The organism is Xanthomonas sp. WHRI 7945, from assembly GCF_035026585.1.
Genome location: NZ_JAYIQP010000010.1, coordinates 57672 through 113088, shown reverse-complemented (window position 1 = coordinate 113088; position 55417 = coordinate 57672). Strand labels below are relative to the sequence as shown.

The 55417-nt window shown below is 68.0% G+C and carries 55 protein-coding genes (2 of these 55 only partly in view); 23 read left to right on the top strand and 32 right to left on the bottom strand.

The window, feature by feature from the left end; translation table 11 throughout:
- From VDQ83_RS10320 to VDQ83_RS10225, 20 genes are all read right to left on the bottom strand, one after another.
- Positions 1 to 360: the 5' portion of a hypothetical protein gene (locus VDQ83_RS10320; protein ID WP_263396156.1), read on the bottom strand. Its footprint begins 153 nt before the window's first position; 360 of the gene's 513 nt are visible here — the first part of the coding sequence; it begins with the start codon at positions 358 to 360; the stop codon falls past the left edge of the window.
- Between the two features lie 225 nt (positions 361 to 585).
- Positions 586 to 1530, bottom strand: a complete 945-nt coding sequence (gene panE, locus VDQ83_RS10315) for a 2-dehydropantoate 2-reductase (RefSeq protein WP_455434851.1) — start codon at positions 1528 to 1530, stop codon at positions 586 to 588.
- Between the two features lie 32 nt (positions 1531 to 1562).
- Positions 1563 to 2210 carry a hypothetical protein gene (locus VDQ83_RS10310; RefSeq protein ID WP_455434850.1) on the bottom strand — a complete coding sequence of 216 codons (648 nt, stop codon included), beginning with the start codon at positions 2208 to 2210 and terminating at the stop codon, positions 1563 to 1565.
- Positions 2200 to 2880 (bottom strand): TadE/TadG family type IV pilus assembly protein, encoded by a 681-nt coding sequence (locus tag VDQ83_RS10305; protein WP_455434849.1) that lies wholly within the window; start codon positions 2878 to 2880, stop codon positions 2200 to 2202. Before VDQ83_RS10305 ends, VDQ83_RS10310 begins: the two co-directional genes overlap by 11 nt.
- A complete protein-coding gene (locus VDQ83_RS10300) occupies positions 2877 to 3272 on the bottom strand; it encodes a DUF192 domain-containing protein (RefSeq protein WP_455434848.1) in 396 nt (131 codons plus the stop codon). The genes VDQ83_RS10305 and VDQ83_RS10300 overlap by 4 nt, the downstream gene beginning before the upstream one ends.
- On the bottom strand, positions 3269 to 4159 hold the full coding sequence (locus VDQ83_RS10295; RefSeq protein ID WP_455434847.1) for a type II secretion system F family protein: 891 nt from the start codon (positions 4157 to 4159) through the stop codon (positions 3269 to 3271). The genes VDQ83_RS10300 and VDQ83_RS10295 overlap by 4 nt, the downstream gene beginning before the upstream one ends.
- Positions 4156 to 5007: a type II secretion system F family protein gene (locus tag VDQ83_RS10290; protein ID WP_455434846.1), complete on the bottom strand. Its 852-nt coding sequence runs from the start codon at positions 5005 to 5007 to the stop codon at positions 4156 to 4158. Before VDQ83_RS10290 ends, VDQ83_RS10295 begins: the two co-directional genes overlap by 4 nt.
- On the bottom strand, positions 5000 to 6736 hold the full coding sequence (locus VDQ83_RS10285) for an ATPase, T2SS/T4P/T4SS family (protein ID WP_455434845.1): 1737 nt from the start codon (positions 6734 to 6736) through the stop codon (positions 5000 to 5002). The genes VDQ83_RS10290 and VDQ83_RS10285 overlap by 8 nt, the downstream gene beginning before the upstream one ends.
- 36 nt (positions 6737 to 6772) lie before the next feature.
- The gene (locus VDQ83_RS10280) at positions 6773 to 8209 is read right to left on the bottom strand and encodes a type II and III secretion system protein family protein (RefSeq protein ID WP_455434844.1); all 1437 of its coding nucleotides are present in this window, start codon (positions 8207 to 8209) and stop codon (positions 6773 to 6775) included.
- A gap of 57 nt (positions 8210 to 8266) precedes the next feature.
- Positions 8267 to 9049: a Flp pilus assembly protein CpaB gene (cpaB, locus tag VDQ83_RS10275; protein WP_455434843.1), complete on the bottom strand. Its 783-nt coding sequence runs from the start codon at positions 9047 to 9049 to the stop codon at positions 8267 to 8269.
- Positions 9046 to 9240, bottom strand: coding sequence for a hypothetical protein (locus VDQ83_RS10270; RefSeq protein WP_455434842.1), 195 nt, complete (start codon positions 9238 to 9240; stop codon positions 9046 to 9048). Before VDQ83_RS10270 ends, cpaB begins: the two co-directional genes overlap by 4 nt.
- 2 nt (positions 9241 to 9242) lie before the next feature.
- Entirely contained in the window at positions 9243 to 9920 is a 678-nt protein-coding gene (locus VDQ83_RS10265) for a hypothetical protein (RefSeq protein ID WP_455434841.1), read from the bottom strand.
- Positions 9904 to 10725 carry a TadE/TadG family type IV pilus assembly protein gene (locus tag VDQ83_RS10260; RefSeq protein WP_455434840.1) on the bottom strand — a complete coding sequence of 274 codons (822 nt, stop codon included), beginning with the start codon at positions 10723 to 10725 and terminating at the stop codon, positions 9904 to 9906. Before VDQ83_RS10260 ends, VDQ83_RS10265 begins: the two co-directional genes overlap by 17 nt.
- 12 nt (positions 10726 to 10737) lie before the next feature.
- A complete protein-coding gene (locus VDQ83_RS10255; RefSeq protein WP_455434839.1) occupies positions 10738 to 11517 on the bottom strand; it encodes a hypothetical protein in 780 nt (259 codons plus the stop codon).
- 11 nt (positions 11518 to 11528) lie between these two features.
- The gene (locus VDQ83_RS10250; protein ID WP_455434838.1) at positions 11529 to 13061 is read right to left on the bottom strand and encodes a pilus assembly protein TadG-related protein; all 1533 of its coding nucleotides are present in this window, start codon (positions 13059 to 13061) and stop codon (positions 11529 to 11531) included.
- Positions 13062 to 13183: 122 nt separating this feature from the next.
- Positions 13184 to 13456, bottom strand: a complete 273-nt coding sequence (locus tag VDQ83_RS10245) for a pilus assembly protein (RefSeq protein ID WP_455434837.1) — start codon at positions 13454 to 13456, stop codon at positions 13184 to 13186.
- Positions 13457 to 14379: 923 nt separating this feature from the next.
- Positions 14380 to 15414, bottom strand: a complete 1035-nt coding sequence (locus VDQ83_RS10240) for an OmpA family protein (RefSeq protein ID WP_455434836.1) — start codon at positions 15412 to 15414, stop codon at positions 14380 to 14382.
- 32 nt (positions 15415 to 15446) lie between these two features.
- Positions 15447 to 15782, bottom strand: a complete 336-nt coding sequence (locus VDQ83_RS10235) for a hypothetical protein (protein WP_455434835.1) — start codon at positions 15780 to 15782, stop codon at positions 15447 to 15449.
- A 129-nt stretch (positions 15783 to 15911) separates the two neighbouring features.
- Entirely contained in the window at positions 15912 to 16727 is an 816-nt protein-coding gene (locus VDQ83_RS10230; RefSeq protein WP_263396153.1) for an ABC transporter permease, read from the bottom strand.
- 21 nt (positions 16728 to 16748) lie between these two features.
- A complete protein-coding gene (locus VDQ83_RS10225) occupies positions 16749 to 17747 on the bottom strand; it encodes an ABC transporter ATP-binding protein (RefSeq protein ID WP_455434885.1) in 999 nt (332 codons plus the stop codon).
- 168 nt (positions 17748 to 17915) lie between these two features.
- Here VDQ83_RS10225 and VDQ83_RS10220 point away from each other — a divergent pair, with 168 nt between their 5' ends.
- Positions 17916 to 18626, top strand: a complete 711-nt coding sequence (locus tag VDQ83_RS10220) for an FAD-binding oxidoreductase (protein WP_455434884.1) — start codon at positions 17916 to 17918, stop codon at positions 18624 to 18626.
- A gap of 111 nt (positions 18627 to 18737) precedes the next feature.
- Here VDQ83_RS10220 and VDQ83_RS10215 read toward each other — a convergent pair whose 3' ends face one another.
- Complete coding sequence (locus VDQ83_RS10215) at positions 18738 to 19631, bottom strand: AraC family transcriptional regulator (protein WP_455434834.1); 894 nt, start codon at positions 19629 to 19631, stop codon at positions 18738 to 18740.
- Positions 19632 to 19856: 225 nt separating this feature from the next.
- On the opposite strand from VDQ83_RS10215, the gene VDQ83_RS10210 reads away from it, so the two are divergent.
- Positions 19857 to 20624, top strand: a complete 768-nt coding sequence (locus VDQ83_RS10210; RefSeq protein ID WP_455434883.1) for an SDR family NAD(P)-dependent oxidoreductase — start codon at positions 19857 to 19859, stop codon at positions 20622 to 20624.
- Positions 20625 to 20780: 156 nt separating this feature from the next.
- Here VDQ83_RS10210 and VDQ83_RS10205 read toward each other — a convergent pair whose 3' ends face one another.
- Positions 20781 to 21536, bottom strand: a complete 756-nt coding sequence (locus tag VDQ83_RS10205; protein ID WP_455434833.1) for an SDR family oxidoreductase — start codon at positions 21534 to 21536, stop codon at positions 20781 to 20783.
- Positions 21537 to 21647: 111 nt separating this feature from the next.
- On the opposite strand from VDQ83_RS10205, the gene VDQ83_RS10200 reads away from it, so the two are divergent.
- Positions 21648 to 22232 carry a TetR/AcrR family transcriptional regulator gene (locus tag VDQ83_RS10200; protein ID WP_455434832.1) on the top strand — a complete coding sequence of 195 codons (585 nt, stop codon included), beginning with the start codon at positions 21648 to 21650 and terminating at the stop codon, positions 22230 to 22232.
- Positions 22233 to 22517: 285 nt separating this feature from the next.
- On the opposite strand, the gene VDQ83_RS10195 is transcribed toward VDQ83_RS10200, so the two are convergent.
- Both VDQ83_RS10195 and VDQ83_RS10190 read right to left on the bottom strand, forming a co-directional pair.
- The gene (locus VDQ83_RS10195) at positions 22518 to 22868 is read right to left on the bottom strand and encodes a hypothetical protein (RefSeq protein ID WP_455434831.1); all 351 of its coding nucleotides are present in this window, start codon (positions 22866 to 22868) and stop codon (positions 22518 to 22520) included.
- A gap of 472 nt (positions 22869 to 23340) precedes the next feature.
- Entirely contained in the window at positions 23341 to 23604 is a 264-nt protein-coding gene (locus VDQ83_RS10190; protein ID WP_455434830.1) for a hypothetical protein, read from the bottom strand.
- A 122-nt stretch (positions 23605 to 23726) separates the two neighbouring features.
- Between VDQ83_RS10190 and VDQ83_RS10185 the strand changes: the two genes are divergently transcribed.
- The 5 genes from VDQ83_RS10185 (at position 23727) to VDQ83_RS10165 (ending at position 28061) form a co-directional block, all read left to right on the top strand.
- Positions 23727 to 24308, top strand: coding sequence for a hypothetical protein (locus VDQ83_RS10185; RefSeq protein ID WP_455434829.1), 582 nt, complete (start codon positions 23727 to 23729; stop codon positions 24306 to 24308).
- Positions 24305 to 24505, top strand: a complete 201-nt coding sequence (locus tag VDQ83_RS10180; RefSeq protein WP_263396147.1) for a helix-turn-helix transcriptional regulator — start codon at positions 24305 to 24307, stop codon at positions 24503 to 24505. The genes VDQ83_RS10185 and VDQ83_RS10180 overlap by 4 nt, the downstream gene beginning before the upstream one ends.
- 82 nt (positions 24506 to 24587) lie before the next feature.
- Positions 24588 to 26105, top strand: coding sequence for an alpha/beta hydrolase (locus VDQ83_RS10175; protein WP_455434828.1), 1518 nt, complete (start codon positions 24588 to 24590; stop codon positions 26103 to 26105).
- Between the two features lie 31 nt (positions 26106 to 26136).
- Positions 26137 to 26883 (top strand): ABC transporter ATP-binding protein, encoded by a 747-nt coding sequence (locus VDQ83_RS10170; protein WP_263396145.1) that lies wholly within the window; start codon positions 26137 to 26139, stop codon positions 26881 to 26883.
- Positions 26880 to 28061: an ABC transporter permease gene (locus VDQ83_RS10165; protein ID WP_455434827.1), complete on the top strand. Its 1182-nt coding sequence runs from the start codon at positions 26880 to 26882 to the stop codon at positions 28059 to 28061. Before VDQ83_RS10170 ends, VDQ83_RS10165 begins: the two co-directional genes overlap by 4 nt.
- Before the next feature lie 136 nt (positions 28062 to 28197).
- On the opposite strand, the gene VDQ83_RS10160 is transcribed toward VDQ83_RS10165, so the two are convergent.
- From VDQ83_RS10160 to VDQ83_RS10150, 3 genes are all read right to left on the bottom strand, one after another.
- Complete coding sequence (locus tag VDQ83_RS10160) at positions 28198 to 29298, bottom strand: alpha/beta fold hydrolase (protein ID WP_455434826.1); 1101 nt, start codon at positions 29296 to 29298, stop codon at positions 28198 to 28200.
- A gap of 161 nt (positions 29299 to 29459) precedes the next feature.
- Positions 29460 to 30464, bottom strand: coding sequence for an energy transducer TonB (locus VDQ83_RS10155; RefSeq protein WP_455434825.1), 1005 nt, complete (start codon positions 30462 to 30464; stop codon positions 29460 to 29462).
- Between the two features lie 163 nt (positions 30465 to 30627).
- Positions 30628 to 31230 carry a TIGR00645 family protein gene (locus VDQ83_RS10150; protein ID WP_263396141.1) on the bottom strand — a complete coding sequence of 201 codons (603 nt, stop codon included), beginning with the start codon at positions 31228 to 31230 and terminating at the stop codon, positions 30628 to 30630.
- Between the two features lie 111 nt (positions 31231 to 31341).
- Here VDQ83_RS10150 and VDQ83_RS10145 point away from each other — a divergent pair, with 111 nt between their 5' ends.
- The 4 genes from VDQ83_RS10145 (at position 31342) to VDQ83_RS10130 (ending at position 37154) form a co-directional block, all read left to right on the top strand.
- Complete coding sequence (locus VDQ83_RS10145; protein ID WP_263396140.1) at positions 31342 to 32031, top strand: glutathione S-transferase N-terminal domain-containing protein; 690 nt, start codon at positions 31342 to 31344, stop codon at positions 32029 to 32031.
- A gap of 73 nt (positions 32032 to 32104) precedes the next feature.
- Positions 32105 to 34336 (top strand): DPP IV N-terminal domain-containing protein, encoded by a 2232-nt coding sequence (locus VDQ83_RS10140; RefSeq protein ID WP_455434824.1) that lies wholly within the window; start codon positions 32105 to 32107, stop codon positions 34334 to 34336.
- Positions 34337 to 34379: 43 nt separating this feature from the next.
- The gene (locus VDQ83_RS10135) at positions 34380 to 34961 is read left to right on the top strand and encodes a cytochrome c oxidase assembly factor 1 family protein (protein ID WP_455434823.1); all 582 of its coding nucleotides are present in this window, start codon (positions 34380 to 34382) and stop codon (positions 34959 to 34961) included.
- 405 nt (positions 34962 to 35366) lie between these two features.
- Positions 35367 to 37154 carry a DUF885 domain-containing protein gene (locus tag VDQ83_RS10130; RefSeq protein WP_455434822.1) on the top strand — a complete coding sequence of 596 codons (1788 nt, stop codon included), beginning with the start codon at positions 35367 to 35369 and terminating at the stop codon, positions 37152 to 37154.
- Between the two features lie 735 nt (positions 37155 to 37889).
- Here VDQ83_RS10130 and VDQ83_RS10125 read toward each other — a convergent pair.
- Positions 37890 to 38354 carry a YbjQ family protein gene (locus VDQ83_RS10125; RefSeq protein WP_263396135.1) on the bottom strand — a complete coding sequence of 155 codons (465 nt, stop codon included), beginning with the start codon at positions 38352 to 38354 and terminating at the stop codon, positions 37890 to 37892.
- 179 nt (positions 38355 to 38533) lie between these two features.
- Between VDQ83_RS10125 and VDQ83_RS10120 the strand changes: the two genes are divergently transcribed.
- From VDQ83_RS10120 to hemB, 3 genes are all read left to right on the top strand, one after another.
- The gene (locus VDQ83_RS10120) at positions 38534 to 38782 is read left to right on the top strand and encodes a hypothetical protein (RefSeq protein ID WP_455434821.1); all 249 of its coding nucleotides are present in this window, start codon (positions 38534 to 38536) and stop codon (positions 38780 to 38782) included.
- Positions 38783 to 38909: 127 nt separating this feature from the next.
- Entirely contained in the window at positions 38910 to 40670 is a 1761-nt protein-coding gene (locus VDQ83_RS10115; RefSeq protein ID WP_455434820.1) for a thiamine pyrophosphate-dependent enzyme, read from the top strand.
- Positions 40671 to 41094: 424 nt separating this feature from the next.
- On the top strand, positions 41095 to 42087 hold the full coding sequence (gene hemB, locus VDQ83_RS10110) for a porphobilinogen synthase (protein WP_455434819.1): 993 nt from the start codon (positions 41095 to 41097) through the stop codon (positions 42085 to 42087).
- Between the two features lie 155 nt (positions 42088 to 42242).
- Here the strand turns inward: hemB and VDQ83_RS10105 are convergent, their stop codons facing one another.
- Positions 42243 to 43253, bottom strand: a complete 1011-nt coding sequence (locus VDQ83_RS10105; protein WP_455434818.1) for an SDR family oxidoreductase — start codon at positions 43251 to 43253, stop codon at positions 42243 to 42245.
- A 93-nt stretch (positions 43254 to 43346) separates the two neighbouring features.
- Here VDQ83_RS10105 and VDQ83_RS10100 point away from each other — a divergent pair, with 93 nt between their 5' ends.
- Positions 43347 to 44234: a LysR substrate-binding domain-containing protein gene (locus VDQ83_RS10100; RefSeq protein WP_455434817.1), complete on the top strand. Its 888-nt coding sequence runs from the start codon at positions 43347 to 43349 to the stop codon at positions 44232 to 44234.
- 128 nt (positions 44235 to 44362) lie between these two features.
- Here VDQ83_RS10100 and VDQ83_RS10095 read toward each other — a convergent pair whose 3' ends face one another.
- A complete protein-coding gene (locus VDQ83_RS10095; RefSeq protein ID WP_455434816.1) occupies positions 44363 to 45115 on the bottom strand; it encodes a DNA/RNA non-specific endonuclease in 753 nt (250 codons plus the stop codon).
- Positions 45116 to 45310: 195 nt separating this feature from the next.
- Between VDQ83_RS10095 and VDQ83_RS10090 the strand changes: the two genes are divergently transcribed.
- Entirely contained in the window at positions 45311 to 47812 is a 2502-nt protein-coding gene (locus VDQ83_RS10090; protein ID WP_455434815.1) for a PepSY domain-containing protein, read from the top strand.
- Positions 47813 to 48071: 259 nt separating this feature from the next.
- Here VDQ83_RS10090 and VDQ83_RS10085 read toward each other — a convergent pair whose 3' ends face one another.
- Positions 48072 to 48971: a TolB family protein gene (locus tag VDQ83_RS10085; protein WP_455434814.1), complete on the bottom strand. Its 900-nt coding sequence runs from the start codon at positions 48969 to 48971 to the stop codon at positions 48072 to 48074.
- Positions 48972 to 49023: 52 nt separating this feature from the next.
- On the opposite strand from VDQ83_RS10085, the gene aroE reads away from it, so the two are divergent.
- The 6 genes from aroE to VDQ83_RS10055 all read left to right on the top strand — a co-directional run bounded on the left by aroE (position 49024) and on the right by VDQ83_RS10055 (position 55229).
- Positions 49024 to 49872 (top strand): shikimate dehydrogenase, encoded by an 849-nt coding sequence (gene aroE / locus VDQ83_RS10080; RefSeq protein ID WP_455434813.1) that lies wholly within the window; start codon positions 49024 to 49026, stop codon positions 49870 to 49872.
- A 43-nt stretch (positions 49873 to 49915) separates the two neighbouring features.
- Entirely contained in the window at positions 49916 to 50242 is a 327-nt protein-coding gene (locus VDQ83_RS10075; protein ID WP_263396126.1) for a hypothetical protein, read from the top strand.
- A gap of 90 nt (positions 50243 to 50332) precedes the next feature.
- A complete protein-coding gene (locus VDQ83_RS10070; protein ID WP_455434812.1) occupies positions 50333 to 50695 on the top strand; it encodes a hypothetical protein in 363 nt (120 codons plus the stop codon).
- 55 nt (positions 50696 to 50750) lie between these two features.
- Positions 50751 to 52880, top strand: a complete 2130-nt coding sequence (gene dinG / locus VDQ83_RS10065) for an ATP-dependent DNA helicase DinG (protein ID WP_455434811.1) — start codon at positions 50751 to 50753, stop codon at positions 52878 to 52880.
- Positions 52881 to 53099: 219 nt separating this feature from the next.
- Positions 53100 to 54623, top strand: coding sequence for a catalase KatB (gene katB / locus VDQ83_RS10060; protein ID WP_455434810.1), 1524 nt, complete (start codon positions 53100 to 53102; stop codon positions 54621 to 54623).
- Between the two features lie 66 nt (positions 54624 to 54689).
- Entirely contained in the window at positions 54690 to 55229 is a 540-nt protein-coding gene (locus VDQ83_RS10055; RefSeq protein ID WP_455434809.1) for an ankyrin repeat domain-containing protein, read from the top strand.
- Between the two features lie 39 nt (positions 55230 to 55268).
- Here the strand turns inward: VDQ83_RS10055 and VDQ83_RS10050 are convergent, their stop codons facing one another.
- Positions 55269 to 55417: the 3' portion of a CPBP family intramembrane glutamic endopeptidase gene (locus VDQ83_RS10050; protein ID WP_455434808.1), read on the bottom strand. The gene runs 601 nt beyond the window's last position; only the last 149 of its 750 coding nucleotides appear in the window; its start codon lies beyond the right edge, outside the window; it ends in the stop codon at positions 55269 to 55271.

Sequence of the window (55417 nt, the reverse complement as noted above, 5' to 3'; positions counted from 1 at the left end):
GTCGTCGTGCATCAGTTCGAAGATCGACACCAGCGTCTCGATCGCCAGGGCGATGACGATGACCACGAAGAACCGCGACAGATAGCGGCGCACGCGGGTGGGTCCGCTGACCTTGACATCGCGCTGCACTTCTTCCTCGAAGATGGTCTGGCCCAGTTCCAGCGTCACCAGCGCCACGGTCAGCAGGCCGATCGCCTCCAGCACCACGTTGAAGCGGTCGCGCACCACCAGGTCGCCGCCGGGGGTGAGGCCGTGCCACAGCTCCAGGACCGCCATCGACACCAGTCCGGTGGCGCACAGCAGGAACAGCAGGATGATCACGATGTGGCCGCCGCGGAATATCTTTTCCATGAATTTCATGCGCTGCCGGCCGTGGTGAGGTCGCCGAGCATAGGCGGGCCGGGCGTCAGCGGCGCGCGAAGATGTTGCGGCGGGGATGGCGTCATGGGCGCGCCGGCAGCGCCGTGCAGGAGGTTCTGGCTGGCCGGAGCCATCGGTGCCGACGCGGTCTGGTGGCGGGAGGTTCGTCGCTTCGTTCGTCGCGACTGAAGTCGCTCCCACAAGGGAGCGGTCACCCGAGGCGCTTCAGCGCTCCGCCAGCCCGGCCTGGTAGGCCTGCAGATGGCAGTATGCGGCCGTCAGCCACGGCGCCGCATGGCCGGCGGCGCGGGCGCGCGCCAGCATGTCGCCGACGATGTGCTGCGCTTCCACCCGCTGCCCTGCTTCCAGGTCGCGCAGCATCGAGGCCTTCGTCGGCGAGCCGGGTTGGGTCAGCAACTGCAGCGCGCTGGCCTGGGCCGTGTCGGGAATCGGCTCGCCCGCCGCGGCCGCCACCGCCAGGCATTCGGCGTACAGCCCGCGCATCAGCGCCTGGCCGTCGTCGCCGGCGACGATCCTGCCGACCGGCGCGCGCATCAGGCAGGTGCCAGCGGCCAGCGCGGTCAGGAAGGTATACTTGATCCATTGCTCCTGCGCGATCCGCGGCGCGGCGACATGGTCGATGCCGGCCGCCGCGCAGGCAGCGGCGAGCGCGCGCACCCGCGCGCTGTCTGCGCCGCGTCCGTCGCGTTCGCCGAAGGTCAGCGAGGCCGGCTTGCCCAGGTGCTGGACCACGCCGTCCGCGTCCAGCGTGGCGCTGATGAAGCACAGCCCGCCGAGCACGCGCTCGCCACCGAAGCGCGCGTCCAGCACCGGGTAATGGCGCAGCCCGTTGAGGATCGGCAGCAGCGTGGTGGCCGCGCCCATCGCCGGCGCCACCGCGTCCAGCGCGCTGTCCAGGTCGTAGGCCTTGCAGCTGAGCACCACCAGGTCGAACGCGCGCGCGGCGGCCGCTGCCGGCAGCGTATCGGCGGTCAGGGTGGCCACCGCGATGTCTGCGTCGCCACGCGGGCTGCGCAGGCGCAGGCCGTCGCGGCGCAGGCGCTCGGCGCGCGCCGGGCGCACCAGGAAACTTACGTCGACGCCGGCCTGGGCCAGGCGTCCGCCGAAGTAACCGCCGGTCGCGCCGGCGCCGAGGATCAGGATGCGCATGCGCTGATGGTAGCAGCGGCGCCGGCCCGGCTTCAGCGCGGCGGGTCGCGTGTCTGCGGCGTGCGCAAGCCGTCCGGTGGCTCAAAGGTCTCGGCGGGCACGGACTCGTAGCTGACCGCGTCCACGCGCAGGCTGCGCTCGTCGCGGCGGGTACCGATGCGACCGCGATAGCCGAGCAGCAGGCCGCTGCTGTCCAACCACAGCGTGCCGGTGGTGGTGCCGTCGGGTCCTTGCGTCGCGGATTGATAGCGCCAGCCGGTGGCGAGGCGGCCGGCGATGAATTCGCCGGGAACGGGCGCGCAGCGTCCACCGATCCGCGCGCAGGGATTCTTGGGGTCGTACCAGTAAGGCCCGCTGGCGTCGGCGACCGGAAGCCGATAGTCGCCGGAACGGCTGATCAGCCACGCGCGGCCGCGGGTACCGGGATTGACCAGATAGGCGTCCGGCGCATGCGCGCCGACGAAGTCGATTCGGATCGAATCGCCACGCAGGCGCACCTCCACTTGGACCGATTCGCCGGCCTGCTTCGGGCCCAGCGGACCGAATCCGTACGCGCGTGCCTGTAGCCTGGCCTGGGGCGGCTCCGGCTCCTCTGCCGCCGTATCGGTGGATTGCGCGCTGGACGGCGCAGCGATGCACAGCGCGCACGCGAGCGACGCCGTCAGCCGCTCAGCGCGCAAGGTTGCCGCTGTCGTAGATGGGCGACTGCATGCGCACCACCGCGTAGGACTCGATCGGCAGGCGGCGATGGCCGCTGATGGGGTCTTCGATCAGCATGGATACAGGGCGATAGCTTTCTCCGCCGCTGACCAGGTCCGACAGGCCGACGATGACGCGGTCGACGAACGGCACGATCAGCGGCATCTGGTAGGTGACCTTGATCTTGAGGATGTTGGCGTCCTGTACGTTGACCTGGCTGCCGCCGATGTTGGCGTTGCGGAACGCCAGGCTGTCGTTGGGCAGCGCATAGCGGCCGTCGTACTGACGCTCGCGAAACTCGTTGAAGGCGGCGCGCGTCGGCGAGATGACCTCGATCTTCGAGAAGATCAGAACTTCGGTGAGCTTGATCTTCTGCTTGGTCAGCAACGCGTTGGCGGTATCCGGCGACTGCACGAACAGCGGCGTCAGCCCGCCGGCGAGCGCGTCGCGCATGTCGCCTTTGTCCACTCCGTTCACCGCGCCGGCGCGGGCCGCCTGGAACGTGGCGTAGTCCAGCACGGTCTTGGCCCGGTAGATCAGCACGAACTGGAAGATCACCAGGACCAAGAACAGGAAGGTCGGTACCACCACGCAGAACTCGACCAGGGATTGGCCGCGTTGCCGGTGCGGCGGGTTGCGGGGCAGGTTCATGGACTCTCTCCTGCGAGGGCGGCGCTAGCGGCCGCAGTGGAAGGTTCCGCCGGCCACCAGGCCAGGCGCTCGCCGTGAATCGGTTGTAGCGCCTGCAGGCTGCCCGCTGCCAGTTCCAGCGTGGCATGGGCGCGCAGGCAGGCGGCGCCACGCCACGGCCGCACGCGGTCGCGCCATTCCAGCACGTGGCCGTCGCGGTCGAAGAACAGCAGGTCCAGCGGGTAGCCCATCGCGAAGGTGTGCACGCTGTTGCAGGGCTGGATCAACAGGCCTTGCCCTGGCTGTAGCGGCGCGCGTCCGAGCAGGCCGCGCAAGCGCAACCACCAGGTGTCGGCCCGCCACACGCTGTGCAGCAGTATCTCGCCATCGCGGCGCAGCGTGCCGCACCTCATAGGATTCCCTGCTGTTTCATCTGCAGGTAGATGAAGTAGGCCAGCACCACGAAGATCAGCGGGAAGAAGAACAGCACCAGCGGCAGCATCATCTTCACCGGCGCTTCCAGTGCCAGTTTCTCGGCGCGCAGGAAGCGCTCCTCGCGGCGCTGCATGGCCTGCGAGCGCAGCGTCTCGCTGAGGCTGGCGCCGACCCGGTCGGCCTGGATCAAGGCGCTGGTGAAGTTGGAGATCTGCGAGATGTCCATGCGGTCGGCCATGCGCCGCAGCGCTTCGGCGCGCGGCAAGCCGGCACGCAGGTCGCGCAGCATCCGTGAGAACTCCTGCGACAGCGGTCCGGGCGGGCCTTTCTGCACCGATTGTTCGATCGCGCCGGTGATGTTCAGGCCGGCTTCGACCGCCATGGTGATGAAGTCCAGGAACGTTGGCAGGTCGCGCACGACATGCTTGCTGCGCTGCTTGCGCCGTTCGCCCAGCCACAACGTCGGATACATCCAGCCCAATGGAATGCCGAACAGCAGGCACATCGACAATGCGCCCATGCTGAACTTGCCCAACAGCAGTACGATCACCGCGAAGACCAGGCTGACCGCGCAGGCGGCGACGATGCGCGTGCCGTACAACTCCTCCGGCGTCAGCACGAAGTCCTGCCCAGCCGACTGCAGGCTGCGGTGCGCGCGCTCCAATTGCGCGGATTTAAGCCGCGGGCCGACCAGGTGCGTGGCGGCGGTCACCAGCGGCCACAGCAGGCGCAACGCCGAGGGCAACGGATCCTGGTAGTTGCGATCGTCCTGTGGCACCGCCTGCAGCAGTCCGCGCAGCGCGAACATCACCAGGCCGACGGCAGCCAGCGCGAGCAGGGCGACAAGGGCGAGCATCCAGTTCATATGTCGATCGTCATGATCTTGCGGCACATGCGGTAACCCAGATACTCGAGCACGCACATCAACGCGATGACGCACCAGCCGAGCAGGGTATGGAACATCGGATTCATCGTTTCCGGGTAGAACAGCACCAGGAAGCCGACCAGGCCAGCCGGCAGCATCGCCATCACAATGCCCTGCAGCTTGCCCTGGGCTGTCAGCGCCTTGACCTTGCCTTCCATGATCAGTTTGCGGCGCAGGGTCTCGGCCAGGGTCGACAGGCTTTCGGCCAGGTTGCCGCCGACTTCGCGCGAGATGCCGACCGCGGCGACGAACAGCTTGACGTCGGGAATCGGGACACGCTTGGCGAAATTCTCCAGCGCCTCATCGGTGCGCACGCCCATGTGTTGTTCGCGCAGGATCAGCGCCAACTCCTGCGCCAGCGGCGGTTGCCCGTCATGGGCCAGGGCTTCCAGCGCCGGATTGAAGCCGACGCCAGCGCGCAGGCTGCCGGACATCATCAACAGGCTGTCGGGCAACTGTTGCTGGATCTGGTCCAGGCGCCGCTGCTTCAACCAGAGATAGATCTTGCGCGGCGCCACCGCCAACACGATGATCGCGACCACCGGCAACAGAAGATTGCCGCTGATCAACCACAGCAACAGCGGAATCAGCGCGAGCACTACGCCGTTGGCAACGAACAGCATCTGCGGATCGACGAACAGGAACATGTCAGCCAGGTTCAGCCGCGCGGTATCGACGAAGCGTTCGTGGTAGCGCTGCATGAAGTTCGCGCTGGCCCGCACCAGCAGCAATCCGGAGACGGTGACGCAACTGAACGCGAGCAGAGCGACCAGCCAGATGTTATCCATTGCCCTGGCCACCGTTGCGGAAGATCGACAGGTCCACGGGCACGCCGCGCTCGGCCAACTCCTCGTAGAACTCGGGCACCGCACCGGTGGCGATGAAATCGCCGGTGACCTTGCCGTCGCGGCCGGCGCTGGACCTGGCCTTGAACAGGAACACGTCCTGCAACTGGATGGTGCCGCTTTCCACGCCGGTGATCTCGGTGATGTGGCTGACCTTGCGCGAGCCGCAGGGGAAGCGCTTCTGATGCACGATCAGGTCCACGGCCGAGGAGATCTGTTCGCGCACCACGGTCATCGGCAGCTCCATGCCGGCCATCATCACCATCACTTCCAAGCGCGACAGGGCCTCGCGCGGATTGTTGGCGTGCGCGGTGGTCAGCGAGCCCTCATGGCCGGTGTTCATCGCCTGCAGCATGTCCAGCGCTTCGCCGCCGCGGCACTCGCCCACCACGATACGGTCCGGGCGCATACGCAGCGCGTTGCGGACCAGGTCGCGGATCGAGATGTGGCCCTTGCCTTCCATGTTCGGCGGGCGCGCCTCCAGGGCGACCAGGTTCGGCTGCACCAGTTTCAGTTCGGCCGCATCCTCGATGGTGACGATGCGATCGGTGTCGGGAATGAAGTTGGACAGAATGTTGAGCAGCGTGGTCTTACCGGAACCGGTGCCGCCGGTGACCACGATGTTGCGCCGCTCGCGCACTGCCATGATCAGGAACTCCAGCATCGGCGCGTTGAGCGAGCCGAAGTCGATCAGGTCCTTGCCTTCCAGCTTGCGCTTGGAGAATTTGCGGATGCTGATGCTGGGCCCACGCAGCGCGATCGGCGGAATGATCGCGTTGACGCGCGAACCGTCCTTCAGGCGTGCATCGACCATCGGCGAACTTTCGTCGATGCGCCGCCCGAGCGGGGTCACGATGCGTTCGATCGCCGACAGCACCGCACGGTCGCTGGTGAAGCACACCGGCGACTGCTCGATCCGTCCGGCGCGCTCGATGAAGATCTGGTCGTAGGCGTTGACCATGATCTCGGTCACCGTGTTGTCCTCGATCAGATCTTCCAGCGGTCCCAGGCCAATCGCTTCATCCAGCACTTCCTTGGCCAGGCGCCGGCGATTGATCGTCTTCGGCAGGCTGGCGAACTCGCGCTCCAGCACGTCGTCGATCAGCGCGATCGTCGCCGTACGCAGGGCATCGTCGCCCATGCTGCGCACGTCCAGGCGACGCAGGTCCATTTGCTTGACCAGCGAGGCATGGACCTGGGCGCGATAGACCGCGATGTCCGGCGGCAGATCCTGTGGGCGCGCCAACTGCCGCTGCTCCTGGGCGTCGGCCATCGGCTGGTTGGCCGCGGCCGTTGCCGCGCTGGCGAGTGGTGCCGCGGGCGTGGCGGCAGGCGCATTGAACGAAGCTGGATCCTGGCGCGGCGGCGCCGCTTCCGGCTCGTCGCCGACGACCTGCAGGCGATAGTCGCCGATCTGCACTAGGTCGCGGCTGCTCAACGGACCGCGGCTGCCGGACACCTTCTCGCCGTTGACCAGCACCGAGGCGCGCCCGCCGAAGGCTTCGATGAAGATGCCGTCGTCCTCGCGCTTCAGCGCCGCATGCTGCTGAGCGATGCTCCATCCCTGCAGCACCACCAGATTGCCGTCGCCGCGGCCGATGCCGCATTCGCGATGCAGGCAACGCACATGGCGCTGGTCCCGGTTTGGCGTATCGATGAGGATATTGAACATGGCGTCGTATCTACGGAAGAGCTGGGTGGAAAGGGGTTACTGCACGTATTCCTTGCTGCGCTTGGGCATCGCTTCCTTCCCGCGCTCCTGGATCCTGCGGCCGTGCTCGAGGCCATCGAGGTTTTCCTGCGAATCCGGGGTGATGATGCGCGGGGTCACGAACATCACCAGTTCGGTGCGGTTGCCGCGGAAGCCGTCGGAGCGGAACAGCTTGCCCAGGATCGGAATCTCGCCCAGCAACGGGAATTTCTTCGCGTCCTGCTGCGCGCTGGAGTCGATCAGCCCGGAGATCACGATGGTTTCGCCGGCGCGCACGTTCAATTCGGACTCGGTACGCCGCGTGGTGAAGCCCGGCACGCCCTGCACGCTGACGGTCGGGTCGATGCGGCTCACCTCGGCCAGCAGGCGCGTGGAAATTTCCTGGTTGCCGTTGACCAGCGGCTCGATGTCCAGCTTGATGCCGTACTCCTTGAAATCCACGGTCACCTGACCGAAGCCCTGCGGAATCGGGATCGGCACTTCGCCACCGACCAGGAACTTGGCCTGGCCACCGCTACGCGCACTCAACTGTGGCGATGCCAACAGGAAGGCCTTGCCCTTGTTCATCAGCAGGTTGATCGCCGAGCCGATCTGGGTGGCGATGCCGAAGAACGCCTGGGTCCCGGGTACGCGATTGGGCAGCACCACGCCGGCCGCCGGGCTCCCCGGTGGATTGATCCGGTAGTAGTCGTTGGTGGTGAAGTCCTTCAGCAGCCCGCCTACCGGCCCCTGGATCACGTTGTCCCACTCGATGCCGAGCTCTTCCAGCGCATTGCTGTCGAACTCCATGATCTTCACGTCCATCAGCACCATTGGCCGCATGCCGACCGGATCGGCGGAGGTGAAGTCGAGCAGGCTCGGATACAGCTTCTGCAGCGCTTCGATGCGCTTGGCCACGCCGGGATTGATGTCCTGGCCGGTGATGACCACACGATCGGCCACGGCGTGCACGCCCAGGTTGGGCACATCGGCGAGCAGGGTACGCACGGTTTCCACGGTCGCGGGTGCGTTGCCTTCCATCACTTCCACCGGCACGTCGATCTGGCGCCCGTCCTGCAGCCACAGGTGCACGCTGGTCGCGCCCGGCTTCTGGCCGATGATGACCAGCTCGCGCTTGCCGATGTTGGTCACCTGCACCAGTTCGCCGTTGCCGACGGCCACGCGCTTGAGCGCCTGCGGCAAGCTGTGCACGGCCGCCTGGCCGGCATAGATCCGCGCGCGCTCGGGTAGCGGGGTCACCACGGCGCTGCCGGCCGCACGCCGGTAGGCCGGATCCAGCACCGGCTCGGGAAAGCCGCTGCCACCCATCGGCACCGGTGCCTGGTTGCCCGTCGCCGGCTGCGGCGCCTGGGTGCTGGACTCGGGCGCGACCCTGACCGGCACCGGGACCAGTCCGGTCTGTTGCTGTGCCTGGGCAGTGGCGGTCAGGGTCATGGTCGCTGCCGCGAGCATGGGAAGGAACGAAACACTCCATGTAGTCCTGCGCATGCGTCAGCCTTTGCCTCCGATGATGAATTCGACGCCGTTGCCGCCACCATCCGCCTTGGCGGTGCCGAGCAGTTCTTTCTGGGTCAGGCCATTGAGGCCGAATGGATTGCGATCTTCGACCTGGCGCAGCATGACCCGCATCGCCCCGGCCTTGGCGGCAATGGTCAGCCGCTCGGCCTGCTGCGGGTTCAGCTCCAAGGTGATGTTGGAAAAACCTTGTTGGTCTTCCTGCACCGGCGTATCGCCGACACGGTTGCCGGTAGCCAGCACGTTGATGTTCTCCAGCAACGGGATGACGCGCGACCCTGCGTTTTCCTGCTCCACGGTCAGCAGGATGTCGACATGGTCGCCGGGGGCGATCATGCCCGAGATCGAATTGGTCTCGTCCACCGGCAGCGTATAGCCGACGTTGCCCGGCTTGATCACCCGCGAAAACTGGTCGTACAGCGGCACCAGCGCGCTGGCGCCCAACGGCGCGCCCTGGCGCACCGGCGCGCGCAGGATGCGGCCGCTGTACTCGTCCACGTTCTCTGGGGTCACCGCATCGGCCGGCTGCAGGTCGGCCGGGACGTCGCGCACCGCCAGATCCGACGTGGTGACGACCGTGCCCGGTTCCATGTCGGACTTGGGCACCGCTACGGTCACCGTCTCGCCGACATCGGCGGTACGTGCGGCCACCGCACCCTGCACGTAGCGCACGGCGACGAAGGCGGCCAGCACGCCCAGTCCCAGCGCCACCACGATGAACAACAGGTTGCGGTTCGGCTTGAACCCGGCCGCCTTCATAGCCACCCCAGCGACAGCGCATAGGTGAAGCTGGAGTAGGCCTTGCGCAACGAATCGACCAGTTCCAGCACGATGTTCGGCTGGGCCACCAGCACGGTGACCGCCAGCAGCGTGACGATGCTGTACTCGATCAGGGCCGCACCGCGCTGACGCCGGACGGAGGACGGGGAAACAGGTCTCACGGCGTTCATCCTCATTGCTGGAGCTGGTTAACCACGATCGAAGTTCCCTTCTCGCGGCGGTTGAAAGTCAGGGTCATCTGTTGCTTGCCCTTGCTGTAGCTGCTGACGCAGCTGTTGGAAATCATCGAGCAGGCGGTGGCGGAGGATTGCGGGTTCCAGCCCTCGGCCGGCAGGCGATTGCGATAGAACGCATCGCTCTGGTACGGCGACAGCGCGCTTTCCAGCGCCAGCGTCCGGCCCGGGTTGTCGAGGTACTCGATATCGTTGATCACGGTGGTCCCGGAGGGCTTCAGGAAATCCGCGCCGGGGGCCTTGCGCGGCTTTTCCTTGAGCAGGCGCACGATCCCCACCTGGGCCTCGCTGCCGGCGCCGGCGCCGGCGCCGCTGATCTCGATGGTCACGTAGTGCTCGCCTTCGGCATGGCCGACAATGGTCTTGTTGCCGACCTCGTTGACCACCACCTGGCCAGGCCATTGCTTCCAGTAGAACGCCACCAACTGTTGCGGCGACGCATTGGTGGTGTAGCGCGAGGAGCGCATGTGCAGGCCGTTGTAGATCATGTGCTTGGACACCCACTCGCCCTTGGCGCCGTCCGGCTCCGGAACCTCCGGCCAATCGGCGGCGCAGGCCAACGCCGGCGCCAGCAGCGCGAGCGCCAGGCACAGAGCGCGGTCAGCGCGGCCGTGCATAGGGTTCCAGCTTGTCGACCGGGACCACGTCCGGCGCGATGTAGCCCGGATCGAATCTGCTGATGGTGCCGACGATGGGAATGATCTGCAGGCTGTCGAAGACCTTGGCCGCATCGCTCAGGTGCGAGGTGGGCACCAAGGTGCGCACCTGCCCGATGACGGAGCGCTTGGTCGGGTTCTTGGCAGTGCCGGGGCCGGCCGCGTTCCACGGATCGGTGAGCAGCGTATTGCTGCCCTGCATGCGCAGGCCGAGTTGGTCGAAGGGCTCCAGGAACGACGCCGCGCCGCCGTTGGCGAGCTTCAGATCCTGCACGCTGACGCTCAGGCTGGCGGTGACCAGGCCTTTGTCGTTGGGCGGGAAGTCGCCCGGGATCTTGTCGATCAGGCTGCCGAGCCGGTCGAGGATGCCTTTCGAAGGTTTGTTGTCGTAGCGATCGACACGAATGTCGCCACGCTCGACCAGCGTCTGGTTGGAAAACGTGTTGAGCAGCGGGTTGTCGACGCGGTCGCGTGCATTGCCGGTGCTGGCGCGGCTGACGATCGGCGCGTCGGCCTTGCCGAAGTGGCGATCCACGGTCAGGTCGCGCATCCGCGCAGTGGCCGGGATCGTGTAGTCCGTGGCGACGGTCGCTTCCCACGCGGCGGCACGCGCCGCTTGCTGCGTGGCCTGGCGCAGGTGGATGTACTTGCCCATGATCGGGATCAGCAGGAACAGCGGGACCAGCACGGCGCACAGCACTGCCGCCTCGGTGAGGCTCTGGCCTTCCTGGCGTCCGCGCAGCCGCGGTTGACGTCGCTGGCGCATGGCGTATTCCTCCTAGTTGAGCGTGCCGCGCGTGCGCGGCGCTTCGAGTTCGGCCCGATCGAAAGGCTTGCCGACACTGATGGCCTGGGTGGTGACCTTGAAGTCCGCATCGCCGCCCGGGGTCTGCTCCAGCACGATGAAACCGCGGTTGGGCCGATACTCGTTCAACGGCTCCGCAGTGAAGCCCCACTTGGTGCCGCCCGACCACACGCATTGGCGCAGGCCCGACGGCTTGGCCCATTCGTCGCACGGTTGGCCGGCGACGCTGCGCCGCGTCGGCCCGCGGAAGCCGGCGAGCGCGACCGACTCGCTCTTCTCTGCCGGGAAGCGCGCCAACGCGTCGTCTGGCGCCGCGTCGTCGGTGTGCTCGCCGGTGCCCAGGTCCACCTGCTGATAGCGCGTGGCGGTGGTGGTTTCCTGGGTTCCGGTGGTCTGCAGCCGGAACAGGCAACTGCCGGCCGCGCCGTCGTTGGCCACCTCCCAACTGGTCTGGCGCACCACTTCCGTATCCCGGTCGAACCACAGCTCATAGCGGGTGGTGCCCACCAGGGCGACGTCCTCACCGGCCAATGGGCGGCTCTGCAACCCGCCGGCCTGGCAGTCGCGGATGGTGTCGAGATAGTTCTGGCGGGCTTCATTGACGCCGTTGCGGGTCAATTCCACGATTTGCCTGACGTGGATGGGCGGCATCGACGCGCGGGTGTCCTCGGCACCGCCGGTGCCTTCCGCGGTCGCGCTGCAGCCACACAGCAACGCCAGCACGCTGGGCAGCACGGCACGACGAAGACGCATCGCAGCACGGCTCATAGTGCGCCGACTCCCGCCACCAGCACCTTGATGCTGTTGGGCGTATCGACCAGGCGCGCCTGCCAGTACGGGCTGAACAGATTGCCGGATTCCACCTTGTTGTCGCCGCGGCGGAACAGTGCATAGTTCGGCGGCCGGTTGAAGTAGACCTGGGCGGAGGACAGGGCCGTCAGCTTGCCATTCTGCGCCTTGTCTTCCGTGGCCATGGCAGAACCGGCCGGCCCACCGATGCCGTCCACGGTGGAACTGGTGCGCGCATTGCGCATGTCGGTCTCGGCATAGACGGTGAAGACCGGCCCGGCGTTGTCGTCGAAGATCTTGCTGCCATTGCTGGCATAGGGACGCAGCGCCTTGTTCTTCTTGACGTCGTGGTAGTCGCGCAGGCCGTTGTAGCCGGTGAAGAACGCCTTCTTGTGCTGGCCGCCGTCCATCGCCACGTTGGCGTCGCCGTCGACCATGCGCGCGACCAATCCGTTCCTGCGCAAGCTGTCGCCATAGGGGCGATAGCGGCGCCGGTCCCAGTCCGAATACCAGCCCTGGCCATTGCCGAAGCCGCGCAGGAAGCGCTGATTCTTGTAGCGATCCACCGCCTGTGCGCCACCCCAGCCGAGCGGGATGTCGATATCCGGCAGCGGCCACGGCAGGTTGATGTCCAGCGCCATCGTGTCCAGTGCCGCCCAGCGGTTGTAGTCGACCATGTCGGTGCCGCCGGTGCTCTCGAAGCCGATCAGCCCGATCCCGAAGCTGTCGCCGCGATCCTTGCCGAACCCATCGCGCGATTGCATCACCACGTTGCGGAAGCGGTCCGCGCCGGCGCGCTGCGTCGCGCTACCGCCGCCATTGCGCGGGATGCGGTGCGTATCCAGGAACTTGTTTTCGGACGTCAGCAATTGCTCGCCCAATACGCCCAATCCCACCGCGCCTATCGTCGCTTGAGGCGAGTTTCGTTCCACCACGTCTTTCGCGACCAGGATGCCATCCACCCGCGAGACGCCTTCGATCACGCTGGTGGTGGCCAACGCGAAGATGCCGTTGAGTTCGTCCAGCGCGGTGACCACGGCCTGGGCGACCGGATTGTAGGCCTTGCGCGCGGCCTTCAGGATCTTCTCCGCCGCCTTGAACGCCACGCCGATGGCCTTGAAGATGGGTCCGACATACGGAATGGCCGACAGCACGTCCATCGTGGTGCGGATGATGATCGTGGTGCCATGCAACTGGTTCATCCACGAATACAGGCTGATCGTCTGCGCGATGGCCACCTCGTTGGCGACCCGGCCACGATTCATGTATGCGGCGAAATTGAGTGCACGCGCCTGTTGCACCGCGACGCTGTAGGCGCCCGCATCGGCGGCGTTGGTCAGTTCGACTTTCTTGTTGACGGCCTGGCCGCTGTCGAACAGCACGATGGCGCCGACGCACAGCACCAGGATCAGTACCAGTCCAAGCACCATGGCCTGTCCGGCCATGCCGCGCTTGCCATCGAAACGGGGCGGCACGCGCGACTTCGCGATTGCGAACGCTGTACGCATCTGCAATTCCTTTGCCGAATGCACTCCCTACTGCGTCGTCATCGGCACGTCGGAAGCTAATTGGGGAGTATCTGGGCAGCGGGCTGCCCAGATACCGGAGGTCGTTACCACAACAAGTTCGATTACTTGTTGTTGTACTTGTCCATGCCCTTTTCCTTGTCGGCCTCGGCCTGGGCGCTGTTGGACTGGTTCTTGGCCCGGTTGATCGACTGCGTGGCGCTCTGTCCCGACAGTTCCTTGGACATGCCCGCGACCTGACTGCGGACGGTGCCACCGAAGAAGGTGACGGCGGCAATGGCCGCGATCGCGATCAGGGCGGTGATGATGATGTATTCCGTCATGCCCTGGCCGAGCTGCTTGCGGCCGAAACGGATATGCCTGCGCTGGTTCTTCATTTGATTCCTCTCCTTGGCTCTGGCGCCCACTGCACCGGCATCACACTTACGTCCGCGCGGTTGCGTGTAGGCGTGTGGGTTGCATAAGTGAAAACGTTCACAGATATGAAACTAATCCTTGGTCCGGACTTGACATGTCTTGACATATGTATCGCGGACGTAGCCACTCTAACGTCAACATATTGCCGTTACAAGAAAGCTTGCGTTAAGGATTCGGCGCGAAACGGGATGAATATCCCATAACGAAGTCAAACTTCAGGCGCAGTGTTTCATTGAACGATTCACTCTATTCTGAATTCGCGAGTATTTAGCCGATGTGGGTTTCTCGCCGTCGTGCGTGTGTCAATTCGTTGGCGAAGCGCGAAGCGCATGACGGAGCGGACGAGGGGATGCTCTCGATGGCGGGCCTGCGTGGGCGCAGGCGCAGAATCGCCCGCGCCGTCGATCAGCGCCCGCTTCCGTGGCACTTGCACTTGGACGTGATGGTGGGGCCATCGGGTGGCTGCGCAGACCTGTATCGCGAATGTGGCACGCCGTAACGGCCGACCGGCGCGGTGGCGGCTGCCGCCGGCGAGGCTCTTACCCAACCCAGCGACGGCGCCACCACGCTGAGCGCTGATGGCCTGCTCACGCTCTATCGTGCGGGCCGTGTCTCCGGTCGCGTCGGTCGGGTTGGCGCGCTGGCTGGCAATCGAGCCTGCGCGCGGCCCACCAGGTGAATGGGCATGTGGCGTGTGCAAGCCGGGCGGGCACCTGGCGACCGGTCGCGCAGCGCCATGTTCCAGTGGATGCCGTCAGCCGTCGAAAGCCGGAACGCACGGCTCTGGCGTACCTGCCGCTGCGATCCATCCATCTATCCATGCACATGCCGCGGATGGACCGGGCGCGCGCGACTATGGCTACGCGCCAGGCCGGCGGTCGCGCTAGACGCGCACCAGCTCCACGCGGCGATTGCGCGCCTTGCCTTCTTCGGTCGTATTCGGTGCGATCGGTTGCTCCTGGCCGAAACCTGCTGCGTGCAGGCGATCGGCGGCAATCCCGGCGCCGGTCAGGTAGGCCACGACTGCGCTGGCGCGGGCTTCGGACAGCGACTTGTTGTGTGCGGCATCGCCGCTGTCGTCGGTATGGCCGTTGACCGCCAGGCGCAGCGCGGGATCGGTCTGCAGCAGCTGCCGCACCTGGTCAAGTTGCGGCTTGGAGTCGGGCAGGATCTGCGCCGCGTCGGAGGCGAAGTTGACCTGGATGGCGACCTTGCCAGCGGATGCCAGTTGCTGCTGCAGCGCATCGGCCGGCAGCAGCTTGGCGGTGGCCTGGAACGGCTTGGTCTCGGCGATCAGCAGGCCGCCGCCGCTGCCGCCGCTGCACACATGGATCCAGATGTCGCGATCGGCGCGGTGGATGACGTAGGTGTCCGCCGGTTCGTTGTAGATGTCGCCGATGCCGCCGACGTAGGTCACCGCCGCATTGCTGTCGCCGATCGCCTTGCTCGCTTCTGCAGGCAGATGCCCGCTGGCGATGCGCTGGCCGCCCAGCGATTCCACCATGGCCTGCACGTTGCGGGTCAGCTCCAGTGGCGAATACGGCTTGCTGTCGGCGGTACCGACCGCGGTCGCGTAGATCTTGCCTTCGACCCATTCGACCCGGTCGCCAGTCCAGAACGGTGCACGATCGAAATCGTTGCGGACCGGCGCGTCCTTGGTGGCGTAGCCATCGGGGAGGCCGAGATACGGAAAGCTGCCCAGCGGGGCGTCGGACACCGGCAGGGTAGCCGGGTCGAAGCGCCGGACCGTTTCCGTGGCGGTCGGCGAGGGCGCCGCCGCTGCGCTCGATGCGGGCGAGGCATCGGCCTCGGCATGTGCCGCCGGCTGTGGTTCGGAACGTTTGCAGCCGGTGACGGCCAGCAGGATCAGGCAGACGCTGAGAACGGCGTGGCGCGCCGTGGGGACAATCGCGGTCATCGGAATTCTCTCAGGGCAGTGACGGGGTGCGCTCAGCGCATGTCGTTCAGCAGCTGCTTGCATAGCTCGGCGTCGGGCTTGTAGGTGCCGTCCGAATGCACCTTCTGCATGCTTTGCAGGCCCTGCTTGTAGCCGTTGTCGAAGTCTGCGGAGAAGTTCGCGGCTTGGGCGTAGAGGCCCTGCATGACTTTTTTCTGCTTTGCCTTGTAGGCGTCGACCTGCGGCTGCGTGGCCCCGCAGGCCTTTCCATTGGCGACGTTGCCGCCGACGATCTTGCCGAAGTTGACGATGCCGTCGTCTTGAGCGTGAACCCCACCGCTGGCGCTCGCCAGCAGTGCCGCCGCGATGACTGCCGTGTATCGATTCATTCCTTGCTCCTTGTATGGCCCGGTGCGAGCAGGCCGGCAAAACCCCTGTGGGCCGAGGATAGCAATGCAGTGCGCAAGCCCCAACCCTGGCGGCACCGTGCGCCGGGGGCATTCGACTAGGGCAAGGGCCTAGCTGCGCAATCCCACCCCGCGCTTCAGCAGCCACAGCGCCAGTGCGCTGAGCACCGCGACGAAGCCCAGCATCAGCGCGTACGCCACCCACACCGGCACGTCGCTGCTGCCGAGCAGGCCGTAGCGGAAGGCGTTGACCATGTAGAAGATCGGGTTGGCGTGGGTGGCGGCCTCGGCCCAGCCGGGCAGCAGCTTCACCGAATAGAACACGCCGCCCAGGTAGGTCAGCGGGGTCAGAATGAAGGTCGGCACGATGGCGACGTCGTCGAACTTCTTCGCGTACACCGCGTTGATGAAGCCGGCCAGCGAGAAGATCGTGGCGCCCAGCAGGACCGTGGTCAGCGTCACCAGCGGGTGCGGGATGCGCACCGGGGTGAAGAACATGGCGATGATCAGCACCAGCACGCCGACCATCAGCCCGCGCAGCACCGCGCCGGCGACGTAGCCCCACAGGATCACCCAGTTCGGCATCGGGCTGACCAGCAGTTCCTCGACGTGGCGGCCGAACTTGGCGCCGAAGAAGCTGGAGCTGATGTTGCCGTAGCTGTTCTGGATCACGCTCATCATCACCAGGCCCGGCACGATGAACTGCATGTAGCTGTAGCCGCCCATGTCGCCCACGCGCGAGCCGATCAGCCCGCCGAAGATCAGGAAGTACAGGGTCATGGTGATCGCCGGCGGCACCAGGGTCTGGCCCCAGATGCGTAGGATGCGCTTGACCTCGCGGCGCACGACGGTGCCCAGCGCGACCCAGTTGCGCTGGGTCGGCGTGGCCTCGGGGGGGAGCGGTTGCGGAGTGCTTGTGGTGTTCATCGTCGTCCAGCGAAAGAGGGGTCAGGCGGCGGGGGGCTGCTTCGGCGAATCTGCATCCGCCGGGCCCGCGGGGCGTGCGGCCGCCGCAGGCTGGCCGTCCCGGTTGTCGCCGGTGAGGCGCACGAACAGTTCCTCCAGGCGATTGCTCTTGGTGCGCATCGAACGCACGCGGATGCCGGCGGCGCCGAGTGCGGCGAACACACGGTTGAGGTCCATCGCCCGCGGCATGTCCAGGTCCAGCGTGTGCGCGTCCTGCGCCAGCAGGATGGTGCCCTCGATCGCCGGCAGCTGCGCCGGCAGTGCGCCGTCGATGTCCAGCAGGAAGCCTTCGACGTCGAGCTTGGCCAGCAGCTCGCGCATCGGGCCCTGTTCGACGATGCGGCCGCGGTCGATGATCGCCAGGTTGCGGCACAGGCTCTCCGCTTCCTCCAGGTAGTGCGTGGTGAGGATGATGGTGGTGCCGGCGGCGTTGATCTCGCGCAGCACGCGCCACATGTCGCGGCGGATCTCGATGTCCACGCCGGCGGTGGGTTCGTCCAGGATCAGCAGGCGCGGCTGGGTCATCATCGCGCGGGCGATCATCAGCCGCCGCTTCATGCCGCCGGACAGGGTGCGGCTCATCACCTGCGCCTTCTCCCACAGGTGCGCACGCTTGAGCTCCACTTCGGCCTGGCGCTCGGCCTGGGCGCGCGGCATGCCGTAGAAGCCGGCGTAGTTGACCAGGATGTCGAAGGGCTTCTCGAACAGGTTGAAGTTGATCTCCTGCGGGACCAGGCCGAGCAGCCGCATCGCCGCGCTGCGCTGGGTGCTCAGGTCGGTGCCGAACACCTCGACCTGGCCGGCGCTGAGGTTCACCAGCGAGCTGATGATGCCGATCAGGGTGGACTTGCCGGCGCCGTTGGGCCCGAGCAGGGCGAAGAAGTCGCCGGGCAGCACGTCCAGCGACACGCCGTGCAGCGCCTGCACGCCGTTGTCGTAGGTCTTGCGCAGTTCGCGCACGCGCAGCGCGGGCACCGGCATGGGGGAAGGGAGCGGGGAGGCGGGATTCAAGGCGGACCTTTCGCGCCCTGTCGACGGCGCTGGAGAAATGCAGCCGCTATTATAGAAGACCTCGTGGGCCCGGCCCCGGCCATAGACTGTTGCATCTTCGTGCCTGTCCAATTCCCGCTGAAACTGGTCGACCGCTACATGCTGGCCCCGGCCGTGGGCCACTACCGCTTCGTCCGCGACGACGGCCAGCCGCTGCCGTTCGTGCCCGGCCAGTTCGTGCAGGTGCATTTCCACTACGCCGACGGCACCGCGACCAAGCGTAGCTACTCGCTGGCCACCCGCCACGACCCGGCGCAGCCGGCCGACGCGACGGTCGAGATCGCGGTCAGCTTCGTCGCCGGCGGCGCGGCCACGGCGCTGTTCGAAAGCCTGGAGATCGGCGGGCAGGTCTGCGCCAGCGGCCCGTACGGTCGCTTCTGCCTGAACCACGGCGACAGCAACCGCCGCTACCTGCTGATCGCCACCGGCACCGGCGTCACCCCGTACCGGTCGATGCTGCCGTTGCTGGAAGCGGCGATGGCCGAGCGCGGCGTGGAAGTGGTGCTGCTGCTGGGCGCACGCACGCCCGCCGAGCTGCTCTACGGCGACGAGTTCCGCGCCTTCGCCGACGCGCATCCGGGGTTCCGCTTCGTGCCGTGCTTCTCGCGCGAGCTGCCGGAGGCGCCGCATGCGGACGTGCGCCACGGCTACGTGCAGCAGTTCCTGGGCGAGTTCGCGCCGCAGGCGGACGGCGACGTCGCCTACCTGTGCGGCAACCCGAACATGGTCGACGCCTGCTTCGATGCGCTGAAGGAGGCCGGCCTGCCGGTGCAGCACATCCGCCGCGAGAAGTACGTCAGCAGCAAGTAGCGCCGAACCCGCCGTCGCCGGCCGTGCGCCGGCGCTCGGCTGCTCGCTTCGGCCCGCGCCCGGCATCGCCCCGGGCGCTGCATCGCTCGCCCGGCACGGGGCCTACCCCGGCTACGCGGCCGAGGTCAGGCGCTGCCGGGTCTCCTTCAGGTCCTTGCCCGGCGGCATGCCGAACATGCGACCGTATTCGCGGGTGAACTGGGGAACGCTTTCGTATCCCACCGCCGAGGCCGCCCGGCCGATCGTCGCGCCTTCCGCCAACAGCAGGCGCCTGGCCTCTATCAGGCGCAGCTGTTTCTGGAACTGCAGCGGGGTCAGCGAGGTGATCGCGCGGAAGTGCACATGGAACGTCGAAAGGCTCATCCCCGCCGCGTCCGCCAGCTGCTCCACGCGCAACGGCCTGGCGAAGTCCGAGCGGATCCTGGCCACCGCGCGGCCCACCCGCCGGGCATGGCTGTCGGTGACGCCCAGCGCGCGCATCGCGCCGCCGTGCCGGCCTGACAGCAGCCAGTAGTGCAGCTCGCGCAGCAGCTGCGGGCCCAGCACGGGAACCGACATGGGGCGGTCCAGCAGGCGGATGAGCCGGTCCGCGGTATCGGCGACTTCCGCCTCGGTCGGGTCGACCCGCACCGGCGCGCCCATCGCGAAGGGGGCCGTGCCCATCTCGGCCACCAGCGAGGCGATCGTGGCCGGATCCAGCTCCACCACGCAGGCGTAGTAGGGCGCCGCGAGCGAGGCACGGGTGATCTGGCTGACCGTGGGCACTTCCGCGGTGACCAGCAGGGATTCGCCGGCACCGAAGTCGTAGCTGCTGCTGCCCATCGCGACCTGCTTCCTGCCCTGCAGCACCAGCGCCACCAGCGGCCTGCAGATGGCGTACTGCAATGGCGTCGGCCGGGTCTCGCGCAGGATCGCAAGCCCAGGCAAGGGCGTGCGCGCGACCCCAGTCGCGTCGACGTGCGCATCGGCGTAGCGACGCGCGGTTTCCAAAAGATTCGCAGGCATGCGCAGATCCTAGCGCTTGGCCGCTGTGGCCGCAGTCGTGTTGGATGATTGGGCAAGAAATCCGGAAGAATAGGCAGTTCTGTTTCACAAAAACTCAGATAAGAACGAGAAGCGCGGAATGTGCCGGGCCAAGATCGGGATTAATAGGCAAAAAAAAGGGCAGGATCGGGAAACCGCGCGAACGCGTCTGGGGCGATCGTCTCTCCACCCGCAATATCCATCCCACTGGAGACCTCCATGCCCTCGATCTCGCTCATCACCGGTGCCAACCGCGGCCTCGGCCGCAATACCGCCCTCAGCATCGCCCGCCGTGGCGGCGATGTCCTGCTCACCTACCGCAACGGCGCCGACCAGGCCAAGGCCGTCGTCGCCGAGATCGAAGCGATGGGCCGCAAGGCAGTGGCCTTGCCGCTGGACGTGAGCGACGTGGCGTCCTTCGGCGCCTTCGCCGACGCCGTGCGCAGCGCGCTGTCCGCTACCTGGTCCCGCACCGGCTTCGACCACCTGCTCAACAATGCCGGGCATGGCGAGATGGCCATGCTCGCAGACACGACCGAAGCCCAGTTCGACGCGTTGTTCGCGACCCACGTCAAGGGCGTGTACTTCCTGACCCAGGCGCTGCTGCCACTGATCGCCGATGGCGGCCGCATCGTGAACTTCTCCTCCGGCCTGACCCGTGTATCGATGCCGGGCTTCTCCGCCTATGCCGCCGCCAAGGGCGCCGTCGAGATCCTGTCGTTCTACATGGCCAAGGAACTCGGCGGCCGCGGCATCGCGGTGAACACCGTGGCCCCGGGCGCGATCGAAACCGACTTCCTGGGCGGCGCCGTGCGCGACCTGCCCGATCTGAACAAGCAGTTCGCCGGCATGACCGCCCTGGGGCGCGTGGGCGTGCCCGACGACATCGGCCCGATGGTCGCCAGCCTGTTGAGCCCGGACAACCGCTGGGTCAACGCGCAACGGATCGAGGTTTCCGGCGGGCAGGCCATCTGACCTGCGCGGTCGACCTGGGCGGCAGCAACTAGCCACGTCGTGGCAGCGACGCAGCTGGTGGCGGGCGAACGAATCGCTGGTACGCCAGGAATGATTCGTGCGCTCGGCTCGGCACGGCACGGCGGCGGCGCCGTGCCGACGCCCCGGACGTGCTGCCTAGTCCGGAACGGTTATGGAGGAAAGCATTCCCAGAACATCGTCGTAGCTACCGTTCGCCTCGGCCTGCCGAAGAAACTTCGCGCGCTCCACGATGATCTCCTTGGGCGTGGGTTCTGCATGCAGAAGCGCGAGAGCCTCATCGAGGAATTCGTCCAGGGGCATGGCGTGCTCGTCGTTGCCCTGGCCGAACAGCTTCGTGCGCACGCCGGGAGGCGCCAGCTCGACGACCTGCACCTTGGTGCCGGCCAATTGAACACGCAGACTCTCGGTAAACGAATGCACGGCGGCTTTGGTGGCGCTGTACGTCATGGCTGCCGGGAACGGAACGAACGCCAGTGCGGAGCTGACGTTGATGATGACGCTGTCGTTGTTGCTGGCAAGTTGCGGCAAGAACGCATAGGTCATGCGGATGGTGCCGAGAAGGTTGATGGCGATCGCCTCTTCGGCGGCCTTCAGGGACTCCGCCTTGAAGACGTTCTCGCTCGGCATGATGCCGGCATTGTTGATGACGACATTGAGGCCGGGATAGCGTTCGGCCGCCAGGCGGCTCGCTGTCACGACGGACGCCGCGTCCGCAACGTCGAGTTCGATCGCCTCGATGCCCGGATGCTCGGCGGTGATCTGGTCCAGCAGCGCCTTCTTGCGCCCCGAGACGATGACGGTGTTTCCGGCCTGTTGCAGTCGCAGTGCCAGCCCGAGCCCGATTCCAGAGGTGGAGCCGGTGATGAGAATCGTATTGCCTGTGTTCTTCACGGACGTGTCCTGGTTGCGGAAGGGGTAGAATCAAAAACGGACAGCAATCCGTTTCCAGATACGTTGGCGGACAGTTGTCCGTTTGTCAACGGAATCGTGAAGGGAGCAGGTGTGGAAAAGCCAAAGCGGTCTGATGCAATGCAGAATCGGGAGCGCATCCTGTCGGTCGCGCTCGCGGAATTGGTCCGTTCGGCCGATGTTCCCCTCAGCACGATCGCCAAGAAGGCGGGCGTCGGGCAGGGGACCTTCTACCGCCACTTCCCCACGCGGGAGGCGCTGGTGATAGAGGTCTATCGCCATGAAATGCTGCAGGTCACCGGATTCGCCGAGCACTTGCTGAAGACGCTGCCCCCAGAGCGGGCGCTACGCGAGTGGATGAAGCGCCTGGCCGAGTACGCGATCACCAAGGCCGGCCTGGCTGGCGCACTACGCGCCGTTGCGAACACGAAGGAGTGCGCGGGCAACGAGGGCTATGCGCCCGTGATCGCTGCCGCTCAGATGCTGCTCGATGCGAACGAGGAGGCTGGAACGATCCGGCCGGGAATCACCGCGGACAAGTTTTTCCTGGCGATCGCGGGTATCTGGCAGATCGACCCTGCCGAGGACTGGCAGCCACGCCTGACCTGGCTCATGGATACGGTCATGGAGGGACTGTGCGCAGGCGCGCCAAGGCGGGCGTCGGCCGGCAAGGCATAGCGGCTTCAGCGTAGCGCGCGCACAGCGCGCGCTATGACGTCTCCGCTGTTCTTCAGCTGCCTTGCTTGGGCTCGCCCGCATTTCATAGGCTTGCCGAGAATGAGCCGGTGCTCGATCCGGGTGATCGATTGCGTGGAATTCAGCGTGTTCCCATTGCGAGATCTCGTCTAGCGCGGATGCTGTCGTTGCTGCATCCGATGGCGACGGCCCTATCGCTCGACCAGCGTAGCCCCATTGAAATGAGCTGTGGCAGTTGCGCGACGGCACCGACGCTGTGGGCTGTCTCTACATGAGCTCGAAAGCCATGAGCTTGCACGTCGCGTTGTACCGATACGTGATTGCTTGGTAACCTGGGGAAGTACTGCCTTGTCCGTCTTGTATGGTGGCTTTGACCTGCAGGTTGTTGAGCTTCGCTGCCAGGACTGCGGCATACATCGCCTTGCCGCCATCCGCTGTGGTGTCGATCCAGATCATATTGTAATCGCAGGAGCAGCCGGAGATGGCGCCGGTCATGTACAGGCCCGCAACTCCTTGCGAAGGAATTAATGTCCCTGCCTTCCCTTCGACATTGCATACCGCCGCGGACGCCGGTATCGATAAGGCGCAGAGCAGCGTGCCGATAAAGAATCGTTTCATGTATTTCTCCCTGTGATCATTGGAAGTTCATCCCCAGATGGACTGCGTGCTCACAGCAACCTGGATTGTTGGCAATGCTGCGGTTATGCCCAGTCGCTGCTCTATGCCTGACGCTTCGAATGAACTCCGCGTAGGTCGCTGTTCGTCAACAAGTCATAGCGGTCTGCGCCCACGCAACTGGCCATCTTTCCGGCTAGAGGTGTCGCCGAAGGTCGCTGACAAGCGCCTTGATGCCCATTCCCAGCAGTCGTTCACCGTAGGCCGTTTCGATGCTGGCATATTGCGCGTTCGCAACTTCAGAGGCCATCCAAAAGCCTTTGAAGATATCTCAAATTTCGATCCCCTTTTGCATATTGCCGGAAATCTCGATACTCGTTGCGCTTCGCACAAAAGCGAGCCCGGAGAAGATATTTTCTTCGATCTGAAGTGCAATTTGCCCCGTCCCAAGGCTAACCCAGCGTGCGGTGGCGCGCTAGATCAGGTGCAGTTGAGCCGCTATCGAGTTTTCAAAGGAGAACGACGTCGGAAGAGCTTGTGTCGCCATCTGACAGGTCGGGCGGCCAGTACGGCGCAGCATGATCGGAGAATGCGGGAATCTGCGGTAGCTGCCGGACGCACTTTCGAATCGAGTAGGTAAATCGGCGAACGGCGTACCTGGCAGGTACACCTGCCTGAAGGGCGATGCGGAGAACCCGAGCGCGTCGATGCGCTCCAGCCTGTAAAGGATGCTTGACATCCCCTCAGGCTGCGCGCATCCTCCTGTAAAGCGTGCTTGACAGGGGTTGTCATGGAGAACAGCGGGGTGGTGGTGGATCGCTACCGTCGGGGGCCGGCTCGGGTTGCAGTCGGGGTGCGGGCATGAACCGCTGCAGGCGCAGCGCGATCATCGTGCTGTGCGTGAGCATGGTGATGCTCGCGGCCACGTCGTCGCTGCGGCTGCTGCGCGGCGACGATTACTTTCGCGGGCTGTGGCTCGGTCTATGCATCGGCGGCATCTTCCTGGCGCTGATGCTGTGGTGGTCGTCGGGCAGCATGCGCGACAGCGCGGTGCCGGCGCTGGCGCGCCGCTACTACCGCGAAATGGGGCTGCCGATGCTGATGTACATCGCGGTGATGCTGTGCTGGAAGCGCTTGCTCGACAGCGTGGACGCGGACTGGGCGCGGGTATTGATCGCGCTGCTGCCGGCAGTGCTGGTGGCGCTGGTGATCCGCGCGGTGGCGCGCTTCGTGCGCGATTCCGACGAGATGCAACGGCGCATCGAGCTGGAGTCCATCGCCATTGCCGCCGCGCTGGTCAGCGGCGGCTACATGACCGCCGGATTCCTGCAGGCGGCCGGCATGATCGCGCTGCCGGCGTCGGCGGCGATGTTGTGGGTGTTCCCGCTGCTGTGCGCGACCTACGGCATCGCCAAGGGCGTGAATGCGCGTCGCTACCAATGAACAGCCGCATCCGCGAACTGCGCGAAGCGCAGGGTTGGTCGCAAGGCGAACTGGGCGAGCGGCTGGGCGTGTCGCGGCAGACCATCAACGCGCTGGAAACCGGCAAGTACGATCCGAGCCTGCCGCTGGCGTTCCGTATCGCGCGATTGTTCGCGCACAGCATCGAGCAGGTGTTCCTGTTCGACGATCCCGAGTAGTCCCTCCGACCTGCCATCGGTCACCTACGACGCCATGCTCCGGCATGGCATGCTGCACTTCATGAACTCAAGGATGCGAACCATGCCACACCCATGCAGAGCGCTTGCCGTCGTTGCGGCGACCTTGCTGCTCGCCGCTTGCCAGGCCGGGCAAGGACCGGCGCCACAGAATGCGGGACGCAGCTACGGCGCGTTGCGCTTCCATCCCTGCACGCTGACCAGCCCGGTCGCGGCCAACAACGTCGAAGCGCAATGCACGCGCATGTCGGTGCCGGAGAATCCGGCGGCGCCCGGCGGGCGCAAGATCGAACTCAACATCGCCTGGCTGCCGGTCAGCGGCCAGGGCAGCAGCGAGCCGGACCCGGTGTTCTTCCTCGCCGGCGGCCCGGGCCAGGCGGCGACCGACGTGGCCAGCATCGTCGACCTGGCCTTGCGCGACACCCGCAAGCGTCGCGACGTGTTCCTGATCGATCAGCGCGGCACCGGCCAATCCAATCCGTTGACCTGCCTGGGCGCGGACGGCAAGGAAATGCAGCTGGCCGACCCGGCGCGTGCGCCCACTGCGGCGGAGCTGGCCGACTACGCCGGGCGTTGCGCGCAATCGCTGCAGGGCCGCGCCGATCCGCGCTACTACACCACCACTCAGGCCATCGCCGATCTGGACGCGGTGCGCGCCGCGCTCGGCGCCGACAAGCTCAACCTGATCGGCGGCTCCTACGGCACCCGCGTGGCCCAGCAGTATGCGACGCGTTATGCGGCGCACACCCGCAGCGTGGTGATCGACGGCGTGGCGCCGAACGATCTGGTGGTCGGCGGCGAGTTCGCCACCACGTTCGAGGATGCGATCAAGCTGCAGTCCGAGCAGTGCAAGGCCACCCCGGCCTGCGCCAAGCGCTTTCCCGCCGATACCCGCGCGCAGTTGCGCACGGTGGTGGAACGGCTGCGGAAAGCGCCGGTGGATGTGGACTATCGCGACCCGGCCAGCGGCGAGAGCAAGCACGACCGGGTCACCGCCGACACCGTCACCAGCCTCGCGTTCTCGTTCTCGTATGCGCCGCAGACCGCCTCGCTGCTGCCGCTGGTGCTGGACGAGGCCGCGCACGAACGCTACGCCCCGCTGATGTCGCTGGCGCAGATGATGGGCAAGCAATTGGACGGGCAGATGAACCGCGGCATGCAATGGTCGGTGATCTGCGCCGAGGACGCCGACCGCTACCGCGCGCCTGCCGCCGGCGGCGATACCCTGCTCGGCCCGGAGGTGGCGCAGATGTTCTTCGCCGCCTGCCCGGTCTGGCCGACCGGCACGCGCCCGGCCGATTTCACCGCGCCGTTCAAGTCCAGCTTGCCGGTGCTGCTGACCTCCGGCGAACTGGATCCGGTGACCCCGCCGCGCTACGCCGCGCGCGTGCTGCAGGGCCTGCCCAACGGCCGCCACCTGGTGGTGCGCGGGCAGGGCCACGGCACCATGACCCTGGGCTGCATGCCCAAGCTGCTCGGCCAGTTCTTCGAGAACGCCGACGCCAAGCAACTCGATGCCACCTGCCTGGACGCGATGAGCGGCGTGCCGGCCTTCACTTCATTCAACGGATGGGAACCATGAGCCGCGCAGCGTTTCGCAGGGAGGACCGCGCATGATCGTCGCCGACAATCTGCACAAGGCGTTCAAGACCAAGACCGGCACCGTGCAGGCGGTGCAAGGGGTCAGTTTCGAAGCGGCCGACGGCCAGATCACCGGCCTGCTCGGTCCCAACGGTGCCGGCAAGACCACCACCTTGCGCATGCTGTACACGCTGATGACGCCCGACCAGGGCCAGGTGCGGGTGGACGGGATCGACGTCGGCGCCGATCCGTTGGCGGTGCGCCGCGCGCTGGGCGTGCTGCCCGACGCGCGCGGCGTGTACAAGCGGCTGACCGCGCGCGAGAACATCGCCTACTTCGGCGAACTGCACGGGCTGTCGGCGGCGCGCATCGCCGAACGCACCCGGGTGCTGGCCACGGCGCTGGACATGGACGACATTCTCGATCGCCAGACCGAGGGCTTCAGCCAGGGCCAGCGCACCAAGACTGCGATCGCGCGCGCGCTGGTCCACGACCCGCGCAACGTGATTCTCGACGAGCCGACCAACGGCCTGGACGTGATGACCACCCGCGCGATGCGCGGCTTCCTGCGCGGGCTGCGCGCCGAAGGGCGCTGCGTGATCTTCTCCAGCCACATCATGCAGGAGGTGGCTGCGTTGTGCGATCGCATCGTCATCGTCGCCAAGGGCACGGTGGTGGCGGCCGGCACCGCCGACGAACTGCGCGCCCTGACCGGCGAAGACAATCTGGAAGACGCCTTCGTCAAGGCGATCGGCAGCGACGAGGGACTGCACGCATGAGCCTGTTTCGAACCGTTTTCACCGTGATGCGCAAGGAATTGCGCGACCTCGGGCGCGACCGCCGCACCCTGGCGCTGGCCTTGCTGCTCGGTCCGCTGCTGTACCCGGCGCTGATCCTGGGCATGGGTGCGCTGGCCGAGAGCCGGGTCAGGACCCAGATCGACAAGCCGCTGGACATTCCGGTGATCGGCCGCGAGCGCGCGCCGAACCTGGTCGCGTTCCTCGCCGCGCAGGGCCTCAACGCGGTCGCCCCGCCCAAGGACCTGACCGCGGCGATCCGCAGCCAGGACGTGGATCTGGCGTTGAAGATCGACGAGGACTACGCCAGCGCCTGGCGCGAAGGGCGCCCGGCGCTGGTGGAGATCATCAAGGACAGCACCCGCCGCGATGCCGACATCCCGACCGCGCGGGTGCAGGCGGCGCTGAGCGTGTACAGCCAGCAGGTCGGCGCGTTGCGGCTGTTGGCACGCGGCGTCGATGCGCAGGTTTCGCGGCCGCTGGACATCGCCACCCAGGACCTGGCCACGGCCGAGGCCAAGCGTGGCGCGCTGCTGTCGATCCTGCTGCCGGTGCTGTTGACCATCACCTCGTTCATCGGCGGCGCCTACCTGATCCTCGACGCCACCGCGGGCGAACGCGAGCGGCAATCGCTGGAACCGCTGCTGGCCACGCCGGCGTCGCGCGGCGCCATCGTCAGCGGCAAGATCGCCGCCGCCTGCGTGGTCGGACTGGCCTCGCTGCTGCTGACCCTGCTCGCGTTCAAGCTCAGCGCGCAGTTCGCCAGCGGCATCGGCCGCCAGCTCAACGTCAGCTTCGTGGCGATGCTGCAGATGCTGTTCGTGCTGCTGCCGATGCTGTTCATCGGCACCTCGCTGCTGACCGTGCTGGCGGCGGCGGCCAAGAGCATGAAGGAGGCGCAGAGCCACATGACCTGGCTGATGCTGCTGCCGATGTTGCCCGGTTACGCGTTGATGGTGTATCCGCTGAAGACCACCCTGTGGCAGTTCGCGGTGCCGTTCCTGGCGCAGAACCAGATGCTGCTGAAGATCATCCGCCGCGAACCGATCGACCTGCAGATCTGGGCGGTGTACCTGGCCGCAGGCTTCGGCCTTGCCGCGGTGTTGTGGCTGGCCGCGGTGCGCCGCTACCGGCAGGAACGCCTGGCGATCTCGGGTTGAGATCGCCGCGTGTCCGCACCCGCGGCGTGCGGGTGCGTAATGCCGGTCGGCCTGGCCGGGTTGCATGCTGGCCGGAACCCCGCGCGGCGCTGCACAAGCTGCCACCGAACGCCGCAGCGCATGCCGTTCAGGGCGACTAGCGCGGGGCCGGTTCGGACAGCGGCAGCGCCTCGGTGAGCAGGGCCTGCAGCACGCGGCCGGGCTCTTCCACCATCGGCAGGTGCGCCGAGTGCTCGAGCCAGACCGCACGCTTGCGCGGTGCCTGCACCTGCTGCAACCAGCGCGCGGTCAACGCCGACGGGGTGGTGTAGTCCTGCCGCCCCAGCATCATGATCACCGGCACCTGCAGCGTGTGCAGCGAGGCGAAGCTGACGTCGGACAATTGCGGGAACAGCGTGGCGATGGTGAACGCGCTGCCCTGGTCCCACGCCTGGATGTCGGCCGGGGTGTATTCGGGCGACAGGCGCGGGGCGCGGAAATAGAAATTCGCATCCTGGCGCCCGGCCGCCAGGCCGCCGTAGTGGATCGACCACTTGCGTTGCGTGCTCATCTTGTCGATGTCGAACGCGCCATCGCCGGGGTAGGGATGCAGCGCTTCCAGTTCGGTCACCGCGGCGGCGTTGCCGTCGCGGAGCGCCTGCTCCAGCACCCAGTCGTAGCCGGCGCGTTCGTTGGCGCGGAAGTCGATCACCTGGCCCATGCCGATGTAGGCGTACAGCAGGTCCGGGCGCTGCGCCGCCACCTCCAGCCCGACGATCGAGCCCCAGCTGTGGCCGAGCACGAACACCTTCGCCTTGCCGTAGCGCCGGCGCAGCTGTTCGATCAGCGCGATCGCATCGTCGCGGTAGCGCGCCGGGGTCAGGGTCGGCGCCAGCGTCTTGGGATCGTTCAGCGGATAAGAGCGCCCGGCGCCGCGCTGGTCCCACTGCACGACGGTGAAGAAATCCTCCCACGGCCGCTGGAACGACCATGCCACCGGCATCTCGACCGCGCCCGGGCCGCCATGGATGAACAGCAGCAGCGGGTTGGCCCGATCGGCGCCGCGCACGTTGACCACCTGGCGGGTGCCGCCGAGTTCGACCTCGAAGGTTTCCTGCACGCCGTCCGGGGTCACGATCCTGCCGATGTCGGCGACGATCTCGCGTGCCGGCGCATAGCGGTCCTCCGGCGGCGGCGTGCCCGCCTGGGCGGCGGCGGCGACAAGCAGGCACAACGGCAACAGGACGCGCGGGCGCATGGCGATCTCCGATTGGCTAGCCAAGGCCGATCCTAGAAGGCGGCCGCGCGCCTGTCATAGGCCACTCGGCCTACTGACCGACGTCGCCCGCGGCAGCCGTGTCCGTACCCACAAAAAAGCCCGGATCGCGCCGGGCTTTCCTGGTGCCGCATGCGTGTCCGTCAGCCGCCCGGATTGAACGCCAGCGTCCGCCGCGTGGTGACCGGCGCGCTGACCGGTTCGAAGCGCCAGCGCTTGGTCGCGTTCAACGCTTCGCGGTCGAACACCCGCGGCGGAGTGGCGCGCAGCACGCGCGCGTTGGTGACCGAGCCGTCGGTGCCCACGGTGATCTCCACCAGCACTTCGCCGGCGGTGCCCGAGCGCAAGGCTTCCGGCGGGTAGCGCGGCGCCGGCGTGCTGATCGCGCGCAACGATTGCGTGCTGGCCGCGGCGGCCGGTGGCGTCGCGGCAGGTTGCGCGGCCGCGGCGGGTGCCGGCGTCGGCGCACTGCGCGCCGCAGCGGCCTGGCGCTCGGCCTCCTGGCGCGCCGTCTCGCGGCGCGCGGCTTCCTGTTGCGCGGCGATCTGCTGCGCGGCCTGCGCCTCGCTGGCCTGCTGCTGCGCCTGCTTCTGCTGCTCGGCCAGGAGCTTGGCCTTCTGCTCGGCGTCCTTCTTGACCTTGTCGGTCTCTTCCTGGGTGCGCTGCGCCACCGACTGCACGCCGTTGCTCACGCCCTGCTTCAGCCGCGGCAATGCCGGCGCCTGGCTGTCCATCTTCTCGATCAGCGCGACCAGCCGCTGCGCTTCCGGGAAGTCCTCGCGGTTGATGCTCTGCTCGGCGGCGATCAGGGTGTACGGCATCAGGTCGGTCAGCGCGCTCTTCACCCCGGCGTCGTCCGGCTGCTTGTCGCGCAGCGCCAGGTAGTACTCGACGGCATTGTTGCCGGCCGGCGCGTACATGCGGTTCTCGCGCAGTGCCTGACTGGCCGACTCGTGCAGCTGCTCGGTGCCCATCGACTGCACCTTGGCCGAGACCGGCGGCGCGGCCGGCGCCGCCGCGGCGGGTGCGGCCGCCGGCGCGGCGGTCGGGGTGGTCTCTTCCTGCTTGGAACAGGCCGCCGCCAGTGCGGCGAGCAGCAGGACCGGCGCCACGCGGCGCGCCTTTGCGAATGTCGTTACATGCAACATGCTTCCCCCTAGTCCCCGGTGATGGCAATGAATACGCAGCGATGGTGCTTCCCGCGCGGCCGGACCGGCTCCCCCCGTCCCTGCCAGTGCACCCATCCTCCAATCTAGCATCCACGTCCGCCGCGTGCTTGACGGCCCCGTGCCGGCGGCCGGACGGCGTGCGTCAGTGTGCCGGTTTCGCCGGCGCCGACATCAGCCGGTCGGTCCAGGCGATGCCGATCGCCGACAGGATGAAGATGCCGTGGATGATGGTCTGCCACAGCACGCCGGTCGCGGTCAGCGTGGCGCAGGTCTTCAGGCCCACGGTGGCGGTGGCGGCGCTGGCCAGCTGCTCCGGCGAGCACATCGGCATGCCGTCGAGCGCGCCGACCGCGATGAAGGTCTTGAGCAGGTGGATCGAGGAAATGCCGATGATCGACAGTGCCAGCTTCACCTTCAGCACACTGGCGTTGACGTGGCTCAGCCACTCCGGCTGGTCCGGATGGCCCTCCAGGCCCAGTCGCGAGACGAAGGTCTCGTAGCCGCCGACGATCACCATCACCAGCAGGTTGGAGATCATCACCACGTCGATCAGGCCGAGCACGATCAGCATGATCTGCTGCTCGCCCAGGCTCGGCGCCTCGTGGATCAGGTGCCACAGCTCCTTGCCGAACAGGAACACGTACACGCCCTGGGCGACGATCAGGCCCAGGTACAGCGGCAGCTGCAGCCAGCGCGAGGCGAAGATCAGGCTGGACAGCGGATTGAGGCGGGGCGGCGGGCTCATGGCGTGATATCGGATGCTGCGTTGCAGGAAGGGCGCAGGGTACCGGCCCGCCGGGATGCTGCCAAGCGCAGGGCGCGGCTACACTGGGCGCCCCGTTCCCGGACCGCCGCCATGATCGATCTGTACTACTGGCCCACGCCCAACGGCCACAAGGTCACCTTGCTGCTCGAGGAGGCCGGGCTGGACTACACCGTCAAGCCGGTCAACATCGGCGCCGGCGACCAGTTCAAGCCGGAGTTCCTGGCGATCTCGCCGAACAACAAGATGCCGGCCATCGTCGACCATGCGCCGGCCGACGGCGGTGCGCCGCAGAGCGTGTTCGAGTCCGGCGCGATCCTGCTGTACCTGGCGGAGAAGACCGGGCGTTTCCTGCCGGCCGATCCGCGCGGGCGCATCGTCGCGCTGGAATGGCTGTTCTGGCAGATGGCCGGGCTCGGCCCGATGAGCGGGCAGATGGGCCACTTCAGCGTCTATGCGCCGGAAAAGATCGGCTATGCCATCGATCGCTACAGCAACGAAGTGCGGCGCCTGCACGGCGTGCTCGACAAGCGCCTGGCGCGCAGCGAATACCTGGCCGGCGCCGACTACGGCATCGCCGACATGGCCAGCTATCCGTGGATCGAGGTGTACAACGGGCTCAAGCCCGACTACGCCGCGTTCCCGCACCTCAAGCGCTGGCACGACGCGATCGGCGCGCGCCCGGCCACGCAGCGCGCCTACGCGCTGAAGGACCAGGTCAACCCGGACGCCGGCAAGCCGCTCAGCGACGAAGAGCGCAAGCAGTTGTTCGGGCAGCGCTGAGCCGGCCCGCGTCACGTCTCTCAACCCCGGGCGCGCGCATCCTCCTGCGCCCGGCGCTCCGCCAGGAACCTTCATGCGCTCTCTGTTCGCCGCTCTCGCCCTCATGCTCGCCACTCCCCTCGTTCCCGCGCACGCCGAGAAACTGACCCTGGAGGCCATCACCGGCAGCAAGCCGTTGTCCGGCCCTACCTTGATGAAGCCGAAGGTCGCGCCCGACGGCTCGCGGGTGACCTTCCTGCGCGGCAAGGACAGCGACCGCAACCAGCTGGACCTGTGGGAATACGACATCGCCAGCGGCCAGACCCGGCTGCTGGTGGATTCGAAGGTGGTGCTGCCGGGCACCGAGACGCTGAGCGACGAGGAGAAGGCGCGGCGCGAACGCCAGCGCATTTCCGCCTATTCGGGCATCGTCGACTATCAGTGGGCGCCGGATGCGCAGGCGTTGCTGTTCCCGCTCGGCGGCGAGCTGTACCTGTACGACCTGCGCAAGAGCGGCCGCGCCGCGGTGCGCAAGCTGACCGACGGCGAGGGCTTCGCCACCGACCCGAAGATCTCGCCGAAGGGCGGTTACGTGAGCTTCGTGCGCGCGCGCAACCTGTGGGTGATCGAGCTGGCCAGCGGCCAGCAGCATCAGCTGACCCGCGACGGCAGCGAGACCATCGGCAACGGCGTGGCCGAGTTCGTCGCCGACGAGGAGATGGATCGCCACACCGGCTACTGGTGGGCGCCGGACGATTCGGCGATCGCCTTCGCCCGCATCGACGAGTCCGGCGTGCCGGTGCAGAAGCGCCCGGAGGTCTACGCCGACCACACCGAGGTGATCGACCAGCGCTATCCGCAGGCCGGGCAGCCCAACGTCAGGATCCAGCTGGGCACGATCGCGCCGCGCGCCGACGCGCAACCGCAGTGGATCGACCTGGGCAAGAATCCGGACATCTACCTGGCGCGGGTGGACTGGCGCGATGCGCAGCGGCTGACCTTCCAGCGCCAGTCGCGCGACCAGAAGCGGCTCGAACTGGTCGAAGCGACGCTGGCCGGCGGCAAGCAGCGCGTGCTGGTCACCGAAACCAGCAAGACCTGGGTGCCGCTCAACAACGACCTGCATTTCCTCAAGGACGGCCGCTTCGTCTGGGGCTCGGAGCGCAGCGGCTACGAGCACCTGTACCTGGCCTCGGAAGACGGCCGCAAGCTGCTCCCGCTGACCCACGGCGACTGGATCGTCGACGAACTGCTGGCGGTGGACGAGGGCGCCGGCAAGGTCTACTTCTCCGCGACCAAGGAGTCGCCGACCCAGACCCACATCTACGCGGTGCCGCTGTCCGGCGGCGCGATCGAGAGGCTGTCCAAGCCCAACGGCACGCATGCGGCCAGCTTCGCCAAGAACGCCAGCGTCTACGTCGACAGCTGGTCCAACACCGCCACCCCGCCGCAGATCGAGCTGTTCCGCGCCAATGGCGAAAAGATCGCCACGCTGCTGGCCAACGACCTGGCCGATCCGCAGCATCCCTACGCGAAATACCGCGATGCGCAGCGCCCGGTGGAATTCGGCAGCCTGACCGCGGCCGACGGCAAGACGCCGCTGCACTACCGGCTGACCAAGCCCGCCGGATTCGACCCGGGCAAGCGCTATCCGGTGGTGGTCTACGTCTACGGCGGCCCGGCCGCGCAGACCGTGGTCGATGGCTGGCCCAGCCGCGGCGATGCGCTGTTCGACCAGTACCTGGCCCAGCATGGCTACGTGGTGTTCTCGGTCGACAACCGCGGCACCCCGCGCCGCGGCCGCGACTTCGGCGGCGCGCTGTACCAGCGGCAGGGCACGGTGGAAGTGGACGACCAGCTGCGCGGCGTCGCCTGGCTGAAGGCGCAGCCGTGGGTGGATGGCGCGCGCATCGGCGTGTACGGCTGGTCCAACGGCGGCTACATGACCCTGATGCTGCTGGCCAAGCACAGCGAGGCCTATGCCTGCGGCGTGGCCGGCGCACCGGTCACCGACTGGGGCCTGTACGACAGCCACTACACCGAGCGCTACATGAACCTGCCCGCGGCCAATCCCGCCGGCTACCGCGACGGCCGCGTGGCCGCGCACCTGGACGGCCTGAATTCGCCGCTGCTGCTGGTCCACGGCATGGCCGACGACAACGTGCTGTTCACCAACTCCACCTCGCTGATGAGCGAGCTGCAGAAGCGCGGCAAGCTGTTCGAACTGATGACCTATCCTGGGGCCAAGCACAGCCTCTCCGGCAGCAACGCGCTGCACCGCTACCGCACCACCGAAGCGTTCCTGGCGCGTTGCCTGAAGCCCTGATCGCACATCCCGCATCGCCTCTCTCCGAAAAGGAATTCCCCGCATGTCCACGCCTCCGCCGCTTCCAGAGACGTCCTCCGCACCGCCACCGTCGCAGCAGCAGCTACCGGCCAAGCGCGGTTGGTGGGCGCGGCACTGGAAATGGGCGGTGCCCTTGCTGGCGTTGCTGCTCGGCGCGATGCTGCTGGGCTCGATCGCCATGTTCGTGGCCGGCATCGCGAGCGTCACCAAATCGTCCGAGCCCTACCAGGTCGGCCTGAAGGCGGCGCAGCACGATCCGCGGGTGATCGAGGCGTTGGGCGCGCCGGTCGAGGACGGCATCATGCCCAGCGGCAGCATTTCCACCAGCAACGGCACCGGCAGCGCCAACTTCAGCGTCTCGCTGCACGGCGCACGCGGCAACGGCACCCTGTACATCGAGGCCGAGCGCCATGCCGGCGAATGGCACTACACCACGCTGCAGGTGCTGCCCGATGCCGGCGAAGCGATTCCGCTGCTCGACGAGTCGGACATGGACGAGCCCGGCGAGACCGACGTCGAGTCCGACCCGGAGATGGACGCCGGCGACGAAGCGCAGGCCGAGGCCGACCCGGTTGTCCCGGCGGACGCCGACAGCACGCAGTAGGCATGCGGGGCATGCACCGCGGATTGCCGGCAGTCTGGCTGATGGTGGTGTATTGCACGGCGTCGCCCACTTCAGTGTGTGCAGTGGCAGGCGCCGCGAAGTCGCCTGCCGAAGCGCTCGGACAATAGCGCCACCTGCCAGCACGAACCTCGGCGCATTGCTGCGTCGCAGTAGCGCAAGCGGCGCATCGAACCGCGGCGCTGCGGTGCTCATCGACCAGGCCGCCCAGTTCGGGAGCGGAGTCGGCCACCGAGCTGGCGCCGGTCTCGATGTCCTGGAACGGCGCCCGCCGCGTCCGTTTGCGAGTGCCTCGTCCCGGATCGGCACTGCCATGACCTACGGCAGGTTGCTGGCCGAGCGTGCGCCGCGTACGGTCGCCGCATCGTCCCGTTGGAGAAGCACCCGATGAAGCCACTCGTCCTCGCCATCGCGCTGGCCCTGACCACGCCGCTGCCCGTGCTGGCGCAGACCGCCCCGGCAAAGGCCCAGGTCGCCAGCCCGGCATGGGTGACGCGCAGCAACGACTTCGCGCAGATCCTGCTGCAGGCGCAGGCCCCGTTCCAGCCGGAGGAAGTGAGCTTCTTCGGCGTGCCCGGCTACGACGACAAGGTCGCCGACCTCGGCCCGGACAACGCCCGCCGCTATCGCGACGCGATCGCCCAGGCCCGGCGCGCGCTGCAGGAGAAACTGGAGCTCGAGCGCGATCCCAACGTGCGCCAGGACCTGGCGATCATGCTCCACGCCGCCGACCAGGCCATCGAGGGCAGCGCGTTGAACGAGCGGCTGCTGCTGCCATGGAACGATGCACCGCAGATGGTGTTCGGCGGGATCAACAACCTGCTGTCCGAGCAGGTGCCGGCAGCGCGCCGGGCCAAGGCCCTGGACCGGTTGCAGCGCTACGTCGGCCTGCTGCCCGGCAGCACCTCCTCGCTGCTGCTGGCCCGCCAGCGCTACGAGGAAAAGCGCGCCGACGGCGCGCTGTTGCCGCCGACCCGGCGCGAGGTCGAGCAGGCGCTGAGCAACGTGGACACCTACGCCAAGGGCATCCGCGAATTGTTCGCCACCTACAAGATCGACGGTGCCGAACCGGCGCTCGCGGCGATGGACAAACAGTTCAAGGACTACGCCGCGTGGACGCGCAAGGTGGTGTTGCCGAAGGCACGCGAGGACGCGCGCCTGCCGCCGGAGCTGTATGCCTTCCAGCTCAAGCAGGTCGGCATCGACATCGCGCCGCAGCTGCTGATGCAGCGCGCGCAGCTGGAATTCATGGAGACCCGCGCGGCGATGCAGCAGTTGGCGCCGCTGGTGGCCAAGGCCAAGGGCCTGAAGGTCGACGATGCCAGCGACTACCGCGCGGTGATCCGCGCGCTCAAGCGCGACACCATCGCCAACGACGAGCTGGAGACCCACTACCGCGGCGTCATCGAAAAGATCGACCCGATCATCCGCCAGCAGCGCATCGTCGACGTGCCGCAGCGGCCGATGCAGATGCGGCTGGGTTCGGCCGCCGAGAGCGCGGCGCAGCCGGCGCCGCATTTCCGCCCGGCGCCGCTGGTCGGCAACACCGGCGAGCAGGGTACCTTCGTGCTGCCGCTTGGCAATCCGGATAGCGCCGGCAAGGGCGAGCACTACGACGACTTCAACTTCGGCTCGGCGGCGTGGACGCTGAGCGCGCACGAAGGCCGGCCCGGCCACGAACTGCAGTTCACCGCGATGGTCGAGCGCGGCGTGTCGCTGGCGCGCAGCATGTTCGCGTTCAATTCGGTCAACGTCGAAGGCTGGGCGCTGTACGCCGAGGCCGAACTGGTGCCGTACGAACCGCTGGACGGCCAGCTGATCGCCCTGCAGTTCCGCCTGCTGCGCGCCGCCCGCGCCATGCTCGACCCGATGCTCAACCTGGGCCTGATCGACCGCGAACGCGCGCGCCTGGTGCTGGAGAACGACGTCGGCCTGTCGCCGGCGATGGCGCGGCAGGAACTGGACCGCTACATGATGCGCGCGCCCGGCCAGGCCGGCAGCTACTTCTACGGCTACAGCCGCATCATGGAACTGCGCATGCGCACCGAACTGGCGCTGGGCGCGAAGTTCGACCGGCTCAAGTTCAACAACTTCCTGCTCGACCAGGGCCTGCTGCCGCCGGACCAACTGGCGACGGCGGTGGACGAGGTGTTCGTGCCGGCGCAGCGGAAGTGATCACGTGATCAGGGCGTGCCGCTGCGGCGACCGCAGCGGCACGCATGATGCAAGCGGATCAGTGATCGTACGGGGTGCTTTCCGGGCGCCCGTTCCCCATCCAGTCGCTCGCCTTGCCGCCGCCAATGGGGCAGATGCGCATGTACTCGCCTACGGCGTCGACGGCAGTCTGTGTCCATACTTGGAAACACACATTGCCAACGCAGCACGGGCCGGTCGAGGTTGGCCAGGGGCAATAGCCAGGCACAGCCATCCATATCCCAGCCCTTGGAGTGATAGGAATCCAGTTCTTGTCCCTGCCCTTGCAGCCCTGCGTGCAGAACACGAACGGGTCGTTGTCCCGGCACGACAGCTCTTCGTATACAGGGACTGCGCTGGCAACGCCCTGCAGCCCGAAGAATGCGACCAATATCCATATCCAGCGCTTCATAACGAGTCCTTCTGTCAAAGACGGTCCAATCCGGGCGCTCAGACTAATGACGTGGCATTACTCTTGCGGGTCCGCCGCCAAGGCAGACCCGGTCCCTCAACTCCCCGGAGTCGGAATACTATAACCCGGCCAATGGCTTGCAAGGTCCCGGTGGCCACCGTTGGTCGTTTGGTGCCCCCTGGCTCGGCCAGAGCGCGATCAGGCCACTCGCCGGCCTTGCCGGAGGGGTGTCGGTTTCCGGCATTGCCGACCGTGGTGGGGCCAGGCCGTAGCGACGCCGTGCCGGCGTCTGCCTGCCGGGGCGATCAGTGTTCCTGCGGGGGCAATGGCTGCTGCGGCGGCGCAGCCGGCACCTGCGCGCCCGGCGGCACCCAAATCGCCATGCCGGCGGCGCGCTTCTGGGTGGTCGGGATGCCGATGCCCAGGCCGCCACCGACGTGGCCGCCGTAGCTGCCGGCGCCGACCGACATGCCGCCGCCCGAGCGTTGCGAGGCCACGCCCATCAGCACCACGCCGTTGGCGCCGAGCTTGGCCGCCTCGCGCTTGAGCCGCGCCATGGCGGCGTCGGTCTGCCCCTGGGTGCCGAACCCTGCCGCGCTGGAGGATTCGAGCTGGGCGATGTCGACCGCGCCGACGGGCGGGGTCGAATAGATCTGGACCAGGGCCGGGTCGATCGGCGGACGCGGCGCGCCGACCATCACCTTGGAGGAACTGGCGCAGCCGGCCAGCGCGAACAGCAGCGCCAGCGGCAACAGCGGTCGGACGTTCATGGCATTACCCCCGCGGATCGGATACGAGGCGATGATAGGCGGGATCGGTGAACCGCGACGTACCCGCCATCGCCATGCCCACCGTGGCACGCCCGCCGTGAGCCCCATGCCAAGAGTTGGCTTGCGTCGGCAGGGGCGCACGCTATGGTGCGCACTGGCATTCAGCGAAGGGCGACGGCATGGGCTTGATCAGTCTGTTGTGGGGCATCGTGGCGTTGCTGTGGATGATCCTGGCCTTCATCCCGCTGCTGGGGTGGGGCAACTGGTTCGTGATCCCGTTCGCCGCGGTCGGGGCGATCATCGCCGCGATCGGCCTGCTGTTCACCTCGGCGCCGAAGCGCGGCCGGGCCAAGACCGGGCTGATCCTCAACGGCCTGGTGATCGTGGTCGGGGTGGTCCGCTTGAGCCTGGGCGGCGGGGTCATCTGACCCAACCGGCGTGCCGGCACGCGTGCCGCCGCCGCGCGTTTTCGCATGCCCTTGACCGTGTCCTGACAGGCACCGTACCGGCGCCGTGCTGTGCTTGCTACGACCCAGTCTTGAGCAGGAGCGGAGCATGGCGCGCAACGGGGCGGACATCCTGATCGACACGCTGATCGGCTTCGGCGTGGACACGATCTTCGGCATGCCGGGCGACGGCATCAATGCACTGATGGAAGCGATCCGGGTGCGCGCGCCGCGGGTGCGTTTCGTGCAGATGCGCCACGAGGAATCGGCGGCCTTCGCGGCCACCGCCCATGCCAAGGTCAGCGGCAGGCTGGGCTGCTGCCTGGCCACCACCGGCCCGGGCGGGATACACCTGCTGAACGGACTCTACGACGCCAAGCTCGACCGCGCGCCGGTGATCGCGATCACCGGGTCGCCGTACCACGACCTGGCCGACACCTTCACCCAGCAGGACGTGGACCACAGCAAGCTGTTCATGGACGTGGCGGCGTACTCGGCCCGGGTGATGGGCGCCGGGCAGGTCGAGAACGTGGCCAGCCTGGCCTGCCGGCATGCGCTGGCGCTGCGCGGCGTCGCCCACCTGGCGATGCCGATCGACGTGCAGGACGAGCCGGAATCGGCCGACGTCGCCTCCAGCCGCAACCTGCCGCACCATGCCTCGCTGCTGCCGGCGGCCGGCCACGGCTGCGCCGATGCGGACGCCATCGCGCGCGCCGCGGCGCTGTTGAACGCGGCGCAACGGGTGACCATCCTCGCCGGGCAAGGCGCGCTGGGTGCGGTCGAGGCGTTGACCGAGACCGCCGAGCTGCTCGGCGCGCCGATCGTCAAGGCGCTGCTCGGCAAGGGCCTGCTGGCCGACGACCACCCGCTCACCACCGGCGGCATCGGCCTGCTCGGCACCCGGCCCAGCCAGGAGGCGATGGAGCGCTGCGATGCGCTGCTGATCGTCGGCTCGACCTTTCCCTACATCGAGTACTACCCCAAGCCCGGCCAGGCGCGCGGCGTGCAACTGGATTGCGACGCCACCCGCATCGGCCTGCGCTTCCCGGCCGAGGTGGGCCTGGTCGGCGATGCGCGCAGCACCCTGCAGGCGCTCAACGCGCACCTGCGGCGCAAGCAGGACCGCCGCTTCCTGCAGCAGGCGCAGGACGGCGCGCGGCAATGGCGGGACCTGTTGCGCAGCAGCGTCGAACGCCAGGCGATCCCGATGCCGCCGGGCCGGATCGTGCGCGAGATGGGCGACCGCCTGGACGAGGACGCCATCGTGGTGTGGGATTGCGGCCACAACACCGGGCTGATGGCGCGCTACGTGCAGGCGAAGGCGCGCCAGACCTACATCGGTTCCGGGCTGCTGGCGTCGATGGCCTGCGCCGTGCCCTACGCGATCGCCGCGGCGCTGGCGCATCCGGGCCGGCAGGTGGTCGCCTTCACCGGCGATGGCGGCCTGAGCATGCTGATGGGCGAACTGGTCACCATCGTCCGCTACCGCCTGCCGATCAAGCTGGTGGTGATCAAGAACAACACGCTGGGCCAGATCAAATGGGAGCAGATGATGTTCCTGGGCAATCCGGAGACGGAGTGCGACCTCACCCCGATCGACTTCGCGCTGGTGGCGCAGGCCTGCGGCATCGCCAGCTGGCGGGTGGAGGATCCGGCGCAGTGCGCCGAGGTGGTGCAGGCGGCGCTGGCCGCGCCCGGGCCCGCGTTGATCGAGGCATCCGTGGATCCCAACGAGCCGCTGCTGCCGCCCAAGCGCGTGGAGCAGTACGTCCAGCACCTGCAGCAGGCCTTGCAGCGGGGCACGCCGGGCGCGCAGGAACTGCGCGAAGCGCTGGCGCGCGAGCCGGCGCGCACGATGCTGCAGGACTGAGCGGCGGGACTGACGGGCTACCCGGCGGATCCGGCATCGGTTCGAAGCACCTGCGCCGATTCCACCGCGCCGAGATGCCGAGATGCGGCCTGTGTTGCCGCGCCATGCCGCCTGTGCGGCTTCGCGGCCGCGCCGACCTAGTGCTGTGCTGCGATGCCGGCAACTGCGCGGCCAAATGACGACGACGTCCCGGGCGCGCTATGTGTTCGACAACGCCGAGCCACTGCGGCGCGCAAGCGGTTCCGGCGGACGCTGCGTCCCGTGCCGCCGGCTACGGGGCGTCGGCACCGGGCGTAGAATGACGCGCTGTCGATGTGGCGCACGGCATCGCCGAAAGGCGGCCGCCAGCGTCCGTCCCGGCCGAGGCGGCGCATGCGGTCGCCTGCCGGCCGCGCGGCGCCTGTCTCCTTGCAGAGGAACCGTTATGCCCCATCCCCACTACCGCCCCCGGCGCATGCGCCGCGACGACTTCTCGCGCCGGCTGATGCGCGAGAACACCCTGACCGCCGACGACCTGATCTGGCCGGTGTTCGTGCACGAGCTGTCCGGGCGCGCGCCGATCGCGTCGATGCCCGGCGTGGAACGGCTGTCGCTGGACGAGTTGCTGAAGGACGCCGAGAGCGCGCTGGAACTGGGCATTCCGGTGATCGACCTGTTCCCGGTGATCGACCCGTCCGGCAAGAGCCTGGACGCGGCCGAGGCCTGGAACGAGGACGGCCTGGCGCAGCGCGCGGTGCGCGCGCTGAAGGCGCGCTTCCCCGAGCTGGGGGTGATGACCGACGTGGCGCTGGACCCGTACACCACCCACGGCCAGGACGGCATAATCGACGCGCACGGCTACGTGCTCAACGACATCACCGTCGAGGCGCTGGTCAAGCAGTCGTTGTCGCATGCGCAGGCCGGCGTGGACATCGTCTCGCCCTCGGACATGATGGATGGGCGCATCGGCGCGATCCGTCGCGCGCTGGATGCCGACGAGCACCTGCACGTGCGCATCATGGCCTACTCGGCCAAGTACGCCTCCGCCTTCTATGGCCCGTTCCGCGACGCGGTCGGCAGCGCCGGCAACCTCGGCAAGGCCGACAAGAGCACCTACCAGATGGACCCGGCTAACGGCGAGGAGGCCTTGCGCGAGATTGCGCTGGACCTGGAGGAAGGCGCGGACATGGTCATGGTCAAGCCCGGCATGCCCTACCTGGACGTGGTGCGGCGGGTGAAGGACGAGTTCCGCGTGCCGACCTTCGCCTACCAGGTCAGCGGCGAATACGCGATGCTCAAGGCCGCCGCCGCCAACGGCTGGCTGGACGAGCGCAAGTGCGTGCTGGAATCGCTGATGGCGTTCAAGCGCGCCGGCGCCGACGGCGTGCTGACCTATTTCGCGCCGCAGGTGGCGCGCTGGCTGCGCGAGGCGCGCTGAAGTGGTCGCGTCTTGCGATTCAGAGGATGCCGCTTTGTTGTAGGAGCGGCTTCAGCCGCGACAGGACGCTACCGGTAGCATTCTGTCGCGGCTGAAGCCGCTCCTACAAAGGCAGGATGCGCGCAGGGAAAGACCTGCAGGCATAGGCGCTGCACTTATGACGTGGACGCTGACTGCGCCAGCGGCATGGATGTCGCCGCCGGCAGGCAGCCCAAACCGATCAGCGTCGCTTCCATCGCTTCGTCCAGCGGCGTGTGCGGCTCTTCGCCGAGCGCCTGCAACAGGCGCGCGTTGCGCATGCGCAGCGGATGGCGCCACAGCGGGCGCATCTCGCGCAGTTCGCGCGCCAGCGGCCAGAAGGGCGCGGCCAGGGTCAGCAGCCACCACGGGAAGCGGCGGGTCTTCGGTTGCGGCATGCCGTGGCGGCGCACCACGCGCGCGATCGCCGCGGCCATCTGGGTGCCGTCGGCGTCCCAGTGTCCGTCCATGTGCAGGCGCGCGAATGCCGGAAGCGCGTCGCGCTGCTGCAACAGCCGGAGCATGGTCCGCGCCACGTCCGGCACGTAGGCCCATTGGTGGCCGACACCGGGATCTCCCGGCAGCGTCACCGTGGCGATCGGGCGGCCCGGTTTCACCAGCCCCTGCGCGAGCCAGCTGTTGCCCACGCGCGGGCCGAAGAAGTCGCCCGCGCGCACCACGATGACCCGCGCGCCGTGCGCGGTCGCGGCCTGCAGGCGCCGCTCCAGCTCGACCCGGATCGCGCCCTTGCGCGTGGCCGGCGTCTGCGGCGCGTCTTCGTCCGGCGCCGGGTAGGCGTCCAGGCCGTAGTTGTAGACCGTGCCCGGCAGCACGATGGTCGCGCCTTCGGCGCAGGCCGCGGCGATGGTGTTGTCGATCATCGGCAACACCAGTTCGGCCCAGCGCCGGTAGCCGGGCGGATTGACCGCGTGCACGATCACCGCGCAGCCGCGCGCGGCCTGCAGCACGTCCTCGCGGCACATCGCGTCGCCGCGCAGCCAGTGGATGCCATCGCGGGTTTCGCCGGCGGCCGGGACCGCGCGCTGCAGGGCGCGCACCTGCCAGCCGGCGTCGCGCAGTTGGCGCGCCAGTTCGCCGCCGATGCCGCCGGTGGCGCCCAGGACCAGGGCGGTGGAGGTCGTTGTCATGCGGATGCTCCATTGCAGGGGTGGCGGCCAGTCTGGCCGCGGCCGCGTTGCAAAGGAATTGGCGAACATGGTCGATCGGCTATACATTTATGTATGGATAGCGCAATCGGTTGGGAGTTGTATCGGACGTTCCTCGCGGTGCTGGAGGAAGGGTCGCTGTCGGCGGCGGCGCGTGCGCTGGCGCTGACCCAGCCCACGGTCGGCCGGCATGTGGCGGCGCTGGAGAAGGCGTTGGCCGTGCCGTTGTTCGTGCGCTCGCAGACCGGGCTGCTGCCGACCGATGCGGCGCTGGCGCTGCGCGGCCATGCGCAGTCGATGGCCAGCATCGCCGCGTCGCTGCAGCGCGCGGCGGGCCGTCATGGCGAGGCGGTGCAGGGCACGGTGCGGATCGCCGCCAGCGAGGTGATCGGCGCGGAAGTGCTGCCGCCGGTATTGGCCGGCTTGCGCCGCGCGCATCCGCAGTTGCGGCTCGAGCTGGTGCTGAGCAACCGCGTGCAGGACCTGCTGCATCGCGAAGCCGACGTGGCGGTGCGCATGACCCGGCCGCAACAGGATCTGCTGGTCGCCCGCCGCATCGGCGAGGTGACGCTCGGCCTGTACGCCCATCGGGACTACCTGGCCCGACACGGAACGCCGCAAGGCCTGGACGACCTCGTGCAGCACGCGCTGGTCGGCTTCGATGCGGAGACGCCGTTCCTGCGCGCCGCGCGCGCGGCGCTGCCGCTGTGGCGCCGCGAGGCGTTCGCGCTGCGTGCCGACAGTGACCTGGCGCAGCTGGCCTTGATCCGCGCCGGCTGCGGCATCGGCTTCTTCCACATGCCCCTGGCGCGGCGCACGCCGAGCCTGGTGCCGGTGCTGCCGCAGCAGGTGCGCCTGGGCCTGGAGACCTGGATCACCATGCACCAGGACCTGCGCGGAAGCGCCGCCTGCAGTGCGGTGTTCGCCGCGCTGGCGGACGCCATGACCGCGCACGTGAGTTGAGCGACGTACGCGGTCATCTTCGGATGTTCGATCGACGGTGCCGCCGCAGCTATCCGCGGCAGCATCGATAACCGCTCAGCCGATCATGCTATTGCGAATCCCGAATCCCGAATCCCGAATCCCGGCTTTCAAGGCAACGTCAACGCGATTGGCGTGGACTTCATCGCCGCGGCGATCGCCGGGAACGGGTCGACGCTGGCCATCGTGATCACGTCGTCGATCGACACCACGTCGCAGGTGATGCTGTCGTCGTTCACGCACAGGTATGCGGCCGCGCCCACGCCCGGCTCGTACACCGCCTTCCATACGTAGTCCGCCACTTCCACCTTGTCGGTGCCGATCGTCGTCACGTTGTCGTCGAAGGCCGGGCCGGTCACCACGTAGATCTCGCCGCGCTGCTTGGCCAGTTGCCGCACCTGCTCCTCGATGCGCGCCCACTCGCCAGTGTTGAGCTTGTGGTCCTGCGGGACCACGTTGGCCATCGAGAAGGTCTCCTTCTCCGAACTTTCGGTCGAGGCGTCGCCGGCCGGGGTCATGTGGCCGCGGTCGAAGCCGGTATTGGTGTAGTCCGAGCTCTTGGAGCGGTCGGCGGCGGGGATGGCGGTTTCCTCGTGGAACGAGCCGACCCGGCCGATCGCCTCGGCACCGGCGACCTGCTGGTCGGTCAGGTGCTCGGCCGAGTACAGCGGACCCTTGGTCACGCCCGAGGCCAGGATCGCGTATTCGGTATGGCAGACCTCGGTGGTGCGCGCGCTCAGCGCGGTGTCCACGCTCGGCGGCTTGCCGCCAGCGTACAGCGTGGCGCAACTGGTGGCGGCCATCGCCGTCTGGGCCGTGAACAACGCAAGCAGCACCAGACAACCGCGCAGGGAGAAGGACATCGCGTACCTCGCTAGCCAGGGGGAGCGAAGAAAGTGGCGAAGGGCCATGTCGCTGCGGTGACCGCTGGATGTGGCGTGCGTGTCAGCCAGGGCTGGCAGTCATGTTTGTGGAGGGGCCGGCGAGGCACCGGCGCAATTCGATTCGATAAGCGTTCTCATCTACAATGCGCGGCCGCCTTCGACCGTGCCTGTGCCGTGACCAAGAAGCTGTTGTTCCAGCTGCACTGGCTGCTCGGCATCAGCGCCGGACTGGTGCTGTCGGTGATGGGCCTGAGCGGGGCCACGCTGGCGTTCGAGGACGAGATCGTGCGCTGGGCCAACCCGCCGCTGGCCGAGGCGGCCGCGCGCCACGCCGCCGGCGAATCGCCGCTGCCGCTGGCCGAACTGGCGCGGCGGCTGGACCTGGGCGGCACGCACCGCACCACGCGCCTGCTGATCGACCCGACCGGCACGCGCCCGTCCAACGTACGCCTGGCCGGCGGCGACGGCGGGCGCCTGTATTTCGATCCCTATACCGGGCAGACCGTGGCGGAGCCGCGCTTGACCGGCTTCTTCGCCTTCGTCGAGGACCTGCATCGGCGTTTGGCCGCTGGCGAGCGCGGCAAGGCCGTCACCGGCGCGTGCGCGATCGTGCTGCTGTTCTTCTGCCTGTCCGGGCTGTACCTGCGCTGGCCGCGGCAATGGTGGAGCTGGCGCGCGTGGTGGGCGGTGGAATGGAAGCGGCAGGGGCGCGGCTTCCTGTGGAGCCTGCATTCGGTGATCGGCACCTGGTGCCTGGCCATCTACCTGCTGATCGCGCTGACCGGGTTGTACTGGTCCTACGACTGGTACCGGCAAGGGCTGGTGGCGGTGCTCGGCGGCGAGCGCGCGGAAAGCGGCGGCGGCCGCGGCGGCAAGCCGCCGGCGGTGGACTATGCGCGGCTGCAGGCCGCGCTCGATGCGCTGCCCGGCGTGCGCCGCGCCTACCTGGACCTGCGCCTGCCCGGGCGTCCCGGCCAGCCGGCGATCGCGCGCTACCTGGCGGAAGATCCGGTGCACAGCCGCGCCTTCGACGGCGTGGAGATCGATCCGCGCAGCGGCCGCGTCGTGCGCCGCCTGGACTATCGGCAGCAGCCGCTGGGTCGACAGTTGCTGAGCAGCGTCTTCGCCCTGCACAGCGGCAGCTTCTTCGGCCTGCCCGGGCGCCTGCTGGTGCTGCTGGCCAGCCTGTGCATGCCGCTGTTCTTTGTCACCGGCTGGCTGCTGTACCTGGACCGGCGGCGCAAGAAGCGCGCGCTGCGCAGTGCGCGGCGCGGCCTGGGGCCGACTGCGCCGGCGGCCGCCGAGCCGTGGCTGGTCGGATTCGCCAGCCAGAGCGGATTCGCCGAGCGCCTGGCCTGGCAGGCCGCCGGGCAGCTGCAGGCGGCCGGCGTACCGGTGCAGGTGCAATCGCTGGCGCAACTGGATACGGCGCAACTGCTGCGCGCGCGGCGTGCGCTGTTCGTGGTCAGCACCTTCGGCGACGGCGAAGCGCCGGACCCGGCGCGGGCGTTCGAGAAGAAGGTGCTGCGCCAGGCGCAGGCGCTGCCCGAGCTCGGCTATGCGCTGCTGGCGCTGGGCGATCGCCAGTACGCGCGCTTCTGCGGATTTTCGCGGCGGCTGGAGCAGTGGCTGGCCGCGCAGGGCGCGCAGGCGCTGTTCCCGGCGGTGGAGGTGGACAACGCCGACCCGCAGGCGCTCGCGCAATGGCAGCGGCAGTTGTCCGCGGTCACCGGCGTGGCCGCGGCGGCGCCGGAACTGCAGGCGCCGCCGTCGCTGGAGTGGCGCCTGGCCGGGCGCGCGCTGCTCAATCCCGGCAGCGCCGGCGCGCCGGTGTGGCGCATCGATCTGGCGCCGCCGGCGCAGGCGCAGTGGCAGGCGGGCGACATCCTGGAAGTGCAGCCATGCCATGCCGCCGACGCCGTGCGCGCCTGGCTGGACGCGCATGGCCTGGCGGCGGACACGCCGCTGCACGCCGGTGGCGTGTCGCTGCCGTTGCAGGCGGCGCTGGCCGATCGCGACCTGGCGCCGCCCGGGGACGCGCACGATCTGCAGGCCTGGCTCGATGCGCTGCCGCAGCTGCCGCTGCGCGAATACTCGATCGCCTCGGTGCCGGCTGACGGCCTGCTGCAACTGGTGGTGCGCCTGACCCGGCGCGACGACGGCAGCGCCGGCCTGGGCTCGGGTTGGCTGTGCCTGCATGCGCCGCTGGGCACCGCGGTGCAGGCGCGGGTGCGCGCCAACCCCGGTTTCCGCCGGCACGGCGATGCGCCGCTGCTGCTGATCGGCAACGGCACCGGCATCGCCGGCCTGCGCAGCCTGCTGCGCGAAGCCGAGGTTGCCGGCGTGCATGGCCACTGGCTGCTGTTCGGCGAACGCAACGCCGCGCACGATGCGCTGTTCGGTGCGGAATTGCAGGCTTGGCAGGACAGCGGCCACCTGCAGTGGCTGGACCTGGCGTTCTCGCGCGACCAGCCGGGCAAGGTCTACGTGCAGGATCGCCTGCGCGACGCCGCCGACGAGGTGCGCGCCTGGATCGCGCGCGGCGCCACGCTGCACGTCTGCGGCAGCCTGGACAGCATGGCCCGCGGCGTGGATACGGCCTTGCGCGACATCCTCGGCGAGGATGCGCTGGATACGCTCAGCGCGGCCGGGCGTTATCGGCGCGATGTGTATTGAGGTCTGATGCAGGTGGAGCGATTCGGGAGAGTTATCGGCCCAGGATCGAATCCGGTGGCGTTGTCTTCATCGCTGCGTCTGTCGCGGCTGAAGCCGCTCCTACAAGGGCAGAAGGCGCAGCTCGCTTTTTTGTAGGAGCGGCTTCAGCCGCGACCAACTGCATCAACGATCATTGCAGCGACCGTTCCAGCAGCGCTTGCAGACAGGCATGCGTCACCGATCTTCGGCATTCGCACGTCCAGCAGCGCAGCCGTCGCCGTCAGCGCGTACCCGCACAATCGCCGCTGCCGCTCGCCGCCGGGGCCTTCATCCGGTACACGTCGCGCTGGCCGGCCTTCGGTGCGCGCGCACTGCCGACGACCAGCAGTTCGCTCGGTTTGGAGGCGTCCAGTACCGCGCCGCGCGTGTCGCCGTCGGCACCATTGAACGACAGCGCCAGCGGCTGCGGCTGCACGTAGCGCCCAGCGGCGCACTGCGCCAGCCACAACTGCGTGCCTTGCGCCTTGCGCGCCCGCGCGAACACCAGCGCGCGGCCGTCGCCCAGCCAGGCGGCATCGGTTTCGTCGTCGGCGCTGTCGATCCCGTCCAGCGCCTGCAACTGGCCGAAGACCTGGCCTTGCAGCCGCGCCACGAACAGGTCCATGCCGCCGGCACCGCCATGCCCGTCGCTGGCGAACAGCAGCCGGGTGTCGTCCAGCGACAGCGTCGGCGTGCGTTCGTCGCCGCGTGAATTCACCGCCGCGCCCAGGTTCTGCGGCGGGCCGTAGCGGCCGTCGGCCAGCACCGGCGCGCGGTACAGATCGCTGCCGCCGTGGCCGCCGGCGCGGTCGGAGGCGAAATACAGCCAGCGCCCGTCGGCGCTGAAGAACGGGTCGGTATCGGCGCCGGGCGTGTTCAGCGGCGCCGGCAGCGGCTGCGCGTCGGCCCAGCGCCCGTCGCGCAGCGTGGCCTGCCACAGGTCGCCGCCACCGGGCCCGCCGGCGCGGTCGGCACTGGCCCAGACGATGCGCTGGCCGTCTGCGGAAACGCTGGCACGGGTCTCGTCGGCCTTGGTCGAGACCACGCCCATGCCCTCGATGCCGAACTCGGAAAGCGCGAACGCCGACGGCGCGCAGAGTAAACTCGCGGCCAGCGCGAGCGGCAGGGCGGGGGTCCGCATGTCGGATTCCTTCGGATGTCGCGACCAGTCTAAAACAACCAACGAGCGTTCCATGCCCACATCCCGTTATGCCGTGTTCGGCCATCCCGTCACCCATTCGCTGTCGCCGCGCATCCATGCCGACTTCGCCAAGCAGGCCGGCATCGCCCTGCAGTACGACGCGATCGACGCCATGCCGGACGGCTTTGCGGCGGCGCTGGCGGCGTTTGCCGTGGAGGGCGGGGTGGGCGCCAACGTGACCCTGCCGCTGAAGGAAGCCGCCTACGCGCACAGCGTGATCCACAGCGAACGCGCGCAGCGCGCCGGGGCGGTCAACACGCTCAGCTACCGCGACGGGCAGTGGCACGGCGACAACACCGACGGCGCTGGCCTGGTGCGCGACCTGACCGGGCGCAACGGCCTGGACCTGCGCGGTCGCCGTGCGCTGCTGCTCGGCGCCGGCGGTGCCGCGCGCGGGGTGGCGCCGGCGCTGCTGGACGCCGGCGTGCAGCAGCTGATGATCGTCAACCGCTCGCCCGAACGTGCCGATGCGCTGGTCGATGCGCTGGGCGAACCGGCGCGCGCCATGTCCCGCTACTGGGAAGACCTGCGCGAACTGGGCGACTTCGAACTGATCGTCAACGCCACCGCCGCCGGCCGCGACGAGGCGGCGGGATTCTCGCTGCCGCTGTCGCTGGTCAACAGCATGACCCTGGCGGTGGACCTGAACTACGGCGAGATCGCGATCCCGTTCCTGGCGTGGGCGCGCGCGGCCAACTGCCGCGATACCGTCGACGGCCTGGGCATGCTGGTCGAGCAGGCGGCCGAGAGCTTCGAGCGCTGGCACAGCGTGCGTCCGGACACCGATCCGGTCTACGCCGCGCTGCGCGCGCGCGATGCGGTGCTGGTGAGCGCCGACTGACCCGAGCGCTCCGGCGCTTTCTTTGAGCTTCCACGGAGATCGCATGGACAATGGATTCCTGCTTCAGTTGTTGACCACGGTGGGCTTCCAGCTGCCGATCCTGATCGTGCTCGGCGTCGGAGTGGTGCTGTTGTCCACGCGCCGACCCGGCCGTGCACGCACGCTCGGCCTGTGGGGCTTGAGCCTGCTGCTGGTCGGCGGGCTATGCGGTTCGGTGACCTCGCTGTTGCCGATATGGATCGTGTCCCAGGGCGGAACGTTCACCAGCTACGCGGCCTGGTACGGCATCCTGCAGGCCGTGTTCACCATCCTGCATGCAGTGGCGATGCTGCTGGTGGTGCTGGCGCTGCGGTTCGCCCTGCCGCGCTAGAACCGATTCCGCACCGGCTGGCGCGTCCGGGCGGCGGCGTCCGGCACCCGCGGCGTCGGTGCCGATGCGGCGCAACCGAAGGAGACGGCAATGCTGGCGACTGCGATCCAGCCGCTGCTGGAGGTCAAGATGGTGACCGGCGGGATCGGCCTGCTGGCGCGCTTCCTGCTGCCGCTGATCGGCCTGCTGCTGCTCGCGCGCCTGGCGCCTTGCCGCGCACGCACCCTGGCGCAGGCCGGATTGGCGGTGCTGATGGCGAACGCGGTGCTGCCGCGCGCGCTGAACGCGGCAGTGGGCTGGGCGCAACTGATGTCCGATCGGCTCGCCGAGCCGTACGCATGGACCTACGCGTCGATCCGCCTGCTGGAAGATGCGCTGTACGTGCTCGGCGTGGCGCTGTTGTTGCAGGCCTTGCGGCGCGCGTTGCCGCGCAGGCCTTCCGCGCTGCGTTAAGGTCCGCGTCCGCGCCGGTGTCAATCCGTGCGACCGGACGTGAGAAAATGCGCGGATGAACGACACCCCCACGCCGGCCGCGCAGTCCGCGCCCGGCAAGCCCCAGCGCGAGCTGACCGAGCCGCTGAAGCTCGCCATCCGCGACGCCTACACCAAGCTGCAGGCCAACACCCCCGGGTTCCGCGTGCGCCGCGCGCAGAGCCAGATGATCGGGGTGGTGTCGCGCGCGCTGGGCACCAGCGGCGGCGTCGGCGTGGCCGAGGCGCCCACCGGCGTCGGCAAGAGCCTGGGCTACCTCACCGCCGGCGTACCGATCGCGCTGGCCAGCAAGAAGAAGCTGGTGATCAGCACCGGCACCGTGGCGCTGCAATCGCAATTGGTGGAGCGCGACATCCCCGCCTTCCTCAAGGCCACCGGCATCGAGGCGACGGTGGCGCTGGCCAAGGGCCGCACCCGCTACCTGTGCGCGCGCAACGTCGCCGAACTGCATGGCGAAGCCGCGCAGGACAGCATGTTCGAGGACGAGGCGCCGCTGTACGATCGCCCGCTGAGCCCGGCCGAGGCCGAGCAGGCGCGCGGCCTGGCCAAGGCCTACGCCGACAAGACCTGGAACGGCGACCTGGACACCGCGCCGGAGCCGATCCCGGCGTCGCTGCGCGCGCGCATCACCACCAACGCCGCCGGCTGCGCCGGGCGCCGCTGCTCGTTCGCGGTGCAATGCCCGGTGCTGAAAGCGCGCAGCGACGTGCGCGACGCGCAGATCGTGGTCACCAACCACGCCTTGCTGCTGTCGGCGCTGGCGCTGGGCGACAGCGACAACGGCCAGCCGCTGATCGCGCCGCCGGCGGACATGCTGCTGGTGCTCGACGAGGGCCACCACATCGCCGGCGTCGCCATCGACCAGGGCGCGGCCAACCTGGCGCTGGACGACATGGCGCGGCGCACCGGCCGCCTGCAGTCGCTGGTCGGTGCCGCCTACCGGCTGGCCGACAAGGACACCATCGGCAACCAGTTGCCGAACGAGGCGATCGAACTGGCGACCCAGGTCAGCAAGGGCTTGAAGGCATTCCGCGCCGAGATCGAACGCGCCTGGGTGCCGGATCCAAGCCAGGAGGAACCGATGTGGCGCGCGCCCAACGGGCGCCTGCCCGAGGACTGGAAGCCGTTCATCGACGCGCAGGCGCAGGACACTGCCGCACTGCTCAACTGGGTGCAGGCCGCGCATCAGCTGGTGGCCAAATCCAAACAGGAGGACGCGGCCAAGGAGCGCCTGCAGCGCAGCCTGGGCATGGCCCTGGAGATGGTCGAGCAGCAGTACGCGTTGTGGCTGGGCTGGCGCCGCGAGGACCAGGACGGGCAGGCGCCGATGGCGCGCTGGATCACCGCCTCGCGCGATGCCGACCTGGTCTGCCATTGCTCACCGGTGTCGGCCGCGCAGGTGCTGCGCGCGCTGCTGTGGAGCGAAGTGGACTCGGCGGTGCTGACCTCGGCCACGCTGACCGGCGGCGGCGATTTCCAGGCGCTGGCGATCGACAACGGCCTGCCCGCGCATGCCGAGATGGTGTCGCTGTCCTCGCCGTTCGACCTGCCCAACCAGGCCGAACTGATCGTGCCGAAATTCCCGGTGGCGCCGGACGACCGCGAGGGCCATCCACGCGAGGTCGCGCGCTATCTGGTCAAGGAACTGGACTGGGGCAAGGGCTCGATCGTGCTGTTCACTTCGCGCTGGAAGATGCTCAAGGTCGCCGACCTGCTGCCGGTCGCGCAGCGCAACCGCGTGCTGGTGCAGGGCGAGGGTTCCAAGTCGCAGATGATCGGCGAGCACATGCGCCGCATCGCGGCCGGCGAGGGCTCGGTGCTGTTCGGGTTGAATTCGTTCGGCGAAGGCCTGGACCTGCCGGGCGACGCCTGCACCACCGTGGTCATCACCCAGGTGCCGTTCGCGGTGCCGACCGACCCGCAGACCGCGACGCTCGGCGAGTGGTTCGAAAGCCGTGGCCTCAACGCCTTCAACCTGATCGCGGTACCGCACGCGCTGCGCACCCTGACCCAGTTCGCCGGCCGCCTGATCCGCAGCTCCAGCGACCATGGCCGGGTCATCATCCTCGACTCGCGCTTGCTGACCAAGCGCTATGGCAAGCGCATCATCGATGCATTGCCGCCGTTCAAGCGGGTGATTGGCTAGCGCCACGCGCTGTCTACATTTTGATGTCGATCGCCTCGCCTCGCGGCGCTCGTGCGAGGCGCACATAGCGCGAAGTGCAACGCGCAACGCCTATGTGCGAGACCGCAATCACAACAGCGTGCCGGCATCCACCCTGCCTATCGCAGCCATAGCAACTAACGAATTCTCAGCCCGCCGCGCCACCGCCATGCTTCAGCTCCCTCAACACGAGCTGACGCCATGCGCCCTGGAACACTGTTGGTGCTCGCCCTGCTGTCGCAGACCCTGATCGTTCCCGCCGGGTTCGCGCAGTCCACGCTCACGCGCGACAACGGTGCGTCGGTGGGCGACAACCAGAACTCGCAGACCGCCGGCGCCACCGGCCCGACCCTGCTGCAGGACGTGCAGCTGATCCAGAAGCTGCAGCGCTTCGACCGCGAGCGCATCCCCGAGCGCGTGGTGCATGCGCGCGGCACTGGCGTACATGGCGCGTTCACCGCCAGTGCCGACATCTCCGACCTGACCAAGGCCAAGGTGTTCAGCGCCGGCACCAAGACCCCGGTGTTCGTACGCTTCTCCTCGGTGGTGCACGGCAACCATTCGCCGGAGACGCTGCGCGATCCGCACGGCTTCGCCACCAAGTTCTACACCAGCGAAGGCAACTGGGACCTGGTCGGCAACAACTTCCCGACCTTCTTCATCCGCGATGCGATCAAGTTCCCCGACATGGTGCATGCGTTCAAGCCGGATCCGCGGACCAATCTCGACGACGACGCGCGCCGTTTCGATTTCTTCTCGCACGTGCCCGAAGCCACGCGCACGCTGACCCTGCTGTACTCCAACGAAGGCACGCCGGCCGGCTACCGCTTCATGGACGGCAACGGCGTGCACGCCTACAAACTGGTCAACGCGCAAGGCGAGGTGCACTACGTCAAGTTCCATTGGAAGTCGCTGCAAGGCCTGAAGAACCTGGACCCGAAACAGGTGGCGCAGGTGCAGGGCAAGGACTATAGCCACCTGACCAACGATCTGGTCGGCGCGATCAAGCAGGGCGACTATCCGAAGTGGGACCTGTACATCCAGGTGCTGAAGCCGGAAGACCTGGCCAAGTTCGACTTCGATCCGCTGGATGCGACCAAGATCTGGCCGGACGTGCCCGAGCGCAAGATCGGACAGATGGTGCTGAACAAGAACGTGGACAACTTCTTCCAGGAGACCGAGCAGGTGGCGATGGCACCGGCCAACCTGGTGCCGGGCATCGAACCCTCGGAAGACCGCTTGTTGCAGGGGCGCATCTTCTCCTATGCCGATACCCAGTTGTACCGGGTCGGTACCAATGGCCTGAGTCTGCCGGTGAACCGGCCACTGGTGGCTGTCAACAACGGCAATCAGGACGGCGCGATGAACTCCGGCGCCACCGCGAGCGGCGTCAACTACGAGCCCAGCCGGCTCGCCCCGCGCCCGCAGGATCCGAACGCGCGCTACAGCCAGCTGCCGCTGTCCGGCACCACGCAGCAGGCGAAGATCACCCGCGAGCAGAACTTCAAGCAGGCCGGCGAACTGTTCCGCAGCTACAGCAAGAAGGAGCAGCAGGACCTGATCCAAAGCTTCGGCGAATCGCTGGCCGGCACCGACGACGCCAGCAAGCACATCATGCTGTCGTTCCTGTACAAGGCCGATCCGTCCTACGGCAGCGGCGTCGCCCGCGTCGCCAAGGGCGACCTGGGGCGGGTCAAGCAGCTGGCCGCGCAGTTGCAGGATTGATCGTTCACTGCGCAGCGCGGCGGCGCCTCCCCACGTCGCGCTGCGCCTTCTTTCCGGAGACCGAGCATGCGTCGCTTCTTTCTTCTCGCCCTGAGCCTGGCCGCCGCCTCGGCGACCGCCGCGCCCGCTGATCCGGCCAAGATCCAGGCGCAATTGCGCGACTACTTCTTCGATGCCGCGCGCGAAGGCCGCCAGGACATGCTGGCCGAGTTCATCCAGGCGCACTACGACCTCAACACCCGCGACGACAAGGGCTATACCGCGCTGATCCTGGCTGCCTACCACGGCCAGCAGCCGGCGGTGGAGCAATTGCTGCGCGCGGGCGCCGATCCGTGCGCACAGGACAAGCGCGGCAACACCGCACTGATGGGCGCGATCTTCAAGGGCGAACTGGCGATCGCCAAGCGGCTGATGCAGGCCGATTGCGCGCCCGACCAACGCAACAACGCCGGCCAGACCGCGGCGATGTACGCGGCGTTGTTCCAGCGTACCGAAGTGCTGAAAGACCTCGCCGCCAAGGGCGCCGATCTGCAGGCCAAGGACGCGCAGGGCAACGACGTGGCCAAGCTGCAACGCGGCGAATTCGCGCAGGCGCCGCTGCGCTGAGCGTGTGGCCGCACCGATGGCGCTGCAATACGGTCTAGCTCAACCTGCTGGCCACAGCGCAGCGAAGATGCACACGTTCATCGCCAGGTTGAAGCTGGCATGCGCCGTCATCGCTGGCAACAGCGAACCGCTGCGATGGCGCAGCCGGGCGAACATCAGCGCCACGCAGAACATCAGCGCCACCCATA

Excerpts from the sequence above, each read along its gene's own strand:
- panE (WP_455434851.1), bottom strand. The coding sequence starts at position 1,530 with ATGCGCATCCTGATCCTCGGCGCCGGCGCGACCGGCGGTTACTTCGGC.
- VDQ83_RS10305 (WP_455434849.1), bottom strand. The coding sequence starts at position 2,880 with ATGAACCTGCCCCGCAACCCGCCGCACCGGCAACGCGGCCAATCCCTG.
- VDQ83_RS10300 (WP_455434848.1), bottom strand. The coding sequence starts at position 3,272 with ATGAGGTGCGGCACGCTGCGCCGCGATGGCGAGATACTGCTGCACAGC.
- VDQ83_RS10295 (WP_455434847.1), bottom strand. The coding sequence starts at position 4,159 with ATGAACTGGATGCTCGCCCTTGTCGCCCTGCTCGCGCTGGCTGCCGTC.
- VDQ83_RS10290 (WP_455434846.1), bottom strand. The coding sequence starts at position 5,007 with ATGGATAACATCTGGCTGGTCGCTCTGCTCGCGTTCAGTTGCGTCACC.
- VDQ83_RS10285 (WP_455434845.1), bottom strand. The coding sequence starts at position 6,736 with ATGTTCAATATCCTCATCGATACGCCAAACCGGGACCAGCGCCATGTG.
- VDQ83_RS10280 (WP_455434844.1), bottom strand. The coding sequence starts at position 8,209 with ATGACCCTGACCGCCACTGCCCAGGCACAGCAACAGACCGGACTGGTC.
- cpaB (WP_455434843.1), bottom strand. The coding sequence starts at position 9,049 with ATGAAGGCGGCCGGGTTCAAGCCGAACCGCAACCTGTTGTTCATCGTG.
- VDQ83_RS10270 (WP_455434842.1), bottom strand. The coding sequence starts at position 9,240 with ATGAACGCCGTGAGACCTGTTTCCCCGTCCTCCGTCCGGCGTCAGCGC.
- VDQ83_RS10265 (WP_455434841.1), bottom strand. The coding sequence starts at position 9,920 with ATGCACGGCCGCGCTGACCGCGCTCTGTGCCTGGCGCTCGCGCTGCTG.
- VDQ83_RS10260 (WP_455434840.1), bottom strand. The coding sequence starts at position 10,725 with ATGCGCCAGCGACGTCAACCGCGGCTGCGCGGACGCCAGGAAGGCCAG.
- VDQ83_RS10255 (WP_455434839.1), bottom strand. The coding sequence starts at position 11,517 with ATGCGTCTTCGTCGTGCCGTGCTGCCCAGCGTGCTGGCGTTGCTGTGT.
- VDQ83_RS10250 (WP_455434838.1), bottom strand. The coding sequence starts at position 13,061 with ATGCGTACAGCGTTCGCAATCGCGAAGTCGCGCGTGCCGCCCCGTTTC.
- VDQ83_RS10245 (WP_455434837.1), bottom strand. The coding sequence starts at position 13,456 with ATGAAGAACCAGCGCAGGCATATCCGTTTCGGCCGCAAGCAGCTCGGC.
- VDQ83_RS10240 (WP_455434836.1), bottom strand. The coding sequence starts at position 15,414 with ATGACCGCGATTGTCCCCACGGCGCGCCACGCCGTTCTCAGCGTCTGC.
- VDQ83_RS10235 (WP_455434835.1), bottom strand. The coding sequence starts at position 15,782 with ATGAATCGATACACGGCAGTCATCGCGGCGGCACTGCTGGCGAGCGCC.
- VDQ83_RS10230 (WP_263396153.1), bottom strand. The coding sequence starts at position 16,727 with ATGAACACCACAAGCACTCCGCAACCGCTCCCCCCCGAGGCCACGCCG.
- VDQ83_RS10225 (WP_455434885.1), bottom strand. The coding sequence starts at position 17,747 with ATGCCGGTGCCCGCGCTGCGCGTGCGCGAACTGCGCAAGACCTACGAC.
- VDQ83_RS10220 (WP_455434884.1), top strand. The coding sequence starts at position 17,916 with ATGCTGGCCCCGGCCGTGGGCCACTACCGCTTCGTCCGCGACGACGGC.
- VDQ83_RS10215 (WP_455434834.1), bottom strand. The coding sequence starts at position 19,631 with ATGCCTGCGAATCTTTTGGAAACCGCGCGTCGCTACGCCGATGCGCAC.
- VDQ83_RS10195 (WP_455434831.1), bottom strand. The coding sequence starts at position 22,868 with ATGAAACGATTCTTTATCGGCACGCTGCTCTGCGCCTTATCGATACCG.
- VDQ83_RS10190 (WP_455434830.1), bottom strand. The coding sequence starts at position 23,604 with ATGTCAAGCATCCTTTACAGGCTGGAGCGCATCGACGCGCTCGGGTTC.
- VDQ83_RS10185 (WP_455434829.1), top strand. The coding sequence starts at position 23,727 with ATGAACCGCTGCAGGCGCAGCGCGATCATCGTGCTGTGCGTGAGCATG.
- VDQ83_RS10180 (WP_263396147.1), top strand. The coding sequence starts at position 24,305 with ATGAACAGCCGCATCCGCGAACTGCGCGAAGCGCAGGGTTGGTCGCAA.
- VDQ83_RS10175 (WP_455434828.1), top strand. The coding sequence starts at position 24,588 with ATGCCACACCCATGCAGAGCGCTTGCCGTCGTTGCGGCGACCTTGCTG.
- VDQ83_RS10170 (WP_263396145.1), top strand. The coding sequence starts at position 26,137 with ATGATCGTCGCCGACAATCTGCACAAGGCGTTCAAGACCAAGACCGGC.
- VDQ83_RS10165 (WP_455434827.1), top strand. The coding sequence starts at position 26,880 with ATGAGCCTGTTTCGAACCGTTTTCACCGTGATGCGCAAGGAATTGCGC.
- VDQ83_RS10160 (WP_455434826.1), bottom strand. The coding sequence starts at position 29,298 with ATGCGCCCGCGCGTCCTGTTGCCGTTGTGCCTGCTTGTCGCCGCCGCC.
- VDQ83_RS10155 (WP_455434825.1), bottom strand. The coding sequence starts at position 30,464 with ATGTTGCATGTAACGACATTCGCAAAGGCGCGCCGCGTGGCGCCGGTC.
- VDQ83_RS10150 (WP_263396141.1), bottom strand. The coding sequence starts at position 31,230 with ATGAGCCCGCCGCCCCGCCTCAATCCGCTGTCCAGCCTGATCTTCGCC.
- VDQ83_RS10145 (WP_263396140.1), top strand. The coding sequence starts at position 31,342 with ATGATCGATCTGTACTACTGGCCCACGCCCAACGGCCACAAGGTCACC.
- VDQ83_RS10140 (WP_455434824.1), top strand. The coding sequence starts at position 32,105 with ATGCGCTCTCTGTTCGCCGCTCTCGCCCTCATGCTCGCCACTCCCCTC.
- VDQ83_RS10135 (WP_455434823.1), top strand. The coding sequence starts at position 34,380 with ATGTCCACGCCTCCGCCGCTTCCAGAGACGTCCTCCGCACCGCCACCG.
- VDQ83_RS10130 (WP_455434822.1), top strand. The coding sequence starts at position 35,367 with ATGAAGCCACTCGTCCTCGCCATCGCGCTGGCCCTGACCACGCCGCTG.
- VDQ83_RS10125 (WP_263396135.1), bottom strand. The coding sequence starts at position 38,354 with ATGAACGTCCGACCGCTGTTGCCGCTGGCGCTGCTGTTCGCGCTGGCC.
- VDQ83_RS10120 (WP_455434821.1), top strand. The coding sequence starts at position 38,534 with ATGGGCTTGATCAGTCTGTTGTGGGGCATCGTGGCGTTGCTGTGGATG.
- VDQ83_RS10115 (WP_455434820.1), top strand. The coding sequence starts at position 38,910 with ATGGCGCGCAACGGGGCGGACATCCTGATCGACACGCTGATCGGCTTC.
- hemB (WP_455434819.1), top strand. The coding sequence starts at position 41,095 with ATGCCCCATCCCCACTACCGCCCCCGGCGCATGCGCCGCGACGACTTC.
- VDQ83_RS10105 (WP_455434818.1), bottom strand. The coding sequence starts at position 43,253 with ATGACAACGACCTCCACCGCCCTGGTCCTGGGCGCCACCGGCGGCATC.
- VDQ83_RS10100 (WP_455434817.1), top strand. The coding sequence starts at position 43,347 with ATGGATAGCGCAATCGGTTGGGAGTTGTATCGGACGTTCCTCGCGGTG.
- VDQ83_RS10095 (WP_455434816.1), bottom strand. The coding sequence starts at position 45,115 with ATGTCCTTCTCCCTGCGCGGTTGTCTGGTGCTGCTTGCGTTGTTCACG.
- VDQ83_RS10085 (WP_455434814.1), bottom strand. The coding sequence starts at position 48,971 with ATGCGGACCCCCGCCCTGCCGCTCGCGCTGGCCGCGAGTTTACTCTGC.
- aroE (WP_455434813.1), top strand. The coding sequence starts at position 49,024 with ATGCCCACATCCCGTTATGCCGTGTTCGGCCATCCCGTCACCCATTCG.
- VDQ83_RS10075 (WP_263396126.1), top strand. The coding sequence starts at position 49,916 with ATGGACAATGGATTCCTGCTTCAGTTGTTGACCACGGTGGGCTTCCAG.
- VDQ83_RS10070 (WP_455434812.1), top strand. The coding sequence starts at position 50,333 with ATGCTGGCGACTGCGATCCAGCCGCTGCTGGAGGTCAAGATGGTGACC.
- dinG (WP_455434811.1), top strand. The coding sequence starts at position 50,751 with ATGAACGACACCCCCACGCCGGCCGCGCAGTCCGCGCCCGGCAAGCCC.
- katB (WP_455434810.1), top strand. The coding sequence starts at position 53,100 with ATGCGCCCTGGAACACTGTTGGTGCTCGCCCTGCTGTCGCAGACCCTG.
- VDQ83_RS10055 (WP_455434809.1), top strand. The coding sequence starts at position 54,690 with ATGCGTCGCTTCTTTCTTCTCGCCCTGAGCCTGGCCGCCGCCTCGGCG.